Here is a 57,671-nt window from a genome sequence, read left to right as displayed (position 1 = left end):
GTGTAATTGGCTCGCTGATTTGGGAATAAAATATGTCGAACAGCCACTCGTGCGAGGGCAAGAACAAGATTTAGGAGAACTCAAAAATAAATCACCCCTGCCAATTTTTGTGGATGAAAGTTGCTTTCATAGTGCGGATATTCCCCGTTTGGCTGACTATGTAGATGGCATCAATATTAAGTTGATGAAATCAGGAGGCTTATCTGAAGCCATGCGGATGGTACATACAGCGCGGGCTTGTGGGTTACAAGTAATGTTTGGCTGCTATTCTGACAGTACACTATCTAACAGTGCGGCTGCACAACTAGCACCATTAGCTGATTATTTAGATTTAGACTCTCACCTGAATTTAATTGATGATCCTTTTACAGGAGCATTACTACAACAAGGGCGAGTGTTACCAAACGATTTACCAGGCTTGGGAGTAAAATATAGTGCGTCTGCCGCTTAATCAACGAATAGCAATTTTGTTACATGAAGGAACTGTTGGCACTGTAGGCAAAACAGGGCTAGCACTTTTACGCTACAGTGAAGCCCCCATCGTCGCCGTGATAGACCGTGACTGTGCTGGCAAATCTTTACGAGAAATAACTGGGATCAAGCGTGATGTGCCAATTGTAGATTCGGTAGTTGCCGCAATGGACTACCAGCCGGAAGTTTTAGTAATTGGTATTGCGCCTAAAGGTGGTGGAGTACCAGATGATTACTGGATGGAATTCAAAACAGCTTTAGACGCGGGAATGTCTTTGGTCAATGGCTTGCACACACCCCTAGCCAATATTCCAGACTTAAACGCACTGCTAAAACCAGGACAATTAATTTGGGATGTCCGCAAAGAACCAGCTAATCTAGATGTGGCTAGTGGTGCAGCCCGGACTTTACCCTGTCGGCGGGTGTTGACGGTGGGAACAGACATGGCCATTGGTAAGATGTCCACCAGTCTAGAACTACATTGGGCAGCAAAACTGCGGGGTTGGCGTTCTAAGTTTTTGGCTACTGGTCAAACTGGTGTCATGCTGGAAGGTGATGGTGTAGCTTTAGATGCTGTACGGGTTGATTTTGCGGCTGGGGCTGTTGAACAGATAGTCATGCGCTACGGGAAAAATTACGACATTCTCCATATAGAAGGGCAGGGTTCTTTGTTGCATCCTGGTTCCACTGCTACCCTACCTTTAATTCGTGGTTCCCAGCCTACCCAATTGGTCTTAGTACATCGGGCTGGACAAACTCATAATAAGAATAACCCTCATGTGCCAATTCCACCATTACCAGAAGTTATTCGCCTGTATGAGACTGTAGCTAGTGCAGGGGGAGCTTTTGGTCGTGTGCCGGTGGTGGGTATAGCGTTGAATACTGCCCATTTAGATGAGTATGAAGCAAAAGAGGCGATCGCTCAAACTACAGCCGAAACTGGACTACCATGTACTGATGTAGTCCGTTTTGGGGCTAATGTGTTACTGGAAGCAGTCATGCAGAGTTAAGTCAATGGTCAATAGTCAATGGTCAATAGTCATTAGTCAATAGTCATTGGTCAGTACTCTCCGACTTCCGACTTCCACTCAGCACTCCCTCACTCCCTCACTCCCTCACTCCCTCACTCCCTCACTCACCACTCACGACAATTAGTTATGAAGTGTGTGGAATGATGAGGAATAAACAGTTGCCATAGATGAAACTCTATTCATCGAACTAGCAACAGTAGGATGAAGATTATTGGCAGATGTAGTTGTTGGTGTATTGGAGACTTGCTTATTCTCTTTCATTAATCGGCTATACGTTCGTTGAGGAATAAAGTGCAGTGGGTTATGTCCGACAAAACGTAAAATCAGCACACAAGCCCAAGAATATCTGCCATCAGTAATAGCTTCAATCACCTGATTTAATTGTTCAGATGTGAGAGTATTTTGCACAGATTTTTGTGAAGACATATGATAATTCATGATTTACCCTGATGTAGATGACAAAGGAAAATTTGAGCTATTTATCTTCTCTTATGGGAAACTGCAATGCCCAACCTACAGATACTTAGACTGGAAATTATTATTGGCTAGGAAAAATTTATCAACATAGAATTTACGCATTGTCACTAAGTTTTCTGTTTTTTTGTCAACCCTCAGAACCCAGATTTCTCACGAAATTTATCAAACCGAAGTCCAGAAGCTGTAGGGGCGGGTTTACAAATATGCTTCAATCATTCACGAATATCTCGTGAACCCGCCCCTACCGTTTTGTAATAAATGGAGGAGAAGGGTTTTTTGATTCAGTGCATAAGTACTAAAACAGAAAATCATTAATAGAAAATTGATGTAGAATACCCGGTTTTGATGATTTATAGCTTTCTCTTAAATTGAGAAACCTATTTGTTAAACACTAGATTCCATACAAAACAGTTACCTAAAATACAGAATACTAGTTCTCAGCACCTAATTTAGCCAATTTGGCATTTTTTTATAAAGTAGTGGTGTGACAAGAGGAAAGTTGTGCTTTCAGATGAGTTGGATTTGCGGAATTTGGGAAAAAAATTGATGTACCTCAGAAGGTTGAATTAAACTGCAAATCTAAAGAAAAAGTTAAGCATATATACTCATGTAACTTTAGAGGGAAGTTAAGGAAACTTAACATCTGTATAAATAAAAATCAACAGGTTTCTTTTACATGATGTGAAAAATTAAGTTTAACAATCTTGTCTCTCATGCACAGCAAATTCTTTATGTCACAAGTAGAAAAAGAGAAAATATTTCACACACAGCTGGTCAAATACGGTGTGAAATACGAACAAGCTGCAAGAGTGGCGAAAATCATCGCATCTGGGAAATCAGAGGAACTCTTGACACCAGAGGAGAAACAACTTGTCAAAGAAGCTTGTCAGCAGTGGCTAACAGGACATAGGCGGTTTCGGCAAATCAGTTCTCTCAACAAATCTATCCAAGGATAGATGTTAATTTTTAAAATTTTACAAGCAAGGTTTTGAAGCTCCGTCTTTGAAGAAAAACGTTTTGGACGGGGTTTAATTATTTCCTTTCCATGCAGCGACTAAAATCCGCATGACTGGCTCTAAATCTTCAGGAACCCGATAGCTGTTAATCCCCTGTTCAAAATGTTTTTTGTGGCGATTTAGTCTGCCGAATTGCCAAATTGTGCCAGTAGAAACAACGCCGATAAAAATCGGTTGTTGCTCAACTGTAGTTGTGCCTGACCACTGATCCAATGCTACTAATTCAGCCACTAACTGAGTAAACCCCCGCGTCAAATCCTCGTATTTCGCTTCTATCACTAATAATTGATTGAGAGAATTTACTCGCAATAAATAATCTAAGCTGCCCTGAAGCCAATTAGAAACCTTTAAACTATATTCAATACGTAATTCTGCTTGTGTGTAATGAATCAACTCGGCAACTACCCGCGAAATGAGGATTTCTCGTCTGGCGAGTTCGCTAGTCAATGGTACAAATGGTAGTATTTCCTGGAGGCGATCGCTTAATTCTGTCAAGCGGTCAAGTTCACCAGGGAATAAGGGTAAGTTGAGGATTTTGCGCGTTAAACTGTAGCCAAATTCTTGAGCGAGTTCGCTAGCTTCAATGCCAAGCTCAAAGTATTGCTTGAAAGTATAACTTTGATTGGGATCAAGAATTGACATAGTTAAAGCTGCACATGACATTTTTCTTATATCACGAATAGATGATACGATTTCGGGAATTACGAATTACGAATTACTACTTTTAGCTATTGAGAAATATGCCTTCTGGTACTAGGAAATTATCTAGTGAACCGACCATGATGCTATCGGTGTATACAAAAACCTTGTGTCATTTTAACGGGAGGGTACGGCGTGAGAATTGGCGCTCACTACTTGGGTAATGGAGAGTGTACATTTACGGTTTGGTCTCCAACATTAAACAGTGTTGCGGTGCAAATTCTGACACCAGGGCAGCAAGTAATTCCCTTGAAGCCGCAAGCAGAGGGATACTGGCAGGTAAAAGTCAATGATGTCTATCCGGGTACGCTGTATCGGTATGTTTTAGATGACAAAGCAGCCTTTGCTGATCCGGCTTCCCAATATCAGCCAGCAGGGGTACATGGGGCTTCTCAAGTTGTCGATCATCAATTTGAGTGGACAGATACAGCATGGGCTGGTATTCCTTTAGAATCGATGATTTTTTATGAACTCCATGTTGGTACATTTACCCCTGAAGGAACTTTCACGGCGATAATTCCCCGTTTGGCAGAACTCAGAGAATTGGGGATTAATGCCATTGAAATTATGCCGATCGCCCAATTTCCTGGTGACACCCATATCGAACCTGCTCTGGCTTACCGCAACTGGGGTTATGATGGGGTTTATCCTTATGCTGTGCAGAATTCCTATGGTAGCCCGGCTGATTTAAAACAGTTGGTCAATGCTTGTCATCAACATGGGATTGCTGTGGTGCTAGATGTGGTTTATAACCATTTTGGCCCGGAAGGTAATTATATGGGGCAGTTTGCGCCCTATTTTACCAAAACCTATAAGACTCCTTGGGGCAATGCGATGAATTTTGATGATGCCCATAGTCAAGGTGTCCGCAATTATTTTATTGAAAATGCGCTGTATTGGTTGCGAGAGTTTCACATTGATGCTTTGCGGTTGGATGCGATTCAAGCCATTTATGATTTAGGGGCGAAGCATTTCTTATGGGAATTGGCGGAAGCTGTACATGGCTTTTGTCAAGGAGAGACTTGGAAACGTCACTTAATTGCTGAAAGTGACTTGAATAATCCCCAAATCATTCGTCCACCAGAATTGGGTGGATACGGACTAGATGCCCAGTGGAGTGATGATTTTCACCACGCATTACACGTACTTTTAACAGGCGATCGCCAAGGTTATTATGAAGACTTTGGTAAGTGTGCAGATTTAGCTAAGGCTTATACAAATACTTTTGTCTATGATTGGCAGTATACCCCGCACCGCCGAAGATTTCATGGCATATCTTGCAGCGATCGCCCTTTGTCGCAGTTTTTGGTATGTATCCAAAATCACGACCAAATCGGTAATCAGATGAAGGGAGAACGATTAAGCGATCGCATCTCGTTTGCGGGGTTGAAGTTGGCGGCTGGTGCTGTGCTGCTTTCGCCTTATTTACCTTTGTTATTTATGGGTGAAGAATACGGGGAAACTGCACCTTTTATGTATTTTGTGAGTCACTCTGATCCAGATTTGATTCAAGCTGTGCGTGCTGGTAGAAGAGAGGAGTTTGAGGCATTTCACTATGCGGAAAATCCACCAGATCCAGAGTCAGCAGAGACTTTTTTAAGTTGTAAACTCAATTGGGAATTACGTTATCAAGGTGAGCATCAAATTTTATGGAATTGGTATCGTCAGTTAATTAGTTTACGTCAGACTCATCCGGTGTTGAAGAATTATGATCGTGATTCTATTGCAGCTACTAGTGATGAGGAAAAGAAATTAGTGATCGTGCGGCGTTGGTGTGAATCTAGTGAGTTGGTTTTGCTGATGAATTTTAATTCTTCTCCAGTGACTTTGGTGATGTCTCAGCAGGGGAAGAAAATATTGGATTCGGCGGATGTTGTATGGGGGGGGAGTGGTTCTCAAGTACCTGAGTTTTTGTCTGGAGGGGAGGAGTTGAGGTTGGAGGCTAGTAGTTTGGTTTTGTTTGAGGTTGGAGAGTTTGATTTTTAAACGCGGAGGTAGACGCTTTGCGGCTTGCCGAAGGCTACGCGGAGGTTAGCGCGGAGGAACGCGGAGTGTTTCTTGGTTGGGAATTAAGGGGATTTTTTACTTTTTTGATTAAAGATGATTATGCGGATACCTAAAGCTACTTATCGGATTCAATTTACACCTCAGTTTGGGTTTGAGGATGCTGGAGCGATCGCACTTTATTTGGCGGAGTTAGGGGTTTCGGATTTGTATGCTTCGCCAATTTTTAAGGCACGTACTGGCAGTACACATGGTTATGATGTGGTGGATGCGACGCAGTTAAATCCTGAATTGGGAACTGATGAGGCGTTTGCAGGGTTGGTGGCTGAGTTGCAGTCTCTGGGTTTGGGGTGGTTACAAGATATTGTGCCTAACCATATGGCTTATAGCAGTGAAAATCCCTATTTGATGGATGTGTTGGAACATGGTGCTGATTCTAGCTATACTGACTATTTTGATATTTGCTGGAATTCACCGTTTGGTAATAGTCAAGAGCGTATTCTTGCCCCACTTTTAGGCGATTTTTATGGTGTGTCTCTGGAAAAGGGAGACATTCAATTGCAATATGCTCAAAATGGGTTAACTGTTAATTATTACAGTTTAAATTTGCCTGTGCGTTTGGAGTCATATACTAAGTTTCTCACCTATAATTTGGGTAAATTGACGCGCACTTTGGGACGGAATCATCCTGATTTTATTAAATTATTGGGGATTCTTTATATTCTCAAAAGTGTGCCTTCGGAAGTGGCTGGAAAACAGCGTCAAGACCAAATTGCGTTTATTAAAGGGTTGATTTGGGAACTCTACAGTAGTAATGAGTCGATTCATGAGTTTATTGAGGAAAATCTGCAAATTTTTAACGGTGAAGTCGGAAATTCTGAAAGTTTTAATTTGCTAGATGATTTACTTAAAGACCAGTTCTATCGTCTCGCTTTTTGGAAGGTGGGGGCGGAAGATATGAACTATCGCCGTTTCTTTACTGTGAATGAATTGATTTCTGTGAAGGTGGAAGAACTGCGAGTTTTTAATAACACCCATAGTTTAATTCACAAGTTGGTAGAACAGGGTGTATTTACAGGTTTACGCATTGATCATATTGATGGACTCTATCACCCAACGCAGTATTTAGAACGGTTGCGAGAAAAGATGGGTGATGTTTACATCACGGTGGAAAAGATTTTAGAATTGACTGAGGATTTACCAAATAATTGGCAAGTTCAAGGTACTTCGGGATATGATTTTTTGAATTATGTCAATGGGGTATTTTGTCAAGGCAAAAATGAATATTTTTTTGATAATATTTACCAGAACTTTATTGGGGCATCTGTCGATTACTCATCCTTAGTGCAAGAGAAAAAGCACCTGATTTTAGAAAAGAATTTGGCAGGTGATATCGATAATTTGGCGAATTTGTTGAAGAATATTTCCAGCAAATATCGCTACAGCAATGACTTTACAGTCAATGGATTAAAACGAGCGATCGCTGAAGTTTTGAAGCTGTTTCCTATCTACCGGACTTATATTACTCCTGAAGATATTTATCATACAGATAAAACCTGTATTCAATCAGTAATTAACACTGCAAAAAAACAAGTGCCTCTGTTACAGCATGAGTTGACATTTATCGAAAAGTTAATGTTATTGGATTTTGATGAATCTCTCAACCAAACTGAGCGCGAACAGTGGATCTATTTTGTCTTGCGGATGCAGCAATACAGTGGGCCTCTCATGGCTAAAGGTGTAGAAGATACCACTTTGTATGTGTATAATCGTCTGCTGTCGCTGAATGAAGTCGGCGGTAATCCTAGTCATTTTGGTATTTCTCTAGAACAATTTCATACATTTAATCAACAACATCAAACACATTGGCCTCATACCATGAATGCTACAGCTACTCATGATACAAAACGTGGCGAAGATGTGAGAGCTAGGTTAAATGTGTTGTCAGAAATTCCTCAAGAATGGGAACAGCACGTATATAAATGGAGCCAACTTAATCAAGCACATCACGATAATTATCAACCCGATCGCAATGATGAATATTTCCTTTATCAAACTCTGATAGGCGCATTTCCTTTTGCTGAACAGGAACAACCATTACTTGTGCAACGGGTGCAGGAATACATGATTAAAGCGATTCGGGAAGCGAAAGTTCACACTGCATGGTTGCGTCCTGATAATGAGTATGAGGATGCTTGTACCTCTTTTGTACAGAAAATTCTTGACCCTAATATATCAGAGGAATTTTTAGCAGCATTCCATCCTTTTCAACAAAAGATTGCTGAATATGGCATATATAATTCCCTGTCTCAAACTTTACTAAAGATTGCGGCTCCTGGTGTTCCTGATTTTTACCAAGGTACAGAATTGTGGGATTTAAGTTTAGTTGATCCAGATAACCGTCGTCCTGTAGATTTTACCGAACGTCGTACTTACTTAAGTCAAATTCAACAGCAAATTCAGACTGACATTTTGGGCTTAATTCTAGAATTACTCAACCACAAAACCGACGGCAGAATAAAACTCTTCTTAACTCACCAAGCACTCAAAGCCAGAACAAAATATATCTCTTTATTCCAAGAAGGCGATTATTTACCATTAGCAATACAGGGAACCCACGCTCATCATATCGTCGCCTTTGCCCGACAACAAGGTGAGCAAACAGCGATCGCCATCGCACCTCGTTTCTTAACTAGCCTGATCTCACCAGGGCAATTCCCTCTAGGTGAGTCGGTATGGCAAGATACACACTTGCAATTACCCACTGGTATTTGGCAAAACGTCTTAACTCAGCAATCCCTACAGGTAAAGGAAACTCTTGCCATCGGTACAGCCCTCGCCCATTTCCCCGTTGCTTTGTTGATTTGTCATTCCTCTTTCCACTCTTAACTCTGTGGCTTTGTGGTAAGAAGTATTTTATTTGACCACAGAGTCACAGAGTCACAGAGGAGTTTGTCACTGCAAATATAAGATAAACTTATGACTAAGCAAATTACTACCGCACAAATTACAGCCCTCCGCACCCATATCAAACGCACCTGGAAAACTTTAACCAGATCGCATCAACATTTACTACAATCTGCCAAAGACCCTAAACTAGAACACCAAGTAAATACTCCTTGGATTGTCTATATTTCTCCCCAGGAAGACTATGATACAGTGAAATCTGTGTTAGAGCGATCGCTTTCTACTCAAGAAATACAGCAAATAGAAATTCGTACTTTACCCAGCGAAGTTGAAGCCATACAAGAACATGGATTGTTATATCTACCAGGGGCTTATGTTGTGCCTGGGGGGCGTTTTAATGAAATGTATGGCTGGGATAGCTACTTTATTTTGCTGGGGTTGTTGCGGGATGAGGAATGGGAACTAGCCCAAAGTCAGGTTGATCAGTTGCTTTATCAAGTGCAGCATTACGGAACGATCTTGAATGCCAACCGGACTTATATGTTATCGCGATCGCAACCTCCTGTCCTCAGTCTGATGGTGCTGGCGTTGTTCCAACACACTCAAGATCAAGAATGGTTGAAATCAACTGTGCCACTGTTAGAGCAATTTTACTATTATTGGGTAGTTCCACCCCACTTGAATGTGGCTACAGGTTTATCTCGATATTATGCTTTGGGAGAAGGCGCAGCACCAGAAGTTTTATTTTCCGAGTTGGATGAGGAGGGGCGTAGTCATTACGAACGTGTCAAACAATATTATCAAACATTTGACATCGATGATTATGATGTCAGTCTGTTCTATGACAAAGAAAATGACGAACTGACTGATCTATTTTACAAGGGCGATCGCTCAATGCGAGAATCGGGTTTTGATATCACTAATCGCTTCGGCCCTTTTAGTGTAGATATCATTCATTATGCCCCTGTTTGTTTAAACAGCTTGCTGTATCAAATGGAACAGGATTTGGGAAAAATTCAGGCAATTTTGGGCAATCAAGAATTAGCACAACAATGGAGCGATCGCGCTACCCTTAGACGTGAAAGGATTAATCAGTATCTTTGGGATGACGCAAAAGGTCTTTATCTAGACTATCATTTCCAAAATGGTGAATGTCGTGCTTACGAGTTTGCTACTACCTTTTATCCTCTGTGGACAGGATTAGCATCACCAGAACAAGCCCAGTACCTTGTCAAAAATCTGCCCTTGTTTGAAGCCTGCGGCGGTATTTTCACTAGTACTCGTGTTACAGGTAATCAATGGGATGCCCCTTTTGGCTGGGCCCCACTTACCTTGATTGCTGTGTGGGGACTACACCGTTACGGCTATCATGAAGAAGGCGATCGGATTGCTCACAAGTTCCTGAATATGGCAATCAAAGAATTTGAGCGATTTGGTAACTTAGTAGAAAAATACGATGTTGAGCGTTGTTCTGCTCAGGTATCGGAGGAAATTTGCTTTGGTTACAGTTCCAATGAAGTCGGTTTTGGCTGGACTAATGGCAGTATTCTAGAACTTTTAGCCGCATTAAATCTGCAATAAACCTAAATCTTTGTGTCTCTGTGGTAGAAAAATTTAATTAACCACAGAGACACTAAGACACAGAGAAAAGCTAAGATTTTACAGCTAATTAAATCAGGTTAGCAACGGCATTGCTAAACTGTTCGTAAGGTGAAACTCCGACAATTTTCTCGATTAATTCCCCATTTTTAAAAATTAAAACGGCCGGAATGCTGCGAAGACCAAATCTTTTAAACAAAGGCTTATTTTGATCAACATCTACCTTCACCACCTTGAGATGATCTTGATACTCTTGGGCAAGTTGATCCATTAATGGACTAACGAGGCGACAAGGCCCACACCAAGTAGCAGTAAAATCAACAACCACAACTGTCTGTTCACTTAAAAGCGCATCAAACTCATTCTCTTGCACATAAGCAACTGTGTCGGTAGACATTGGTAAATTTCCCCATACTAAAGAAAAGACTAGCTGTACAAACTATACTGCTTTATCCTGCATTTCCCACAAAACGGTAGGGGCGGGTTAACGAGATATTCGTAAATGATTGAAGCATATTTGTGAACCCGCCCCTACAGCCTCTGGACTTCGGTTTCATAAATTTCGTGAGAAATTGGGGTTTATGTCATTTGTATCTCAATTTTGCAGCCAATTCTATGGATATTGATTCTCTATTCTCGCTTGCTGATAAACCTCTGGTAATTTCCACCAAGGAATGTGCGGATTTTCATGATGTTCCTGATGGTAGCCAAAGTGATAGCAGGTAATAAATGACCAAAAAATAGGCATGGCTATACTTTGTGTGCAATGGATGTTAGTATGCCCGTTTTCTGGCTTTTTATGTGGTAAAAATGTGCCAAAATAGAATAGCTGGATTGAACTCAAAACCGCAGGCAATGACCAAAATAAAATCAAATTATTTTGGGGTATACCCGTCAAATGTTTAGTAGCTTGAAATAAGATGGTTAATCCGATGATTTGTCGCCATTGCCAGTAAGATTTCAGGAAATTTAAATACCATAAAAAACCATTTTGCTGTGGGCGATCGTAATAATCTGGATCACTGTTGCTGCCAGGATATTTATGATGCAATAGATGTTTTATCAGCATTTTTTCATAAGATAATAATCCATATAATAGTAAGGAAATTTTACCTATAAAATGGTTTAATTTGAGATTTTGGGGAAAAACAGTACCGTGCATCGCATCATGGGCTGTAATAAATAACCCTGTGTACAAAAATGTTTGCCAAAACATAGCCAGTCCGATCAATACTGTGTTTGTATGAGAGATATCTAATGACAGCAGCAAGATGAGGCTAATCAACCATATTCCTATAATAATGCCAGCAATAAATATACCTTTATTAATGCTATTAATAAATCCTATTTGACATTTAATCACTTCATAACCCCAATAATTTATCAACGAATTGTCCACATTTGTTGTGTAACATCCGTAGAACTTTGATATAAGAGGGTGTTGGAAAAGTTTCAGTAGGTATAAAAATGTCATTCTGACTGGAGCGTCAGGAAGAATCTAGGTTTTGTGGCACATACCGAGATGTTTCATTCCGCTAAGTTGCATTCAACATGACAAAGAAACAGACTTTTCCAACGTCCTCTAACCCATTAGTGGCGATATAATTCGTTCTATCAGTAGAGATAGTAACGAGGAATATTTGCACTTTTTCAGCAGCAATCAATGCTCGATTTTTGATTACTCTACCATATTGTAATTCTTCATGACTCCATTGGCATAATTTATGCGTTCAAGTCGGGAAACCCGCCCAGACTGCCTTCCCGTTGTGCGGACTGGCGTTCAAAATCAAGTTTTTTTGGACTATTGACCATTGACCATTGACCATTGACAAAAAAGCCAGAAAATTTAGTGACACTGCGTAAGTCCTATTACATTTAAAACATCCTGCTGGCTTCCACGAGTCAAAGTTCGGGGTTAATACTTACGCACAACAACGAATAGAGAGAGACAATAAGTATATAAAAAGACAAAAAATAGCATCTACATCTGGAATGGGAAATACACTTAATCTATCACGTTTTTATAAATCATGTAATCCTAGCTACACTCTCAACATGAGCGTAGCGACTGATCGACAGTACTACATAGATTTTGCTGATGTACGTGGTTGTAAAATCGTCGAAGAATTACAACGCACTATTAGCCGTATTTCTCCCGATGAGCCTACCTGTCAATTATTTACAGGCCACATTGGCTGCGGCAAGTCAACTGAGTTACAGCGCCTCAAGGCAGAGTTGGAAGTAGCAGGATTTCATGTAGTTTATTTTGAGTCTAGCCAAGACTTAGATATGGCAGACATTGATGTGAGTGACATTTTGCTGAGTGTTGCTCGTCAAGTCAGTGTCAGTTTAGAAGCAATTGGCATCAAATTAAAACCCAGTTACTTTACTAATTTATTCAGAGAAATCGGAGATTTTTTACAAGCTCCCATCGAACTATCTGGAGAAGCTGAATTTTCTTTGGGGATTGCCAAAATTACAGCCAAAACTAAAGATAGTACTCAGTTACGTAATCAATTGCGGCAGTATTTAGAGCCACGCACCAATAGCATTTTGCAAGCAATTAATGAAGAAATTTTAGAGAAAGCTATTGAACAACTCAAGCGCCGTGGACAGAAAGGATTAGTTGTCATTGTCGATAACTTAGACAGAGTTGATATGCGTCCTGTGGCATCGGGAAGGACACAACCAGAATACCTATTTATTGATAGGGGGGAACAATTACGTAGGCTCAAATGCCATGTAGTTTATACGATTCCTCTGGCTTTAATTTTTTCCACCGAGTACGAAACCCTCAAGAATCGTCTAGGTGGGGGTATTGCACCCAAAGTATTACCAATGGTGCTAGTGCGAAAAAGAGATAGCAGTGACTATGAACCGGGAATGTCGCTGCTGCGTCAGTTAGTACTAGCAAGAGCTTTTCCAGAAGTTTCTAGTCAGGAGAGACAGGAGTTTATCACAGAGTTATTTGATGCTCCTGATACTTTAGATCGTTTGTGTCGCGTTAGTGGGGGACACATCCGCAATTTATTAGGTTTACTTTACAGCTGCTTACAAAGACAAGATCCACCCTTTGCCAGAGATTGTTTGGAAGCTGTGATTAAAGATTACCGTGATGATTTGCTATTGGCTATTGATGAATGTCAATGGGAATTACTGTTTGAAGTAGTGCAACAACAAAGTGTCAAGGGTGAATCTGATTACCAAAGTTTACTGAGAAGTATGTACTTATTTGAATATCGTGATCCTGTGGGGCGTTGGTTTGGGATTAGTCCAGCTTTAGCAGAGACAGAAAAAGTTTTAGCTTGGCGACAACTTAAGTAATTCAAGCAAAAGCTTCAGCAATTTAACATTCAAAATTCAAACTAATCAAATCAAACTTTATGGATGTTTGATTTATGATGAATTTTGAGTTGAACAGCCAAGCTTTAAATTTGGCAAAAGCAAAAATTAAAAGGCATGAACAGCCTTTTAATTTTTTATTCTGGGTATGAAAAATTTTAGTTATGACTCAGGTGCAAATTACCACAGCGATCGCCAACAATAATCAAAATTCTCTGCAAAGGCTAATTAGAGCTATTCAACTTTCTCAAGGTGAATTTTCTCTGATTCTCGTGCGGTGTAATTATCAGCAATTACGTCAACAAATGCGCGAGCATCTGCGAGACTTAAGTAAAGACATTAACATTCGAGAATTATACCTCCAACCATCAACAACTGCTTTACACACCACAATTATCTCCGAATTATTTCTAGATCATCCAGCCGTAATTACAGATTCTCTCCCATCAGCTGTGATGGTTTTTGGTTTAGACTCAATTATCCCTCCAGACGACTTACTAATCGGCATCAATCAATCAAGAGACATTTACTCTGCTACTTTTCCTTTTCCGTTAATACTCTGGCTGCAAGATGACGTAGCATCATTACTTGCTCGGTTAGCTCCTGATTTTAAAAGCTGGGCAGCAACCACAATCAAATTTGAAATGTCTCAGGAAGATTTGATTGCCTTAATTAGACAACAGACAGAATCTTTATTTACGAAAGTATTAGAGGTGGGTGCTGAGAAATTTGTCTCCAATGCTGCTCTAGATTTAGCTCCTAAATCTCAACATCGTCACGAAATTGAGTCAGCCCGAAATGATTTACTGCGGTTATACAATATTCAACTAGAAGCAGGATTAGAAGCTAGTTTAGAGTTTGTCTTAGGGCGTGATAAATATGTTAATGATCAAATCAATAGTGCTTTATCACATTATCAAAAAAGTTTGGCTCTATGGCAACAGGCTAGTAAAAAAGACAAACCTTATGAATATAAATGTCTAGAAGCAAATTCTCACCATCAGCTTTGGCAAGCCATAGTATTATTTCATTTAGGGCTATGTTATCGTCGCATGGCAGATTTACACCAGAGTGCTAGTAGTAACTATTGGCAACACGCACTCACCTGGTTTAATCAATGTCTAGATTTATTGGCAGAAACAAAACGACAAGATTTAGTAGCTAAATTTATGCTACCCGCTTGTGAAATGCTATACAAATTACAAGTTTGGCAAGACTTGAAAAAATTAGCTCACAAGTCTTTACAACTGCATAAAATCTATGGACATCAAGCTCAGGTTGCTCAGAATTATGGCTTTTTAGCGGCTGTGGCTGGTGCAGAATCTGATTGGATACTAGCTCACGAATTAGCCAATACTGCACTAGAAATTGCTGAACAAAGTACAGAAGTGACTCGACATCAAGAAAGCTGGTATCTGCTATTATTGGCGCGATCGCAAAAAAATTTGGGTCAGTGGGAACAAGCAATTACTAACTTAGAATGGGCCAGAGTAATTTGTGAGTTACAGTATGAACCTGCACTTTATTTGGAGATTTTAGTAGAACTGCGATCGCTCTATTTTATCCAACGACATGACTATATAGAAGCCTTTAAACTCAAGCAAGAAAAAATTCAGATAGAACATCAATATGGTTTGCGTGCTTTTATCGGTGCAAGTCAGCTACAATCACAGCGTTACAAAATTAACCCCATCATCGAATCACCAACAATTCCCTCTCTACCAGAGGAAGTTGCTCAAGAAATTGCTGCATCTGGAAGACACCAAGATGTCAATCGCTTAATCGAAAGAATTACCCGCGCTGATTATAAACTCACCATCGTTCATGGTCCTTCAGGCGTGGGGAAAAGTTCTCTCCTCAAAGCTGGGTTAGTGCCAACTTTACACAAAAAACTCATTGGTGAGCGTATACCTTTATCTATTGTCTTATCTAGTTACACTGATTGGGTGACAACTTTAGGACGTAGTTTTCATCAAGCAATTACACAGGAAGACACAGCCAATTCTCTAGAATTTACACCCAGTATTTTATTAGAAAAAATCCGCTTTGCTACTGAGTGCAATCATACAATCATCATTATTTTCGACCAATTTGAAGAGTTCTTTTTTGTGAGTAGCTTTCAGCAAAAGCTGAATTTTTATCAGTTCTTTAGTGAATGCTTAAATATTCCCTATGTCAAAATAATTATTTCTTTGAGAGAAGACTATCTCCATTATTTATTAGATTTTGAACGCTGGGATAAAATTAGTAAAAATAGTTTTTATGACTTAAGTGTCATCAACAAGAATATTTTAGATAAAGATATTCGCTACTATTTAGGGAAATTTTCCATTCCCGATGCCCAAGGGATTATCTATTACTTAACTGAATGTTCTCAGTATGAAATCAGTCAAGATTTAACCAATCAGTTAGTACAAGATTTAGCAGGAGAAACAGGAGAAGTTCATCCCATTGAGCTACAAATAGTAGGCGCACAACTGCAAGCCGATAATATCAATACATTAGAACAATACAAACAGTGTGGCGGGACAAAAAAACTCATCGAACGCTGGCTAGAAGAAGTTGTGCAAGATTGTGGTCAAGAGAATGCTGATTTAAGTTGGCAATTATTATTTGAATTAACTGATGAAAAAGGTACACGCCCCCTGAAAACCAAAGCTGATTTAGTAGTAGCACTAGATCTGGATATCACATCAAAATCAGAGTCAAATTGGCAGTTAATTTTAGAAATCTTAGTGGGTTCAGGTTTAGTTTTGTGCTGGCGAGAAGAATTAGGCGATCGCTACCAGTTAGTGCATGATTATTTAGTAGAGCCAATTCGCCAGAGAAACGACTATGGTATCGCCGCCGAATTAGAAAAAGTTAAGCTAGAAAAAACCCAAGCCGAAGTAGCCCAGAAATTCTCACAGGAACAACTCAATTTAGTCCTACGCCGCCGCCTCAGAGAAGCACGCATAGCTGGTATCTTGCTAGCCATTATGGGTAGTACCATCGCTTCCCTATGGTGGCAAGCCGATGTCCAAAAAAGAGCCGCCGAAATTCAAACCATCCGCGCGGAACGTAGCGAAATCAATTTACAGATTAGTGCGATCGCGGCATCTAGTGAAGCCCTATTTTCCTCCCACCAAGAATTTGATGCTCTCTTAGAAAGTTTACGCGCCTGGAAAAAACTTAAACAAGCTACAGATGTCAAACCAGAAACCCAAATGCGGGTGATGACCGCCCTACAACAAGCAGTTTATGGAGTCACCGAGTCAAATCGTCTCGAAGGACACAGCGATATTGTCTGGGGTGTAGTTTACAGCCCTGATGGTAAGTTATTAGCATCAGCTAGCACCGACCGGACAATCAAACTCTGGACTCCTGACGGAAAATTACTGCAAACCCTCTCTGGCCATACCAGTGCTGTCACCAGTGTCAGTTTTAGTCCCGATGGCCAAAGCCTAGCTTCCACCAGTCTAGATAAAACCGTGCAAATTTGGCACAAAAACCCCATAACAGGGACATTTGCACCGGAAACTTTAACAACACCCATAGTCCAGAAAGATTGGGTTTATAACGTCAGTTTCAGCCCTGATGGAGAATTACTAGCCACTGGCAGTAAAGATAAAACTATTAGCATCTGGCGGCGAGATGGTAGCTTAGTCACCACCCTCAAAGGACACAAAGGTGCAGTTAACTGGGTTAGCTTCAGTCCTAATGGTCGATTCATTGCTTCCGCCAGTGAAGACCGAACAATCAAAATCTGGCAACGGAATGGTAGCTTAGTCAAAACATTGTCTGCTCATCAACTAGGCGTGACAATGTTAACTTTTAGCCCTGATGGTAAGTTACTCGCTTCCGCCGGACGAGACAAAATTATTCAAATCTGGCAATGGGATGATTATCAGCAAGATATCCCAGAAATCTATGCTTATAAAACTCTTCGGCAACATACTAGTACAGTCTGGAGCCTCAGTTTCAGTGCCGACAACACAAAGTTAGCTTCAGCCAGCGATGATAATACGATTAATCTCTGGACTCAGACTGGCAACCTGATCAAAACTTTCAAGGGACATAGTGATGCAGTTGTCAGTGTGGCCTTCAGTCCCGATAACCAAACTCTCGCATCAGGGAGTTATGACAAAAGCATCAAACTTTGGAGTTTAGCAGCCCCTACACTACCTGTTTTACAGGGACATGAAGATCGAGTTTTGAGCGTTGCGTGGAGTCCTGACGGTCAGATGTTGGCTTCTGGTAGCCGCGATCGCACAGTAAAACTATGGCGGAGAGAATGGCACAATGGCAAGCTAGCAGCCCATCTTGACAAAACTTTAGTTGGTCACAAAGACATGGTGCATAGTGTAACCATTGATCCCAGAGGGGAAATCTTAGCCTCTGCTAGTGAAGACCAAACAGTGAAAATTTGGCGACTGGATGGGACTTTACTAAACACCCTCACAGGACATAACGATAGTGTCGTCAGTGTTGCCTTTAGCCCTGATGGGAATTTGTTAGCCTCAGCTAGCCGAGATAAAACCATCAAACTCTGGCATCGTGACGGTAGTTTATTGACCACTTTAGTAGGGCATCAGGCGCGAGTCAATAGCGTCAGTTTTAGCCCAGACGGCGAAGTTTTAGCCTCTGCTAGTGACGATAAAACTATCAAACTCTGGCGACGGGATGGGACTTTAATCAACACCTTTGCCCCCCACGAGGGCTGGGTATTAGGTGTCAGCTTTAGTCCCACTGACCAGTTGCTAGCTTCTGCCGGCTGGGATAATACAGTTAGGTTATGGCGACGGGATGGAACTTTGTTAAAAACCTTATTAAGAGGTTACAGTGACAGCGTTAATGCAGTGAGTTTTAGTCCCAATGGGGAAATACTAGCGGCTGCCAATTGGGACAGTACAGTCAAGCTGTGGAGCCGTGAGGGTAAATTGATAAAAACCCTCAACGGGCATAATGCTCCCGTCTTAAGCGTCAGTTTTAGCCCAGATGGTCAAACATTAGCATCGGCTAGCGATGACAATACCATCATTCTCTGGAATCTACACTTTGATGACCTGCTATCTCGTGGTTGTAGTTGGGTAAATAATTACCTCGAACACAACCGGAATGTAGAAGAACGCGATCGCCTACTCTGTCATGATATCAGCAACTATCACAACTAACTCCAAGTGCGATCGCCACTCAAAACATCATCTTCGCTAATTTGTGCTTGATTTTCCTTCGCCTCTACTTCTAACAAGTTTTGCAAAAAGGCTTGCAATTTCATGCGTTCGATGTAAGGCCAGCCACCCTCAGATTCAATATCTTTCAGCAATGCGTATAGCTGCTGACGATTATTTGGCAAACTCTCTTGAAACGTTCCGTCCCGAATTTCTCGGTGTAACTGCTCCAACTGACGCAGTAATTTTAATAGCGCTGTCGTATCGCCTTGACAACTTGCAGCTACATCGTAAACTACCGTCGTAACATTTTGTAACTTCTCAGAAAATTCCCCTGATTCCGCAATACCGTTTTTGTTCATGCAATTTTCTCCATTTAAATTTTATCTACTCAAATTTACTTTGCTGTGAGTGTAAATAGTCATTAGTCATTGGTCATTAGTCATTGGTCAAAAATTATTCTCTCCTTGTCCCCCTTGTCCCCCTTGTCCCCTTGTCCCCTTATCCCCCTATCCCCTTATCCCCTTATCCCCCTATCTCCACACTCGTCAGTCATATCAAAAAACTAAGCAGTAAGGCTTCACACAGACTCAAACTGAGCATGATGGGATCACAGCTAATCAGTTGACACTAGAGTGCTTTGATTTTGAGTTAAAAAAAATCGTATGATCTGGCTGATTTCCTTATAAAGCAATGGGCTGTATTTAGTGGTAACACATAGGTAATACAGAACGACTTGGGCGACGCTGTTGATGCCATCGGCATTGACAAAGCGCGAAATTAAATTTCATCTTCGCGTTAGTTGAGGTACACATTGATGCCATATTGGATCTAAGTGTACTCATCCCTATGCCCAAACCCTTTATATATCAATTTTTGACATTGAGGTTGACCATGAGGTATCGCGCTTTAATTGTTGCATTCTTGGCTATGTGCCTGGGGCTAATTACTGCTTGTAGTGATGCTCCTGCTTCTAGCGGTAAAGACATACTCACCTACGAACAAATCCGGGGTACTGGCTTGGCTAACAAATGTCCCCAGCTGACAGAAACCAGCCGTGGTTCCATTCCCCTAGATTCTAGCCAGTCCTATGTCATCAAAGAACTTTGCTTGGAACCAACCAATTTCTTCGTCAAGGAAGAACCTGCTAACAAACGCCAAACAGCAGAATTTGTTGGTGGCAAATTGTTAACTAGATACACTTCCACTATTGACCAAGTATCTGGTGATCTCAAGTTCAACGAAGACAAAAGCCTCACCTTTACAGAAAAAGATGGTCTTGACTTCCAAGCCATCACTGTACAGCTACCTGGTGGTGAACGAGTACCATTCCTGTTCACCATTAAAAACTTAGTGGCTCAAACACAACCCGGTGTAAGCAGTCTCAATACTTCCACCGACTTTGAAGGCTCATTCAAGGTACCTTCTTATCGTGGTGCTGCTTTCCTTGATCCTAAAGGTCGTGGTGTTGTTAGCGGCTATGATAACGCCGTAGCGCTTCCAGCCCAAGCTGACGATGAAGAACTCACCCGCACTAACGTTAAGCGTACTGACATTCTTCAAGGCAACATTTCTCTACAAGTAGCTAAAGTAGATAGCGGTAGTGGTGAAATTGCTGGTACTTTTGAAAGCGAACAACCATCTGACACTGATCTAGGTGCTGATGAACCCAAGGAAGTGAAAATTCGGGGTATTTTTTACGCTCGTGTTGAACCCAACCGCGCTTAAATTTTCTTAAATTACCAATAATGACAACGAAGGGCTTTTAGCCCTTTTTTTATTGCCTATTGCCCATAGCCTCTGCTCATGTCGAAAATTTGTAAATAAATATAAACTTTTTCAGTTCTATTTCAGTAGCAATGAGTTTTGAGATGTTGCACTTATTACTCTTGATTCTTTTGCCAAAATCTGAATAACTAGCTTAATTTACACTGATTATTTTTAAGTTTTAAAGATTACATAAAATTCCTATATCTCCTATAGTAACTCTACTGAGAACTGATCTACTTTGACTGCTCAAAATCTAGGAGAAAGTCAGCCTGATTACCTATTAGGAAAATTAAGTACAATCTCGGTTTCAATTTTAACTAGAAATTTCTTATTTTGTCTCTATGTAGCACTGATAAAGCTACAGGAAACACCAAAAATTCATAAGAACACAATTTCATTTTCGCTAATTTAAATTCTGCTCGATTGTCAATCCTTTGGTATTTTGATCATCAAATTTGGTTTGATATCACGCGATCGCAGTCTAATTTACTAGCGATTACTCTCCATATTTATTTTCTCAATCAATCCGGTGCTATGCCTACAACAGCTACCAATGAATTAAAGTACGAGATTTGGCAGTTGTTGCGAGAATACCAGCAATCTCGCTCAGAAACTGTTCGGAATCAACTAGTCCAGCTTAATTTTGGACTAGTCAGAAAAGAGGCTCATTACTGGATCAACCAATGTCGTGAAAATTACGAAGATTTGGTGCAAGTTGGTTGTTTAGGTTTAATCAGAGCTATCGAAAGGTTTGAAATTTCTAAAGGTCATGCCTTTAGCTCCTTTGCCATTCCTTATATCCGAGGGGAAATTCAACACTACCTCAGAGATAAAGGTGTCACCGTGCGGATTCCCCGACGCTATTTAGCCATCCAACAACGAGCCATAGGAGTTTCTCGTTCTCTCAGAGAAGAATACAATCGCCAACCCACTGACTCAGAATTGGCCACAGCTTTAGAAATCTCTCCAGATGAATGGCAAGAAATTAAACTGGCATGGATTAATCGCTCTCCCTTGAGTCTAGATGTGCCGGTGCAAGACGGTGAAGAAGGAGCCGCTAGCTTGGGAGAAATGGTTCCTGACAATCATTACCGCAGTTTCCAGTTAGCACAAGAAGACCAACTGCGTTTACAACAAGCATTGTTTCAACTAGAACAACGGACTCGTGAAGTTTTAGAATGTGTATTTTTGCAAGATTTGACGCAAAAACAAGTAGCAGAACACTTAGGTATTAGTGTAGTTACGGTGTCGCGGAGAGTCAAAAAAGGTTTGGACTTATTAAAGCATCTCATGTCTACGGCGGATGATTAAAAAATTAGGGGTGTGGGGGTTCTAAGTAGCTCAGGTTTAAAAATTATCGCTATGGCAAGGCAGGAGGCAGGAGGCAGAAGGCAGGAGGAAAGAGGATTTCGGCTTTGTTTACTTTTCTTAACTCAGTTTTGTTTTTTCCCACAGACTTACTTAAGTCTCTATAGTTTTACACTTTCCCACAACAGCAGGTCTTGTTGAGTAAGCCTTGAATTCATAAAGTCATCAGTATTTACGCTGGAATAATAGTAATTTAAACAACGCTTGAAATTAGAAAAATTAGGTTATAAAGGAAACACAACTTTGCCAAAAATTTAAAAAGGCGTGGTTGATTTTTCAAAACAAATTTTCCGATAGCGTTTGAGAACGGCTAATGGGCAGAAAATCTAAAATCTTAGTTGCAGCTATTCTAACCGTGGCGATCGCTGGATGTACTACAGAAGAAACACCACAGGCTGCTAATCCTACCCCAACTGCGGCTCTGGCTCCGGCTCCAGTAGCCAAGACACCACCTAAAGCACAATCCTTTAGTAATCCTGTGGTGTCCCCTAAAACAAATCCAAATGTCGCCTCTGCGGCTTCTAACTTAATCCAACCAACCAATGCTGCTCAGAGGGTAGGTTTGGTAACCCAAGGACGAACTGATCCTTTTGCACAGATTGTTGGACAACCAGTTGCGGAAATGTCCACAAATACTGGAGCTAGACCAGTTCCCTCTTTACCTCCTCTCCCAGCTGGGACTAAACCAAAAACGTTGACGGCGAAAGCTAACAACAATCTGAGCAATAAAAAAACACTGGCAGCCAAGCCACGTGTGACAATCACAGCAGTTTTACCGAGAGTTTTACCGCAAGTTGTTCCTAATCCGACTTTAGTCTCCGTATTACCACCACCCGCGCAACCTGACTTAGCAAGAGCTGTGGCTGTCACTGGTGTAGTTGTCATTGGTCGAGAACCCCAAGCGATTATTAAAATACCGAATGAATTAGCAAGTCGTTATGTACAAGCAGGACAGCGACTAGCAAATGGTCTTTTAATTAAACGAATTGAAATGAACGCAGGTTCCAATCCGATCGTAATTCTGGAACAATATGGTATTGAAGTTGCCAAAATGGTAGGTGAAGCACCCACCGGTTCTACACCAGCAAATACAAGCCCTGCTAGTAATCCGGTGTCAGTGAACTCTCCTACTCTAAATTTGCCTAGTGTTGGAGCATCTTAAAAGATGGAGACTCAGGAAAAAGTCGAATTTGTCGGTTTACCGTTGGCTGTATATCGAGAGATAGCAGCCCATCTGCGTCAAGTTGAAGGGGTAGAAGTCAGCCTCATTCCCCAATCATCTCCACAGTTTGATTACCAGCAAAGTCAAATTGACAGTTTATCTATCTGTTGGAGAGCTAGTTCTAACGCCGAAAATCGCCAACGTGTACAGGAAATTTTGACTTATTACAAAAATCGCTACGCATCTGCCAAGTGAGTTAAACATCTGGTGAAAATGAATGTAGAGACGTTACAGTGCAACGTCTCTACAAGGATTTCGAGCAAAGCAGAATTAAATTCGGTCGATGTCTATTCAAAAAAGGTTAACTACATCTGACGGCTATTGATTATTGAGGCACAATATGTAATTGAATATATGTCTTAATTTTCAAAATGTCTGCTAAACATATAGTTACTCAAGGTTCTATCATGGCTTGTGACTGGCCAATTGAGCAATTGCCGGGACTCAGTCAACAGGAACAATCTCAACTCCAAAGTTGGGGAATTGCGACTACGGGAGAGCTAATTAAACAAGGCAAAACTCTAGAGGCTAAGGTGGCTTTGGCGAATAAGTTACAAGTCCACCTTCAGTATGTCAATAAATGGATAGCTCTGGCCGATTTAGCGAGAATCCCTGGTGTGGGAACACAAAATTGTGGGCTATTACTTCACGCGGGTATCGGTTCTGTTGCACAGTTAGCCCAGACTCCAACTCACAGATTACATAAACAAATTTTGCGCTTACAAGTGGCAACAATGCAACGCCGAGACTTGTGTCCAGCTATTGAACAAGTCCAGCAATGGAGTCAGCAGGCGAGGGTTGTTATTGGTCAATAGTCATTGGTCAATAGTCAATAGTCAATAGTCAATAGTCAATAGTCAATAGTCAATAGTCAATAGTCAATAGTCATTGGTCTTGAGTGCTGAGTAGCTATTAATTCTTCTCCCCTGCTCCCTATCCCCTGTCACCTGTCACCTGTCACCTATCCCCTATCCCCTATCCCCTGTCCCCTATCCCCTGTCCCCTATCCCCTGTCCCCTGTCACCTGTCACCTGTCCCCTGTCCCCTGTCACCTGTCACCTGTCCCCTGTCACCTGTCACCTGTCCCCTATCCCCTTCTTATTTCAATCTTTCACTAACACGCCATTGAGAAAGATATCTGCTAGGCCTTCGGCCATTTGTTGCATTTGTTGGGGGGAAGCGTTGGGTTCCATGAGGGTGTTGTCAGAGAAGCCGGCGATCGCAAACATTCCCAGGAAGACTTTGGCGACGAGGTTGGCATCCATTTGGCGGTATATGCCTTTGTCCATTGCGGTTTGGAAGAAGGCTTCAGCGACATCGGTCATTTTACCAATGACTTCGATTTGAATGCGATCGCGCAGGTCTGGGTGAAATTGCACTTCCATGAAACAAACGCGCATTAAGTCGGCGTTTTTGTGAAAATTCCACATTCGGCGGCGCATGACTTGCGCGACAGCTTTGTAGCTGCCCATTTCGCTCAATTCTGTGAGCAAATCTGTGAGAATATCTATCCAACCACTAGTGGCGACTTCCACCAAAATGGCTTTTTTGTTGGGAAAATGCCGAAATAGAGTTCCTTCGGCGACACCAGCAGCTTGGGCTAAATCGCGGGTGGTAGTGCCATCAAAACCTTGAGACGCAAACAACTTGAGTGCCGCCTGTAGAATGCGGGAACGTGTTTGTGCCTCCGAAGGTGGAGGAGAATTAAAAACTCGCATATCAGTTATTGTAAAATCTCCGGAACACTACTTGTAGCATTATTGTCTACCGTCAGGGACAAAAAGCACAGAAAGCTTAATACTAGATTAACGCTCTATTTGCTAATTTACCTGTTGCTGAAGTAGTGGAAATCTATTTTATTTGTTGCTGATGAATCAACTTAATCAATCAATATCCTATCGGTTATTGGCCATGTTGATGGCGATCGCTCTTTTATGTTGGGGTTCTACGCCAGAAATGGCCATAGCCCAAACACCATCAACACTGCAACCCAGCCAAACCTCCACCCAAACTTCCATTCAACCATATCTAGATCGGGTCATTAAGCAGTTGACTGAGTTCCGGCTAGACAATGGCATGAAGTTTCTTGTTTTAGAACGCCATCAAGCACCTGTTGTTTCATTTCTTACCTACGCTAATGTCGGGGGTGTAGATGAACCAGATGGGAAAACTGGTGTGGCTCACTTTTTAGAACATTTGGCGTTCAAAGGCACTACACGCATCGGTACGCAAAATTACCAGCTAGAAAAGCCCCTCTTGGAGCGTTTAGAGCAATTGGATACGCAAATTAGAGTTGCTAAAACAAATGGCAAGCAAGATGATGTGGCCAGGTTACAGGCGACGTTTAAGCAAGTAGAAGCCCAAGCAGCTAAATTAGTTAAGCAAAACGAACTGGGGCAAATTGTTGAACAGTCTGGAGGTGTGGATTTAAATGCTAATACCTCAACGGAAGCGACTCGTTACTTCTACAGTTTTCCGGCTAATAAGTTGGAATTGTGGATGTCATTGGAGTCAGATCGTTTTCTTGATCCTGTGATTCGTCGTGAGTTTTATAAAGAAAAGGATGTGATCTTAGAAGAACGGCGGATGCGGGTAGAAAATTCTCCTATCGGACTGATGATCGAGAAATTTATTGATACTGCTTACAAAGTCCATCCTTACAAGCGTCCGGTGATTGGTTATGACCAAGATATTCGCAATTTAACACCACAGGATGTGCAGAAGTTTTTCAACGCTTATTATGTTCCCAGTAACATCACCATTGCTGTAGTTGGAGATGTCAACCCAAGTGAGGTGAAAAAATTAGCCCAGATTTACTTTGGACGCTACAAAGCGGGTTCTAAGCCACAGTCTCAAATTGCTGTAGAACCAAAACAAACGCAGACACGCGAAGTAACCGTGGAGTTACCTTCTCAGCCTTGGTATTTGGAAGGTTATCACCGTCCAGCCGTTACCCATCCCGATAATGCGGCTTATGACATTATTGGTAGTTTATTAAGTGATGGACGTACGTCACGGTTGTATAAATCTTTGGTCGAGCAACAGCGTTTAGCATTGACTGCCCAAGGTTTTAGTGGATTTCCTGGGGATAAGTACCCAAATTTGATGTTATTTTATGCTCTCACGGCTCCTGGGCATACAGTTGATGAAGTGGCTGTGGCTTTACGTCAGGAAATTGACAAATTGAAAACCGAACCTGTAGCAGCAGTAGAGTTGCAAAGAGTCAAAACTCAAGCAAGGGCAGGTTTGTTGCGTAGCTTAGATTCCAATATGGGTATGGCACAGCAACTGTTGGAATATGAGGTGAAAACTGGTTCCTGGCGGAATTTGTTTAAGCAGTTAGATGACATTGTGGCTGTAACTCCGGCAGATATTCAGCGCGTGGCTAAATCCACCTTTACTGCCGAAAATCGCACAATTGGCAAGTTGTTATCCAAGAAAGCATAAGCAACACACCGCAAATATTAGGAGATAAGCAACAGATATGCAAAGGTATGAAGCAAGATTGAAAATGCCGCGTGGTAAGAGGTTGATTTATGCGGTGGTGGCGGCTGTTGCCTGTTTACTGGTAACATTTAACTTTTCTTTGGCGGCGACTGCTGCTGCGAAACATTACACAGAGTTACAATTTACGCCGTTACCGGAGATTAAGTTACCTAAGTATGAACGGTTTGTGCTGGAAAATGGCTTAGTTGTCTATTTAATGGAGGATCGAGAACTTCCCTTAGTTAGCGGAACGGCTATGGTGCGGACTGGGAGTCGTTGGGAACCAGGGGACAAGGTGGGATTGGCTGGTTTTACAGGTACAGTCATGCGGACTGGAGGAACTCAAAAACATTCAGCCAATGATTTGAATGAGATTTTAGAACAACGGGCGGCAGCAGTGGAAGTTAGCCTGGGTGAAGCGGTGGGGACTGCTAGCTTTGAGGCTTTGAGTGAAGATGTCGAAACGGTGTTTGGGTTGTTTGCAGAGGTGTTGCGTCAGCCTATATTTGCCCAAGAAAAGCTAGATTTAGCCAAAACTCAAGCTAAGGGTGGGATTGCTCGCCGCAATGATGATCCTGATGATATCGCTAGTCGGGAATTTCGCAAGTTGATTTATGGCCAGGATAGTCCTTATGCGCGAATTACCGAATATGCGACAGTGGAACGGGTGACTCGTGCAGACTTGGTACAGTTCCATCAACAGTATTTTCACCCCAATAATCTGATTTTAGGGATTGTGGGGGATTTTGATGCCAAAAAAATGCGATCGCTCATTCAAGCTAAGTTTGGTGACTGGCAACGTAACCCTAAATTCACTAAACCTCAACCACCACAGGTAACATCAGCCACTACAGGCGGTGTGTTTTTTGTCAATCAACCCCAACTAACTCAAAGTAGTATTTTAGTTGGGCATTTGGGAGGCAAATTCGATAATCCCGATTATGCAGCCTTGGATGTATTAAACGGGGTATTGAATGGATTTGGCGGGCGGTTGTTTAATGAATTGCGATCGCGTCAAGGTTTAGCCTATTCTGTATATGGTTTTTGGAGTCCCCGCTTTGACTACCCTGGAATGTTCATTGCCGGTGGACAAACCCGTTCTGATGCTACTGTGCAGTTTGTCAAAGCCTTGCAAGCCGAAATTAAACGCATCCAAGCCCAACCAGTGACAGCAGAGGAATTAGCTCGTGCGAAAGAGTCTACACTCAATTCGTTTGTTTTCAATTTCCAAGATCCTGCACAAACCTTGTCAAGATTGATGCGCTATGAATATTATGGCTATCCGGCTGATTTTCTGTTTCGCTATCAAAAAGCTGTTGCTGCCACCAAAATATCTGATGTGCAACGTGTAGCCAAACAGTATCTCAAACCAGAAAATCTCGTCACCTTAGTGGTGGGAAATCAAACAGCTATTCAACCACCATTGACTCAGTTAGCTGCTCAAGTAACACCTATAGATGTGACAATTCCAGCTTTGCCACCACAAGCGCAAAATTAATTGTTGTCGAGAAAAAAGGGCTAGAGAAGAAAGTTTTCCTGCCCATAACCCTTGAGGAATACATATATTAGAGATGTCGTAATGACATCTCTATTTATATAGATATTTATGAAAGACAAATAATTCTTCCTACTAAAAACTGAATGCTTTTATAGACAAAACTCCTGTAATTCTGTCTGAAAAACTAGCCCGAAAATACTTATTTCGTCCAATTACATTTCAAAATAGAAGAGAGTAATTCTGGATTTTTGGATTAGTCCTATCTCAAGGATTTTCTGATAGAGATGACCGTATTTAAGGAGACAAAGCAATGGTAAGAATCACAATCTCCGACCTTGACCCTAGTAATGAAGAACAATTTATTACTGAACTCACTGCTGGAGAAATGAGAACAGTCCAAGCTGGGATGAGAAGAAGAGGATCAAGAGGAGTAACTACAAGCGAAGAAACTGAAGCTTTGCCTTCAGATGAAGAAATAGGGGTTTCATTTGACGAAATCAATTCAACTCTTGATGATTGGATGGCAAGACTTGATCTACAACTCGCAGACCTGCGAAAACAACTTGGGATTTGAAAATATTGTTTGCACAACTACAACTTAATTTTTCTCTAATCGTGTGGTTTCAATTTCATGCAAATTAAACACACGATTTTTTTACGTCTAAACTCCAGAATCAAAAGCCCTCACCCTAAATCCCTCTCCCACACTTGGAAGAGGGACTTTGAGATTTTTACTCCCCTTCTCCCAATTCTGGGAGAAGGGGTTGGGGGATGAGGGCAAGTTTTATATATCATTCATTTAGTGAAATGGTATTAGCTATAGGAATCCGACTTGATTATTGAAATTTCTGGCGTGGTGCGCAAAGCGCAGCGCAAGCGCGATAGGCTCTTAACAGGTAACAGAAAAGAAGTAATAGAGGTGTACTGATTTTTTTGTGTAAGCACAGGCTACGCCAACAGAAATCAAATGTGACTTCTATATAAGAATCTAGTCAGATTCCTATATATCAAGATTTTTGTGAATTGGTATGAGCCGTTGTTGATGATAGCTAAAATCTGTTAAATCAGAATTCAAAAAAGACATATCGTATCTATTTAGGTCTTTTTAATCAAGTTGGGAAGCTTGAATTTCCTAAAAATTCTCAATAAAAATTGAATCAACGGTTAAGCAAAACACAACTTAATCGTTAGCCAAGTCTACTGAACTCAATAATTGTTTTAGGAGTCAATCATGGCATTTATTGCTGTTAAAGAACTACAAGCTGCTGGTTCTGAATTGTTCCAAGATTCTGAAAGCTTCCTCAACGAACTTAACAATCTTGACAACTCCATTCAAGGTGGTGACTATGATGGCTTTTCTTCAGCCACAAACGGAGTTTTAGACTACGGTATCAAGGGATTTGAGTTTGGAGCAATCACTTTTGGTGTTGATGCTATTGGACACCTAGTTAAGTCCTTCAGTGATGATGGTCACGATTACTATTAATCTCTAGTTAGTTAGTGAATTAATCGTGAGCTAATAGCTTTACAGAAATTGTTGCATTAGCGATTAAGTCATATATTGCTTAATCGCCTGCACTTTCTAGAAAACACAACAATTTTTTTTAGGAGTCAATCATGGCATTTATTGCTGTTAAAGAATTACACGCTGCTGGTTCTGAATTGTTTCAAGATTCTGAAAGCTTCCTCAACGAACTTAACAATCTTGACAACTCCATTCAAGGTGGTGATTATGATGGCTTTTCTTCAGCCACAAACGGAGTTTTAGACTACGGTATCAAGGGATTTGAGTTTGGAGCAATCACTTTTGGTGTTGATGCTATTGGACACCTAGTTAAGTCCTTCAGCGACAATGGATACGATTATTAATCTCTAGTTAGTTAGTGAATTAATCGTGAGCTAATAGCTCTACAGAAATTGTTGCATTAGCGATTAAGTCATATATTGCTTAATCGCCTGCACTTTCTAGAAAACACAACAATTTTTTTTAGGAGTCAATCATGGCATTTATTGCTGTTAAAGAATTACACGCTGCTGGTTCTGAATTGTTTCAAGATTCTGAAAGCTTCCTCAACGAACTTAACAATCTTGACAACTCCATTCAAGGTGGTGATTATGATGGTTTTTCCTCAGCCACAAACGGAGTTTTAGATTACGGTCTGAAAGGATTTGAGTTTGGAGCTATCACTTTTGGTGTTGATGCTCTGGGACATCTAATTAAATCCTTCAGCGATGATGGTCACGATTACTATTAATTTATAGTGAGTTAATGAATTAATCGTGAGCTAATAGCTCTGTGGAAATTGTTGCATTAGCGATTAAGTTATATATTGCTTAATCGCCTGCATTTTTCTCAAATACAATAACTTTTTTAGGAGTCAATCATGGCATCTATTAATCTGACCGAATTACCTACCACTGGTTCTACATTGTTTCAAGATTCTGAAAGCTTTCTCAATGAATTGAACAATATAGATGCTATTTCCATCAATGGTGGTAATGATTACTCTAGTTCTACCAATGCTGTTTTAGCTTACGGTATTAAAGGTCTTGAGTTTGGAGCTATTACCTTTGGGATTGATGCTATTGGACACCTGGTTAAGTCTTTTAGCGATGCTGGATACTAAATTTTAATTATTTATCGGGCTAGATTAATTGATTAATTTTAATCTAGCTCACTGCTAATTATCGACAAGTTTTGATTATTTAAGCCAATGGCGAAAATCATTATTTCTGAATTATCTCAATCTGATTCAGAAAGTTTTTTAACTGACCTCCATGATGGGAATTATAGAGTTATACATGGTGGCAATGGCTATGATATTGACCTAGTGATAAAATTTGCTAAAAAATCTTTTGAATTTATGTTGGTAGTATTTGCCATTTATAGCATTGTCAACTTAGTAGATAGCTACACCAGTAATTCTGATTTTTAAATATTTTTGAGTTACTGAAATATTAGTTGTTAACCCTAAAATTAATCTAAAACTATGCCACCATTTCTTTTAAGTTCTCAGAATGTTTTCGACTATCTGATGTCGCTAGATTTATGTACTCTTGATGAGCAATTATCTAGCAAGATTGAATTAAAACCCGCAAAGAATTTTAATTTGTTAGTTACCTTAGCTAATGGCAGAAAAATTCTCATTAAACAAGAACGCCACAACCTAGAAGGAAAAACAGTGGGTGAGTTTTTTCAAGAATGGCGAGTTCATGAATTTTTACGTAACTTTCCTGAAATAACGCACATTCAACCCTATTTTTCGGAAGCGTTACATTTTAATAGTGAAAATTCCATCATTGTTTTCAATTATCTAGACAATTATCGTGATTTGATGGATTTTTATATTAGCGAGAAGTTAGAATATTTCCCAACAAATATTGCCACAGCCGTTGGTGCTACTTTAGCATCTATCCATCGGCTCTCGATGAATCGTGAAGACTATCGAGGATTTTTTCAAAATATTGATGATACTTTGACAAGAGGAAATATTAATTTACATCGGGGATTAGATAGACTTACACCAGAAATTTTTGGCAGGTTCCCTGCGGATGGGATAAAGTTCTTTGCTCTGTATCAACGTTATGATAGTCTAGGTCAGGCGATCGCAGAATTATCTGAGAATTTTACCCCATGTTGTCTCACTCACAATGACTTAAAATTGAATAATATTCTTTTATCTTTAAGTTGGGATGAAGTAGACCCAAATGAGTATTTATCTCCTAAAAATATTATTCGCTTAATTGACTGGGAACGTGGTAATTGGGGAGATCCAGCCAATGATTTAGGTACAGTTATCGCTAGTTATCTGCAAATTTGGTTGCATAGTATGATTACTAGTAAATCAATTGCAATTGAAGAGTCTTTGCGCCTAGCAACAACTCCTTTATCTCTACTCCAACCTTCAATAAGGGAGTTAGTAATTGCCTATTTAAATCAGTTCCCAGAAATAATAAAACACCGTCCTGATTTTTTAAATCGTGTCATGCAATTTTGTGGTTTAGCTTTGGTTAGAGCTATCCAAGCACGACTCCAACATGAAAAAACATTTGGTAATGTTGGCATCTGTATGTTACAAGTCGCTAAGAGTTTATTGTGTCGTTCAGAAGCATCTATACCAACGATTTTTGGTGTGGAAGCAGCAAGTTTGTTAGTTAATTGTCAACAGTCAATGGTTAATAGTCATTAGTCATTAGTCATTAGTCAGTTGTTTGTGGGAATTAATTTTTCTCTTTTGTCTCTGCATTTTTTTGATGTTATTTACACGCAAATCTCTATGCAACTATTAGATTCGCTGTCTGTTCAATTAGCAAATATTCCTGAATCATTACAGATATCATTCCAAGATATCATTCACAAAGTTGAGATTCAGTCTCAATATTCTATTAAACATCCAGACTATAAGCCTGTGGAATTGCCAGAGTCAGCAGTTTTGCGTTTTCAAAAATTGTCTCCTGATTTTCAGAGTAAATATTTGGGCTTACAACTGCGTAGTTTTCTTTACGGAATCTACTACAATGGTTCTTTAAAAAAGACTCTAGCATTCGACACTGAAACACCTAATATAATAGTGAATCAAAATCTGGAAAATAACACATTTTTGGGTGTGGATGTCGCTTTTTACGATCGCCTACACGAAAGTAACACAGGTAAAGGACACTGGAGTTATGGTTGGCAATTTGTCAAGCCAGAAACAAATGATACTTTTGTTGTCTATAAAGATGGATTGACAATACACGTTGATAGTCAAAATTTGCAGGCTCATCCTGACAGTAACTTACTGGCAATTAAATTACCTAAGAATCTGGTACAAAACGGATTTTATATGGCGGTCGCTAACGCAGGCGCATCACATCAGCATCAAACCTTGGTGCGTGTCTACTTCAATTTGACTCCTGAAGGTGCAGTTGCTGTGATGAATAGTTTAACTACAAAGCTTAATGATCTACCTATTCCTTTTACATTTAAAGCACTATACAACCCTTCTGATTATGGGCGTTATGATTCAGGAGTACTTTATTTTGACAAAAAGGATTATGAAAGGGTTCATCCTGTTTTAGAGCAGGTGTATACAGAACATCATGCACATTTTCAATCACAAGTGCCTTTATTTACTAAGTTTATCGCTCCAGGGTTAGCGATCGCTGAAGAACCAGACCAAAAATTGAACGAACAAGAAAGTTTTGGTACACATCGTTGTCAAATTGTCGCTAATGGTTTGGTAGAGGCTTGGCAATTGGGTAATGATACACCAGCAGGTAGGATAGAGGCGATCGTTGCACATTTCTCTTCACTCAATATTGAATTGCAACGTCCTTACCTTAATGCTAATTCAGAAGATATATATACACCTTTGTAATCATCAACTCCAGTTTGCTGCTGAGAGTTAAAGATGTATATATATTCTCGAATAAAGTTTGACTGTTTGATAACCTCGTTAACAGTCTCATGGAGCTATTTCCGGTGGGCAAAAGGGCTTTTTTTTAAACAATTTTCACTTATATTATGATATTATCATATTTAACAAATCAAAAATATCCCCAATTTATTAACTTAATTGAGGATATTAAATTGTGATTAATTTAGTTATTATTTACAGAAATATCCGCTAAAACCTCAATTTGAGACAATTGTTGTTGTAGCCAAGTAGTGAAGAAATCTCTGGCAATTTGAATTCGCCTTTGCTCATCTAACTCAGGTGTAATAATTTCTTCTACTGCAATTATATGTACTCCTTTGGGTGTGGTAATTGGTTTGAGAATCTGTGGTGGATTAGCGGCAAAAACTGCCGCAGCGATTTCTGGGCGAAAGTCACTACGATAGCGAATACCTTGATAACCACCAGCACGACGAATTTCAGTATTTTGGATATATTGACGAGCGATTTCTTGAAAACTAATTTCACCTTCTTGTAGAGCATAAAATAATTCTAGAGCTAAGTCTTCATCATCTAAAACAACTTCATAGGTGACAACTCCGGTATAATCGATTTTGTGAGCATAAAAATAAGGTTCAATTTTATCTGCAAATAAATGATTAGCGAGTTTAATAGATAAGAGATTCTTTTTGGCAATCTCTTCAAAATCATCTATGGTGAGATAATGTTTTTCCAGCCAAGCCCAAGTATCATCTGCTTTGAGTAACTGGTTAGCTAGCCGTATACTATCAGCAGCTTGTTGCAGTTCTTCTGTACTGAGTTCAATATCAAGTTTTTCGGCTGCTTCGGCAATGAATTTTTGTGTAGCGATCGCTTCCAATATAGTAGGGATTTGGCAAGATAACTTCAGATAATAAATAATGTCTGCCGTAGATAATTTTAAAAAATTTTCCATGCTGAAATTCCTCTGTTAATTCAACAAAATAAAAGTCATTTTTTGATAAAAATCAAGACTTTACATATTATGATTGCGTGATGGATTTTTTATGGACTCTATCTATTGGTAGTTTTAATAATTTGATTAATTTTATAAGAATACAATTTGAGTACAACAATATTTTACGTAGTTAATAAATAAGTAACAAAGTGATTCAATGTGTACTTAATTTTATCTATCAGTGCCAACTACACCTGCATAAATCTCATATGCTTCACGTATAAGTAAATAAATCGGCACAATCAAATCAAACTAGATGAAGAAAAATCAACTAGGTGACAACCCTGATGCCTATTGCCCATTGTCTTATCGCTGACTTACTTATGTAAATTTTTTGGGGAATATTGATCGTTATGTCAAGATGGAGATGAGGACTTAGGCAAATCGTACAATGTTAGGAAATTTACTAGCTGGGCGTTATCAAGTCCTCCAAATCTTAGGTGGAGGAGGATTCGGTCAAACTTATATTGCTCAGGATATGCACCGGCCAGGGCATCCCAAATGTGTTGTTAAGCACCTTCTGCCAGTTACCCATAATCCAGAGTTTATGGAAACTGCCAGACGGCTATTCACCAGTGAAGCAGAAACACTAGAACAACTAGGCTATCATGAGCGAATTCCAAGACTTTTAGCTTACTTTGAAGAACATCAAGAGTTCTTCTTAGTGCAAGAATTTATTGAAGGTCATTCTCTCAAAGCGGAAATGCTCCCTGGGCAAAACTGGACAGAAGACCAAGTAGTTTTATTGTTGCAACAGGTATTAAAAATTTTAGAGTTCGTTCATAGTCATCATGTTATCCATCGGGATATCAAACCGGAAAACATCATCAGACGACAACAAGATCATCAGTTAGTGCTGATTGATTTTGGTGCAGTGAAGCACATCCAGAATCAATTACTCGCATCCCCAGGGCAAACAGAGATGACCATTGCCATTGGGACACCAGGATATATGTCTACAGAACAGGGACGAGGTAAACCCAGGCCAAGCAGCGATATTTATTCGTTGGGTATTGTCTGTATCCAAGCCCTGACAGGATTACACCCCAGAGAATTGGAAGAAGATCCCAACACAGGAGAGATTCTCTGGCAACATCAGACACAGGTTAGTCCAGCGATCGCATCTATTCTATCGCGGATGGTGCTACATCATTTTAAATGGCGCTATCAATCTGCCACAGAAGTTTTAGCAGCACTAGAGCAAAACTTTGCTCCGGATGCGGAAACTAAATTCACTCAAGTATCATCAGCACTTACACAGTTACACCAGGTTTCACCATCCCCACAACAATCAACTAGTCAGCAAACTAACAGTATTCTCTCTTCATACCAGTATAAAAAGTTAGAAAAAATACTCTTAGAACTCGTTGGCCCTGTAGCTACGACATTATTAAGACTCTCGACATCAGCACAGAATTATTCAGAGTTAATCAATAATTTAGCGCAACACTTGCCAGAAAACCAACAAAAGGAATTCCGGCAAAAAGCCATGTTACTATCTGAGGAATCTGCTAACCAGCCTCAAACCCATATCAATAATTTACCTAGTCAAGTTCCCCCTTTCAGTAACTCAGAAATCACTGATAGTTTTATCTGTGAATGTGAGCGAGAATTAGCTGATTTAATCGGCCCAATCGCTAAATTTCTCATTCAAAAAGCGCTCAAGTCTACTCCACAAATTTCTCGTGCTGAATTAGTAAAAAATCTAGCTACAACCATTTCTGAGCCTCAAAAAGCAAGTCAATTTCAGCAACGGCTAGGTTATTAAATACTTATTGCCTATTGCCTTTCATTAAATTGAGTGAGGGAGTGCTGTTAGCGGAAGCGGGGCGATGCAGCCCGTGCTGAGTTTTGACTAATGACTAATGACTATACTAACTTTGTTGATTGAGCATATCCATAGCTATTTTTAAGCTAGATTTCATGCGCTCAAATGCTGCGGCTAAACCACCAATTTCATCTTTAGATGTTTCTGCAAAATTAGCATTCATATCACCAACGCTAACTCTTTGAGCAATTTTTTCAATATTTCTAATTCGCTCAATGACAGTTTTTTTGATTAAAAAGTTAATTACAAGCACAACAATTGTAAAAATAACCGCTAAAAGCCCCATAATCAAATACCAACTCCGATGAGCATTATTAAAAACCTCTTCAGAAGGAACAGAAATTATTTGAGTTGCAATAATCTGATTGAGTTTCCAACCAAAACCATTTTCTGTTCCATAAGTTGTCAACTGACTTTTAGGTGCTTGATCTGGTGTAGAATGGCAACGCAGACATTTCTGTTCTGTAATTTCTAGTGGTCGGGCAATATAAAATACTTGTCCTTCTGGTAATGAGCGAAAGCCAGAAAGTTGTTTAGTTTGGGGTTCATTGCGAAACCGTTCTACAAGTTGGGTTTCAAAAGGATCTGCTTTATCTCTTAAATTAGTTGGATTAATCGTTGCTTCTTTATACAGAAAATTTTCATATTCTGCATTTTTACGGAAATTTTCAAATACTTCTGTAGCAGAAAATGCTGGTACTGTTTCCGGAATGAATACTGTTTCTGTCTCTAATCTGGGTGCTAGTAGAGGATTCACACGATTTTGCGTATAACTTCTAACTGAGTTCATTGTTTTGATCAAAATCTGTGCTTTAGAAGTTATTTCATTTTGCGCTCTCTGTTGCAGTACGTTTGATAGTATTGTGCCACTTAAACAAATACTAACTATGAAAATGATCATCAAAAGTAAGTTAAACTTAGCACCAATTTTTAAGTTTTTTAACATATTTTTTAGCTATAAAAATTCTTAGTTTAATAGTATATACTAGCTTGTGTAATAGCAATAGATACACAATTAAAAGTAAACAAATATTAACTCTTTTCTTTAACATCAATTAGGCATAATCTTAATTAATGATGATTGGACGCTTTTCCCGTCGTTTATTTTTTTTACAGCTTTTAGGTTTAACAGTCGCCAGATGCACATCAACATCAAGATATGAAGGTACTTTAACTATTGGTGTGATCAATTATGATGGCGGAGAAGAAATAATTAAGCAATATGAAAAGTTTAACCGTTACTTAGCTGAAAAAACCAAGTCACACATTCGTTTAGAGCCTGTGTTCAACGAAAATAAAGCAATTGAAAGATTGCGAGAACGGGCTTGGTCATTAGTCTTTGCTCCTCCAGGTTTAGCAGCTATAGCGATCGCTTTATCTCAATACGTGCCTATTTTCCCTTTAGTAGGTATTAGTAATTTACGCTCTATCTTGGTTGTACGTAAAGATGCTCCAATCCGCAACCTCAAACAACTACAGGGTAAAATAGTTGCTTTAGGTCAACCAGGTTCAGCCACAGGATATTATTTCCCTCTATTTAATCTTTATGGATTGACGCTAGCTGAAATATTATTTGCACCTACACCTACAACAGTTTTAGAATGGGTAGCACAAGGAAAAGCTGCTGCTGGCGCTATTTCAATGGCAGAATTTGATCTTTACACTCCCCAGATTAATGAACATGAGTTTCGTGTATTATATACAGACCCTCATTATGTTCCATCTGGTGTGGTGTTACTGGGGCCAAATGTAGAACGCAATCGTCAAGAATATATCCGCAAAGTTATGAGTGAATTTCCTGCTGTTTTGGCTGAAGAAGTAGGATATGTACCCAATGGAAAAGTCCCAAATTATCAATATATGATTGATGTAGTTGAGCGAGTGAAACTCATCACTTCTGAACTACAAAATCAGCCTGTTCAATTATTCAAAAAAACAAGTTAAATTTAGTTTCTTTATCTTGAACGATAATTCGGGTAGGGGCGGGTTTACCAATATCATCGTTAATAATTTGTCACTTAGATTAAATTCCCTTAAATCGTTCTTTTGCCTTCTCAAACGCCTCTTGCATGACAGATTGAATTTTTTGAGGATCGGGTTTATTCCCACCCATTAAATCACCAAAATACACACAAGCTGTCTCTCCTAAAGACCAAGTATAAGCAGCTGCCCAAGATGCAGCGATCGCACTACCAAAACCTGGGATAAACTTAACTAATTCTCGTCCTATGGCTTGGGCTAAAAAACCACCGGCGATCGCACTCACAATACCACCAGCTTGTGATGGAGACAAGGTTTGACCATATAGTTTTCCCAAAATTGTCACCATCGATACTTGCAAAGCCGTAAGTACGGGCATAGTAGCAAATGGTAACAGTACAGCTGCAAGTGTAGCTGCCATAACAGCGAATGATAGAGTATAACGTCTACCTACATCCCGGTAGAGATTGCCGAGTTTTTCACTTACTTGCTTATCTAATAGCTGATAAATAGCTTGCGCCTCTGCTTCTGGGAGTAGTTCTGCTAGGGTATCGCGGAATCTCTCTAAACCGTAAAATACTGGATCATAACCGTCTTCTTCTAGAGTAAAGTCGATCAGGATCGAGCGATCGTACAATCCAGCAAAAGCTGTTTGAATAGCACTGAAAGTGCGGTTGATTTCTGGGTAGTCTGGTGGATATGGAGGATGATTGATCACATCAGGGGGATATACTTCGTGTAGACAAGTCACTGCTAGTAAACAGGGAACTTCAGGGTATTGCTGACGCAAATTTTGAGCAATTTGTAGTAGGGTATCAGTGGCAAAATCATTGATTTTCACAGTCAAAATCAACACTCTGACCCGGCTACTTTCCTGCTGTAAATCTCCTACCAACTCCTGAATGACTGCTTGAGTTTCTTGGTTAACGTCTCCCAGCCCGACTGTATCTGTAAAAATTAACAAGGGTAAGTCATCAGATGGATAAGCATAACGTTGAGTATATTGTGTATGCGGACGAAACCCTTGTCCCACAATCTCAGATGAGACACCAGTTAATCCTCTGACAATTGAGCTTTTACCTGCTTGCGGTTTACCAATCAATAAAGCTTCTGTAGTCGGTAATTCTTCCCGTACTTTCTCTAAAATATCAGCAATTTCCGCTTCATCAACACTAAACCACTGTACAAACCTCTGTGAAACCTGTTCAAGGGGCAAACTCTGCACTAAACCGTCTGTTGTCTTTCTCCAGACATCAGCAACACGGTTTATCCAAGAATTGTTTTCTCGTCTTGTCATCGCACCCTTACCAGTTTCACGGAACTGCTGATATTTAGCTTGTAGCAAATCAGCAATAAATTACTCACCCATTAGTATCAAAACACAGGAGAGCTTTCTTTACTATTCTAAGAGGACGTTTGAAAAGTCTGTTTCTTTGTCATGTTGAATGCAGCGTAGCGGAATGAAACATCTCAATATGTGCCACAAAACCTAGATTCTTCCTTACGCTCCGCTCCAGTCAGAATGACATTTTTATACCTACTGAAACTTTTCCAACACCCTCTAACGATGAGTGGGGAGTCTCCTCTGTGTCTCTGTGCCTTTGTGGTAGAAAAATATTATTTAACCACAAAGACACAGAGAAAATAATAAAAAACCCGCGTAGGCGGGGTAACACAACAACACTATGAACAAATGAACCTGAAAAATTAAGCAAATTGTCTTAATTCAGCTTCTAGCTGCCGAACTAGCCTTTCATCACCTTTAGCTCGCGCTACTTCTAAGCGATGCTCGATATTTCTTTGAATATTGAGTTTGTGTACTTCTTGAGCAGCATTACCTGCTTTGAGTCTGTTTTGAGTCATAGTTGAACCTCTTTAAGTTTTCTACTTTATATCTGTGATTCCTAACATAACACAATTTTCGTAGTCTTTGTTACAGATTTTTTTGATTTTATGTACGCCTATGATGAGTTTTATCTCAAAAAAGTTATCAAATCAGCAAATTCTGACTTTATTGAGCGATTTTGGCGATCGCGATGTCTATGCTGCTGTGATGAAAGGAGTAATTTGGCAGATTAATCCTCATGTGCAGGTGGTAGACTTAACCCATCAGATACCACCGCAAAATCTTGCTGCTGCTAGGTTTTGTTTGCTAAATGCCTATCCTTACTTCCCAGAGGGAACTATACACGTGGCAATAGTAGATCCAGGTGTGGGTAGCACAAGACGAGCGATCGCAGTAGAATTTGCTCATGGGTTGCTAGTGGGGCCAGATAACGGTATCTTTAGTGGTGTATTAGCCCAAACTCCAGCAATTGCTGCCGTCGAACTGACTAATTCCCAATATTGGCGAATCCCCAAACCTAGCAATACTTTTCACGGTAGAGATATTTTTGCACCAGTCGGCGCTCATCTTGCTAGTGGTGTCCCTCTCCAACAGCTAGGAGAAGAAATCGACACCACAGCCTTAGTACAGATAGATATTCAGCATTGTAGGCAAACAACAACTGGTGCAATTGGTTGTATTCAATATATAGATTACTTTGGTAACTTGGTCAGCAATATTCCCGGTAGTTACGTCCAGGACAAAAAATGGTATGTAAAAATTAATGGTTTGATCATTCCAGGATGTGACACCTATAGTAATGTCCAACCTGGAGAAGCCACAGCTTTAATTGGCAGTCATGGCTGGATAGAAATTGCCATCAATAGCGGTAACGCACACACACAGTTACAACTCGACTTACAAGATACCCTAGAAGTAATTAGTGAGTGCTGAGTGCAAAATCAATTCAAAATTCAAAATTCAAAATGAAGAAATAATGACCAATGACTCTTACCCATTACCCATTACCCATTTACTTATGACTACATCAACAATATCTGTTCCAGAAGTTTATCAAGGTCAGTTTGGGGAGTTTACTATTGATCAGAGCGATCGCAATGGTGTGATTATCTATCGTGCTGGCTTAATGGTAGCGGCTGTTTGCTTTGCTGTGGGCAGCGCTTTAGTCTTATTCAACAATCATCCCCCTGTATTACAAGCACTGACACCTTTATATACTTGCTTCACTTTAGCCTTGGGTGTAAGTTTGCTGACTATTCATATTTACCTCGCACCGTTGCATAGACTATTGCAGGCGTTTTGGTTGATTGGTAGCATTGCTGCATTAGCGATCGCTCATTTTGATGATCAACCTTTTGCTGTTACTGTCTACAACCAACCCTTAACTATTTTGGGTGTTGGTTTTACTTTCGCGGCTTTAACAGGCATCTATTTTAAAGAAGCTTTTTGTTTTCATCGTCTAGAAACTAAAATATTGACCGTAACTGTACCCCTTTTGTTGTTGGGTCATTTGCTAGGAATTTTACCAACTCAATGGGAACAAGTTCTGTTAGGCATTTGGGCAATTTTCTTTCTAGTGTTTGCCGTGCGTAAAGCGGTGCAAGCTATTCCTCCTGATATTGGAGATAAATCTGTGTTTACCTATCTCAAAGAAAAACGCATGACTCAAGTATAAAAAGTATTAAATATGCAGATTGTGTCAGTTAAATAGCATCTGAAAATACTGAGGAATTATTCGTACTGATGCACTCTGCTAACTAACTCTTCAGATCCAGATTTTTGATAATTACCCAGATTTTTATTAGCTTGTGACCAGATGCTCTTATAATTTTCTATGTGTCGTCAAGAGTATTACTAGTACTATTTTTATCTATAAATAAAACTTATATTAAATATTTGTTTTTGTTAATATTAACTTGTTGATCGATTCGTAAAGATTCTGTTACAATCATTTACATAAGATAACAATTGAGTTACCAAACAAGGAATTCATGTGGCTGCTGATAATCATTTGACGCAGCTGTGTTAGCAAGACTTACTAAGTAAAGGTAGTAACAATCTACACGTTACTACTTTGATATAGGCTTCTTGTTTTTAGTTGGTTCATCAACGCTGAATTCGGTATCGGTATCTTTCATTGACATTTGGACTTCTCCTTCTAGCCTCGGTTTGCTACCGAGGTTTTTTATTATGGCGTTTTTCAATGTAGTGGCGTGGCAAGCTTTAAATGTGGCGATAGATTTTTATTTTTGTAGGGTGCGTTAACGAAGTAACGCACCGTCTTAATCTAATACAAACCTAACCCCCAACCCCTTCCCTACAAGGGAAGGGGAGCAAGATTCAAAGCCTTTCTCCTACAAGGAGAGAGGTTTGGAGAGAGGTCAGTTAACCTGTAACAGCGATCGCACCAGCAATTGCACTAGCGACTAGAGAAGATAAAGCTGTACCAAATAACCACCAAGCAGCACTAGCAACAGTTTTTCTGGTTGCTTCTACTTGTTTTTTAGCTTGATGTCGGACGGCTTTGAGGCGTTTTTGGGTTTCTTGTTGGATGCGTTCGGCGCGATGCAATACACTATCTCGTGCGGCTTCGATTTGGTCGATGACACGGTTAACATCGGACTCGGAAATATCTTCACGAGAACTGAGGATAGCGACTAGGGTATCACGGTCGAACTGACTCAGGCGATCGCGCAAAGCCTCAAACCCGGCTTGGGGATCGTCAAATAATTTAGCAAAGTCTTCTCGAATCCCCTCGTAGTTAAGTTCTGGACGATTGAGGGAGTTGAGATACTGACGAATTCTGTCAAAAATTTGATCAATTGCTGACTGTACCCGTTGTTGGATTTGTTGTAATTGACTAACAATCGAGTTACGTACCGATTCAATTTGATCGGCAATTTGATTAGCTTCTGCCTCAGAGATATCTTCCCGTTGCGATAGTAAGGCTACTATTGTCGAACGGTCAAATTTAGAGAGGCGATCGCTTAAATTACCAATTCCCAATCGGGGATCTCGCAGCAGTAATTGTAAATCGCGTTTGATACCTTCTGGATTGAGTTCCTCTTTATTGGTGTGACGTAGATAATTTTCTAAACTGGTGCCAAAATCTGCGACTCGTTGAGCAGTACGATTAGCTAAACGGCGTGGCGCTTGGACGAGATTAGCAATTGCTGTTTGTACTTGGTCGATAATTTGGTTAACCTGATCTTCGCTTAAATCTTGCCGTTGGCTGAGAAGTTTGACCAAAGTTTCTCTATCTACTTGTGACAAGCGATGTCTTAAAGCCACAGCACCCTCTTGAGGATCACGCAATAAAGTAGCCAAATCTTGCTGAATTCCTTCAGGGTTGAGTTCTTCCAGCTTGGTATTGCGCAGATAATCAGCAATGGCTGTTGTTGTGCGATCGTACTGTTCTCTAGCACGTTCTACTACTGCTTGAGGCGCTTGCAGCACACTATCCCGAACCGCTTCCACCTGATCAATGATTTGATGAATTTGTTCTTCGCTTAAATCTTGTCGCTGTTTTAGCAGTTGCACTAAAGTATCACGATCAAATTGTGATAAACGAGTTTGTAAAAGCTGGATGCCTATTTGCGGATCTTCTAATAACACTCGCAAATCACGTTTGATAGCATCAGGATTTAACTCCTCTTTATTGGTATTTCGCAGATAGTCTTCTACCCTTTGCCAGAGTTCATTGGTTTTAGCTGTGGCTTGTTCTGGAGTTTGTGCTGACTGCTGCACCGTTTTTAGAACTTCTTGGCGAATGTTTTCCATTTCCTGAGCAATTTCTTGAACTTTCGCTTCGCTGATATCACCTCGCTGTGTCAATAAGTTAGCAAAATCTTGTTGCTGGAGTTGTTCTAATTGTTGGCGGATGTGTGTAGGATCTGCCTGTGGATCGTAGATCACATCTGCAAATTCATTTTTAATGGTGATGCGGTTGAAATGCCAAGGGAAAGAATTACGAATATAATCTTCAACATCTGTTTTGATAGTATTATCACCTGATGTTGATAATCTGGTAGTGATTTGCTGAGTGGTTTGCTCTCTTAATTGTTGTAGTTGGTGAGTAATTCTTTCAACATCTATGTCTTGAACTTTGTTTTTTAACTGTTGTAGCTGATGACTAATTCTGTCCACATCGACATCAGCAATATCTACTCGATCTAATACAGCAGGGACTGCGGCACTCATGCCATATTTAACCGCTTGCTGCATGACTCCATTTCTACCGTTACCGTTTTTTCTCGTGGTAACTATCTGCTGTAACCGTTCACCCAAATTTTCTGATCTTAATTCTTCTGGTGTGGCAGATTGCAGCAAGTTAATTACTTGTTCTGTAGGATTTTTGCGAGTGAAGGTTTTCTCCCAAGCTGCTTGTAATTGGTCAGCGATTTGATTGACATTGGCTTGAGGCAAATTAGTGCGATGTGCTTCGCCTCGCCTTTGGCTATCGCTAATTAAATCCACAAAAGTTTGGCGATTAATATTTTGGAGTAAATCATTATCACCTAGAGATTGCCAATCAACATCACTCAAGATTTGCTCAAACTGACTACGAATTTCTTTTAAATCGAGTTTGGGTAAGGTAGCTAAAGAACTTTGTAAGGTATTTCTGATTGTATCTGGTTCAAAACCAGCAGTTAATTCTCTGCGGACTGCGGCTGTAATTTCTTCTGCTGTGGATACCATCTGGTTTTTAGCAGTTGTCGCACCGATCGCTGTAGTTGCTGTACCCATCAGTGCTTGCCAGCCAGAACTAACTGTGCTGACAATCGAACCTAGCAAAGAACCCACAGCCGAGGAACCAAACCAAGCTACTAAAAAGAAGTAGGTAGACCAAATAACGATACCACTGATCGCTCCCAGCATGGCACTTTGGATAAAGCTGAGTTTGACTGCTAAAAAACTTGCAGCAAATAAGGCGATACTAGCTGTTAATATTGCCCAAGTACCGAGTTTAGCTTCAACCTCCCGTACCTTACTGCCTAAAGTTTCTGCATCTTCATCATCAGTAGATGAATCATTTCCTAGAGTGGAAATACCTACAGCTACAGACAGATTAGTTAACAATAATTGAAAAGCGATCGCCATTAAAGTCCCAGCGAATAAAGCCACTAAAAATTGAGAACTAGAAAACTCAATAGATGCTTTTGTGGGAACTAGTATTTCTGGCAATCTATTTGTCGGAGTTATCCCCAAAGATAGCCAATGACAGATAGGAAACATATATTTTTTCCCGTACGTTCAACAGATGAAATCAACCCTAATTCTAGAAGGGTCTATCTCTCAGTCTATTTATTGTTTACATCGGTCTACACTTTCTCAGGTAATAATCACATTTATCAAAAGTTATATCTGCTATGGGAGAATTGAGCAGATTGAGATTCCCAAATTATTTGATCATTCGGGGATATTGTTTCTTATGAACAATATTTAAATTTTGTGAACAATAAAATCATTAATCCTATTTTTTTTGAGAAACCTATATTGAATTAAAAAGATTTAGGTTTTCCATGATTAATTAACATTTTTATACTCATGTATATCCAATGATAGAGGTCAAAATTATTCCATCTGATTGATGAAAGATCACGATAAGAAAGTGTTAATAATAAAGCAATGACATCCATGCCTTTTTAAATAATTAAAAAGCTAATTTTTTGTCTTTTATTGTTTGGAGAAGTAAGAATGGTAGTAGGTGTAGGTAGACGTGCTGTAGGTGTATTTTCTCATCGCCGAGATGCTGAACAAGCACTACACGAACTAAAACAATCCGGCTTTGCAATGGATAGAGTGTCTGTGATTGCCCAAGATACAGACAGGAACGAAGAAATTGCTGGCACTCCAGTACAAGAAAGAGTCGGTGACAAATCAGATGAAGGTGCAAAAGTCGGAGCAGCTACAGGTGGTGCTTTAGGTGGTTTGGGTGGTCTGTTAGTCGGTCTTGGTATATTAGCGATTCCTGGCATCGGCCCGATTATGCTGGCTGGAGCCACAGCAACTACTTTAGCAACTACCTTAGCTGGCGCTGGTATTGGTGCGGTAGCTGGGAGTTTACTTGGTGGGCTAATTGGTTTGGGAATTCCGGAAGAGCGTGCTAGAGCCTATGAAGACAGGGTACGCAGAGGTCACTACTTGGTAATCGTCGATGGCACAGATGCAGAAATCGCTCAAGCAGAAGCAATTTTGCGTCGTCGTGGCATTGAAGATTACGATGTTTATGACTCTCCTAGAGGCACTGGCACAACTGACATTGGTCGTACTAAACACGCTGTTGGTTACTTTTCCTTATTGCCAGATGCGGAAGCAGCAATTAACGATTTGCGGCACGCAGGTTTTCCCTTAAGTCAGATTTCTTTAATTCATCGGGCAGCTTTACGCAGCAATGCTTTCACCGATATTGATGTGAGCGATCGCTTTGATTCTCACCGTTGGCGACTGCCAGAACAACGGACTCGGTTCTATAATGAGCGCATCAATCATGGGGATTACATTGTCGCTGTTAGCGGTACAGATGCCGATATCCAACGGGCGGCAGGAATTTTAAGCAGACATGGAATTCAACAGTGGCAAATTTTTGATCCTACTGATGATAGTGCCACATATTCTCAAGGTAATAGAAGAGCGATCGGCGCATTCCCTCATCGTCGAGATGCCGAAGCCGCATTAGGAGAACTGCGAGACGCTGGTTTCCCGATGAATCGAGTTTCATTAATTGCTAAAGATGCTAGCGGTACTCCCGGCGTGGGTGGAAATCTTGGTCAAGGCAATAAAGCCGATGAAGGAGCCAAAGCTGGAGCCGCCACAGGTGGTGCTTTAGGCGGTTTAGGTGGTTTGTTAGTTGGTCTTGGGACTTTGGCTATTCCGGGAGTAGGGCCAGTTATTGCTGGTGGTGCAATCTCTACCGCTTTAGCGACAACCTTAGCAGGTGGGGCGATTGGTGCGGCAGCTGGGGGTATTGTTGGCGGACTGGCAGGTTTAGGAATTCCCGAAAACAGAGCGCGTGTTTATAATGACCGCTTCCAAAGAGGTGAATACTTAGTTATTGTCGATGGTACAGAAGCCGAAATCCAACACGCTGAAACCATCCTCAAACGTCGAGGAATACAAGAATACTCTGTTTTTGATGCCAGAGATTTACATGAAGGCACTCGTCCAGTAGTTGATCACAGAAGACAGGAAGATATCGTTCACCCCGTAACAGGCGATCGCTCAGAACCCATCGTGGAAATTATAGACCACCGCGAAGGACGAGTTTAATGTCCTCTGACTATACACACTCATCATCCATTATTTTCCATTGACACCCAGAGATAAACAGATGAAAAAGTTAACTCCTTTTTTGATTAGTTGTGTCCTAGTGCTTGGTACTGCGGCTTGTCAAGATACTTCTAAAACAACTCAAACTGCACCCAACACTACTGAAGAAAATGCCCAAACACCCTCTGTAGAAGCAACACAAGCTGCACAGCAAGATGCTCAAAGTGATCTGCGGAGAAGACAACTCAACTCAGACATCCGCGCTCGTGAAAACCGTAATAACGTGACTGGTGGCGATACCCAAAGAGCCGAAGGTGATCTTGCTAGCGAAGTTCGTTCTAAATTAGAGGCGAACATACCCAATGGACAACTGACAGTTAACGCTGAAGACAACGGCACTGTCACCGTAGGCGGAACTGTCAATAACCAAGCCCAACTAGCTAAGATTGAACCTTTAGCTAAAGAAATTAAAGGTGTGAAAACTGTTGTTGTCAAAGCAACTGTGAATCCACCCAAAAGCTGAACTTAGGACTCACGTACTCAAATTCTTGTCAGGATAATCATAGGGAACCAACCGCTTGTGGGTGGTTCCCCTTGACTATGGACTATTGACCACCCTCAGAAGGGTCTATTGGTTGAGTGCGTAAGTCCTAAGTTATTGCAGCAGTAGTTGAATATGCTAACTACTGATAAATTTCATTGACAACTGACAACATGAATGTTTATGTTTGTTTACGTCTAACCACTTACAAAAGCTGTTGTGATTGCCAAAATAAAAAACTATGGAAACCGAACAAAAGCAACAGGAATCTTTAAATGCAACTGTCTCACCAGGGACGATCGCCTTGCCTAACGCAGAAAATAGTAACTTACCCAAGCTACCACCAGCGACAGACACTACTCCTGAATGGCAACAGTTTGGTCAACAAGTTGCTGATTTTTTGGCACAACTACCAGAATATTTGGGTAGTTTTTATCAAAAATACGGACAGGCGATCATTACTGTTTTGTTAATTGTTGCGGCGATCGTTACCTCAAAGGTAGTTTTAGCTGTACTAGATGCTATTAATGATTTGCCTTTAATCTCAGCTATTTTTGAGTTGATTGGAATTATTTACTCTACTTGGTTTATTTTCCGTTATCTCATTAAAGCTTCAACTCGCAAAGAATTAACCCAGGAGATTGAAACCCTAAAAACCCAAGTTTTTGGTTAATCAGTTTCATTGCTATCATGCTGCAAAAATCTTAAATCATTCATGGTAAATTCAGATACCCGACTTCTTCAAGAAGTCGAGTATTTGTTAATGTTTATCATTAGCTCAACAGACAGGAATCCGTTTTGATTAGTGTTAGCCTTGCTTGGCGCAAGCTACTGATTTGCATAGTCAGGCAATAGACAATAGATTTAAGAGGACGTTTGAAAAGTCTGTTTCTTTGTCATGTTGAATGCAGCGTAGCGGAATGAAACATCTCGGTATGTGCCACAAAACCTAGATTCTTCCTGACGCGGAGCGTAAGGAAGAATGACATTTTTATACCTACTGAAACTTTTCCAACACCCTCTAATATAAATCTATCTTGTGAATTGATTATTTATGTTATGCTCAGAGAGTTATACAAATTTTATAACGGGATGTAGCGCAGCTTGGTAGCGCACTTCGTTCGGGACGAAGGGGCCGCTGGTTCGAATCCAGTCATCCCGACTTTTTTAGGTATCGATTGCCAGATTATTTATTCGCGTTGACAAACTAGTGTCCATTCAGCACTGGTAATAATCGAAGATGAGAAGACTTTTCAAACAACCTCTAAGCTCGACTTTATCCTTTTTTTGGCAAGGCTCAAGCTGACCCTGAAGGCTTTATGAGACGTGAGTTTTACTTTTTTGTTTGCACTGAGAATTTAGTAACATGGAAAAAGTTTTTGCCAAAAAGCTAGGGTTTTGCCGTATTAAGAAAACCAAGTTCTTAGAGGTTGTTTGAAAAGTCAAAAAGTATACTAGAAACCCCTCTCCATAGAGCGTTCGCGTAGCGTGTGCTTTGCACTCAGCGCTTCTCGTAGAATACCTCTCACGCCAGTTGCTACAACGGGGGAAAAATACGCAACGCACTGGCTCCCTGACACGGAGAGAGGCTTTGAAACCCTTATTTTCTTGTTCCCATTCCCTAGTAGGGAAGGGGTTAGGGGTTAGGTTTTTGAGATTTTGGTGTTACGCATGATACTTTTAAAATATCCTCTTAATTTTGGGTAAAGTCAAGCTTAGATAGACTATGACCCATTCCCGATCAAATATTATTTCAACTTGAATTTTAAACTATTTATTCTGATATAATCTTGGGAGGAAATACAGTTCAGTTAAAAATAGTTATGATACTGTAAACCTGCTGTCGTTACCAATCAGGTCACTATCACTGATTCTAATCTGAACTGTATTTATCAAACAACAGGATGTATGACTAATTATTCCTGAATCCTAACGCTGTCATCTAAAAAAAAGGTTGAGCAGCGTTATTTTTATCAGAAAAATTGTCATAACTTCGCTTTTTTAGTCTCCCCAAGCAACTTTTTGTGCTAGCAAAGCTTCTGCTTTTGTGACTTTATTAACTCCAGGAGGATTTAAGTAGGCAATCCCCAAAGCTTGAGTATGCTTTTGTGGGTCAAAACTACTTTTTTGACCTGTAGAAGTTGTGGGAGTTGTGGGAGTTGTGGGAGTTGTAGGTGTATCAGTTTGACCTCCGTTTAGATTAGCAGCTTCTTGAGCAGTCAGTTCAGTCAAGAACTCTTGATTGGTGGAATTTATAAGTTGTACCATTGATTTTTCTCCTGAAAATCGCAAAATTATTCTGGAATCAGCGCTTGTGAAGAAGTCATTTGGCTGCCTCAACAGTTCGCTTACTCGAATAGTAAATTTGACAATTTCTAGTTACCTCCGAATCTCAAAACCTTGTGAGGTACTATTTGATATCTTTCGAGTTATTGATAATTAAGTTATGCTTTGCTGACATTACGAACGATATTATGGGCTTTTTGCTGAGGTATTTTTGTCTTGATTATCAATAAGCTCGTTAGTCAACAAATAAATGAAAAGTATTTTGCCTAAATTGATAGGAAGCTTTTACAGCAATGATTACCAGGATTATTGTCCAGAAAAAAAATTTATTAATCTCAGTAATAAGCGTATATAGCTAAGTTTTCTACTTGACATGGGAGTTTTTCTTCAACATATTTCTTAACATTAGACCAAGGTTTATTGATAAGAAAATTAAATCAGTTACCAGTCATAACGGCGTATAGTGGGGAATTTAAATCAGTTGTCAGTTAACGCTGATATAGTGGGGAATTTAAACCCAATTATCTTGACTGATAACTGTTTACTGATAACTGATAACTGTTAAATACCATGACTCTTGCCAATTACCCAATGACGGCGGAAAAAGCGTGACAAAGCTGATTCATCCAAAGATAAATAAATAGGTCGGCCGTGGGGACAAGTGCGGGGGTGGCGTGTGCGTTGCCAATCATCTAATAACTGCTGCATTTGTGGCAAACTCATCTGTGTACCGTTGCGAATAGCACTACGACAAGCAACAGCAACTTGGGCTGTTTGTAAGTCACCTCCCCAGCTAAGTTCTAAAATGGCTTCGGCAGAGTCTTCTCGTTGTTGGAGGATGGCTGGTAGATTGCGGACTGCCCAAAGTTGTTCTCCAAATGGTTCAATATCTAAACCAATGCGTTGTAGTTGATTAACTTGGGCGGGAGATAATTGATAGAGAATAATTGGTGGTTCAACAGCAATTAGTTGCCAGTTGTCACACAATTGTTCATACAAAACTCGTTCGTGGGCAATGTGTTGTTCAACTAACCACATTCCCCCAGGATGTTCAGCGACAATATAGGTATTGCTAACTTGAGCGACTGCTTTTAAATAGTGCTGAGTGTTATCTTCATGGGAATTTTGCGAGTTAAAGTTGTAGTTACCTTTTTCTTCGGCGGCTTTGAGTAATTGACTGACTCTGGTTGTGTGGACAGATTCTTTGATATTAGCTGTAGAAATACGTAGCGTTTTGTGAATGGCTTGGGTAATTTGCTCTTGCCAATAACTTAAATCGTTGAGATAGATTTCTGTTTTTGCGGGGTTACGATTCCAGTTGATTTGGTTGGGAGAAATGGCAAGATGTAAGAAACAAATGGGATAGCGATCGCGTGGTAATGTTTTGTGAAATGCTGCCAAAATTGTGTGTTCTAATTCTGGTGATTTAACCATTCTGCCGTTAATCGCTACCTTCACCCAATCGGGACGATGACGGTGACAACGGTCTGGTAAACCTATGACTAGGGAGAGTGTGGAGTGCTGAGTGCTGAGTGCTGAGTGCTGAGTGGGGAGTGGGGGAGTGGGGAGTGGGGAGTGGGGAGTGCTGAGTGGGAATTGGGGGGTTGGGGATTTGTTGTGTGAGTTCTTGTAAATCGCCTTGTCGTAGTTGGGTGAGAAATTGGGGTATTTGTTGTCCGACGGTGGTAGCTGGGGAGATGGTAAACCATAGTTTGTCATTTTGCTGAACTTGCCAAGCCACATGAGGATGACATAGGGCAATTTGTTGAATTGCAGTTTGTACAGCCTTCATTTGCTGTGTGGTGGTTGGTAAGCCTTGACGACGGGATGGACAATGAGCAAATAAATTTGAGACTGTGACTACTGTACCAGGAGCGATCGCTGTTGCTTCGACTTGCATCACTTTGCCTGCATCGCCGTAGACAACTCGCCATCCTTCATTGCCAGATGTGGAACGACTCAATATTTCCAAATCGGCTAGAGTTGTTAAACTGTGTAGCGCTTCGCCGCGAAATCCCAAACTCTGAATTTTCCACAAATCTGCACTAGAACGAATTTTACTAGTACTGTGAGCTGAAGCTGCTTGTTGTAAATCATCTAAATCCATGCCACAACCATTATCTGCTACACGGATACGCCACTGTTCCGGCCAGAGATAAACAACAATTCTGGTTGCACCTGCATCTAAGGCATTTTCCGCCAACTCCCGCACCACAGCAGCAAAGGAGTCTATAACCTCACCTGCCGTAATCAGATGTACGACTTCTCTCGGTAAAGTTTGAATAGTAGATGCCATATTGAGTTTCCTGGTGAGAGACTGCAAATCAGATGCTCATAAGTAATCAGACATAATTAATTACACAAGTTATTTCCTGTAACCTGTAACCTGTAACCTGTAACCTGTAACCTGTCCCCTATCTCTACATAAGAATTTAATTGTGTCCAACTACCTATTAGGGATAATCATGAGAAACAAAAGGGATGGCAACGATTTCACCTTCAGTATTACCTACTTGCACTTTTAAACCTACGCCACCAGCCTTAGAGCGAATATAACCCAGTCCAAAATAACCATCAGAGGTTTGTGTATAACTAGTGAGTTTACCGACTTTTTCATCACCAATAGCAATATTATCTCCTACTGTTGCCGGGGCGTTGAGATGGATACCCCAAAGATATTGTTTGACACCTTTATATGTATTCAAACGGGCGATGGTTTCTTGACCGATATAGCAACCTTTACTAAAGGATATAGTCTGCCACAATCCCACCTCTAAAGGATTGTAGTCATCAGTAAGTTCTGCATCTGGGGCTGGTCTGCCTTGTAATATCCTGATAGTATCCCAGGCGCGATCGCTCAATTCCACTGCACCTAACTCTAAAATTTGTTCCCATATCTGCTGTTTTTGGGAAACTGGCAAAATCAAGGTATATCCTGGGGAAGCCAAGCCACTACCGACTGCAACGATCACATCATCAACTGTAATATGGTTGCCGTAAGCTTGACCAATAATTGCCCCAGCCCCCAATTTCTCGACTATAGCGTCACTTTCTGCACCAATAATACTCAAAGTTGCCGTTTCATCTGTGATATCAGTCAATTGCACCTTGTCCGCAAAAAAGATATAACGATCTAGCCATTGCAATAAAAACTCCCGACGGCTAGGTGAAACCAAAAGTAACACATCATCATCGCAAATATACGCACTAACTAAATCAATAGTACGAGCCGTCGATGTCACCATTACAGTATCACAGCCTTGTCCCGGCTTGAGACTTTGGAAATCATTCGTACTTTGATTATGTAAAAAACGTAAACGGTCATCATCGGAAACACGGATGCGTCCCCAATGAGAGCGATCGCACACAGCAACCCCTGCGGTTGCGGCTTGGATAGCAGCTGCGTCTTTACCGTCAATTGCAGATGTTGCCATAAGAGTCAAGGGTTACTTTGTGTTAATGTTTGCGCCTTGGTGATTTTAGCAAAGAATTCAGGAGAGCGATCGCTTCCTCAAGCGTCATTTCTTTACGTAGCAACACTCAGTTAATTTTTATATTCACATTAGTAAGCTTTGTTGTTAAAAAAAGTTTACGTAAATATACTAACAAGTTCCGACTTTTTTCCGACCTTTTCCGACCATAAAACCTGATACTAGGCAGTATAGTATTTTAAATGATAGGTTTCAGCTAAAAAACTTACATTAAAAAAGGTTTTCAGTTACGGCAGTATCAGCAAATTTACTGTCAGTATGATGATCTTGGCAAAATTACAATTAAAGGATAATTTTTATGTTTGACTCCAACGAATTTAGCTCTAACGCCAACTACGAACTAGAACCTAATATTGCTAATATTTTGGCAACATCTCTGCAAAATACTTACAGCACCCTGACAGCTGCCTCGAAAAGTAATAATTTTTTGCCTGCGATCGCACCAATATTTGATAGCAGTGGAGATTTAAGCAGACTACAAGCATTGTCTGATAGTTGGGCATCAGGTGATTTCAGCCAATTACCGATTATTCAGATTCTGCCGAGCAATTTGATGAATGGCGCAAATGGTGCATTTTCTGAAGCTACTCGTACAATCTATTTATCATCAGACTATCTTGCCCAAAACTTGAGCAATCCAGATATTCTCACAGGTGGTGTGACAGGGACTTTACTAGAAGAGATTGGGCATTTTGTCGATACCCTGCTAAATCCAGGTGCTGATACTGTTGGAGATGAGGGAGAATTATTTTCCAAGACCCTGATGGGATCATCTCTCAGTGATGCAGAAAAATTGCTGATTCAGCAAGAGGACGATCATAGCTTCATTACGATTGATGGTAATGCGATCGCTGTTGAACAGTCCTTGACAAATATTCCCGTGATTAGTGTCACTGCTAGCGATGCCAGTGCTGGCGAAACCGCTACAGGTGTAACAACAAATCCTGGAACCTTCACCCTCACTCGTACCGGAGATTTAACCACAGCCGTCACTGTTAATTACACATTGGCTGGAACTGCCACTAAGGGGGTAGACTATAGCAACTTAACTGGAACTGTAGGTTTTGCTGCCGGTGCTAGTACGACGACAGTGAAAGTGACACCCATTGATGACACTCTAGCCGAAAACAGTGAAACCGCAATTCTCACCTTAAAAACCGGCACAGGTTACACCCTGGGAACAACAACCCTTGCTACCATCACCCTGGCTGATAATGAAACTCCCGTGATTAGTGTCACTGCTACCGATGCCAGTGCTGGAGAAACCGCTACAGGTGTAACGCCAAATCCGGGAACCTTCACCCTGAATCGCATCGGCAATTTAGCCACAGCCTTAACCGTTAATTACACATTGGCTGGAACTGCCACTAAAGGGGTAGACTACAGCAACTTAACTGGCACTGTTAGCTTTGCATCTGGAGCTAGCACTGCGACTGTAAAAGTTACACCAACCGATGATACTCTGGCTGAGAAGAGTGAAACCGTTATTCTCAGCTTACAAACAGGGACAGGCTACACCCTGGGAACAACAACCCTTGCTACCATCACCCTGGCTGATAACGAAACTCCCGTGATTAGCGTCACTGCTACCGATGCCAGTGCTGGTGAAACCGCTACAGGTGTAACGTCAAATCCCGGAACCTTCACCCTCACTCGCATAGGCAATTTAGCCACAGCCTTAACAGTCAATTACACCTTAGCGGGAACTGCTACTAAGGGGGTAGACTACAGCAACTTAACTGGGACTGTAGGCTTTGCTGCTGGTTCGGATAAAGCAGTAGTGAATTTCACCCCCATTGATGACATCTTGGCTGAAGGGAATGAAACAGTGATCTTAGCCTTGGCAACTGGGACAGGTTATACAGTGGGAACGACGAAGACGGCAACCGTCACTATTGCCGATAACGAAGTATTACCAACTCAAAATATTCTCCAAGGATTATCCTTAACCGCAAATATATTTACAGCATTAGATAATGTCTTTGCTCAAAATTCCTTATTACTTCAAAAGCTTGATTTATTAAGTAAACGGATTGACATTGATACAGCAAAAACTTTTTTAGGAGATGCTAAAACTCGTCTTAACCAAGCCATCATTAGTTTGAATAGCTTATCAAGTTTAAATTTGAAAACAATTGTCGAGCAATTGTCAAATGCTATTAACAATATTGGCAGCGTCACAGTTAGTGTTAATGGACAACTAATTGCTTCTAACCTTGTTGGTAGCGTTAATCTCACCAGCGATAGTGAAGTTATATTTAACTTTGACTTTGCTAAATTATTTACAGTTGCTCAAGGCCTGACTGGAACAAAGACATTGAGCCTTGCAGGTGTAGACACAAATGCAACTATAACAGGTAATGCCAATGGATCTGGCTCTCTTGGCTTTAAGCTTAACCTTGGTATTGACAAGTTAGGCAAAGCTTTTGTGATTGAAGGTGGTCTTCTCAGTGCTGTTTTCGATTTAAATACCACATTAGCAGGCAGTGCCTCTATCAAAGGACTAGCTAATGGTCAGATAAGTGGAACAGGCAAACTAAATCTCAACACCCAATTAAGAATAGATGATGGTGATACTATTGCCAACGAGCGACTTTATCTGTCGAGTAATAATATAGGAACACTTTTTGCCGCCAATGGCGTATCCTTCGCAGGCGGAATTGTGTTGAGTAGTGCCACCATTAAAGGAAGTATTGCCAATCTATCAGCATTTGAAATTCCCATTGCCGCTACAGGTAGTTTGAATTTTGTGACAGGCAAAGCTGAGTTGACTGTTCAACAGGATGCCATTTTAGATGCGTTAGTAAATGCAGCAGAAAAAGGGATTAGCTCTCTTGCTAACCAGAGTAGTAAGGTTGCCCAATTTACTAAAAATATTCCGTTGATTGGCAGTAATTTATCTACTGCACTTGCATCAGTCATTACTAAAGGACTGAAATTTGATGCGCCTAATACAGGAACGAAAGCTTATCTAGCATCTCGTAATATAGTTGTTGAGAAAATTATTACCCCGCAGCAATTCTTTAGTGGGAATGTTCTCACCAATGATGTGTTGTTATTGCGCTACAATCCCTCAGTTAGCGACACATTGCCATTAGCAAATACATCTAGTAGTTTTGATGCGGGTTTAGCCAAGTTTACTCTCAAGGGAAATTTGCAAGCTACGCCTAATCTAGCTCTTGATTTACGCTTTGGTATCGATCTGGCAAATGGCCCCTTTATTTTAGAAGGAGGCACTATCGATGCACAGTTACCGATTAAGGGAAGTTTTGACGGTACAGCAAACATTGGTCAATTGATCACAGGTCAAGTAAGTATTACCAATGCAATTTTGAATCCGGTAGCAAAACTCATTTTTAGTGATTTTGATACTGTTACGAATGAGCGTTTTTATCTGTTAGGTAGCAATAATACCCTCTCTTTAGATAATATTTTGGGTAAAAAAGATGCCATTTCTTTAACTGGTAATTTAGCTTTAGATGCGGCACTTACGATTGCTAATATCAATATTCCATTGCTCAAACAACTTAATTTAAGCAGTTTTACATGGAATGCTAGTGTTCAATACGATCTAGTTACAGGTCAAGCTAACTATACAGTTAAAAATGATGACAGCATTACTGCAATCGCTAGTCTTTTTAAGGGTAAACAGGGAGATATTATCAATTTATTTTTAGGAGATTTGGTTAACTCTAATCCGATTCCTAAAGATATTCGTACAATTCTCACAGAGAAAATACCTCTACTAGACAAGAATCTACTAGATATTATTGGTGCGCCTAAAGGGCTTCAGCTTTTGATTAACCCTGATCAGTTTAAAGGGAAAACTCTTCAGCAAATCAATGATAAAACAGGACAACAGGGACTTGATATTCTGGATTTGAGTTTAGATTTAGTCAAAGTCGATAATGTTTTTAATCTTCTAAGTGGTAAGGATACTAACCTTATTAGTTTAGATATTAAACAAACTCTTGCTTCGTTTGGAAAGAAATTTACGGTATTACCTAGCACAACC

Annotated in this window: 44 protein-coding genes, 1 tRNA gene and 1 pseudogene (2 of these 46 running past the window's edge); 32 read left to right on the top strand and 14 right to left on the bottom strand. The window is 40.4% G+C overall.

What is annotated here, in order from left to right; translation table 11 throughout:
- Positions 1 to 451, top strand: partial view of a dipeptide epimerase gene (locus tag FD725_RS12905; protein WP_179048520.1) — the final stretch only. Its footprint begins 602 nt before the window's first position; 451 of the gene's 1,053 nt are visible here — the last part of the coding sequence; the start codon falls outside the window, past its left edge; it ends in the stop codon at positions 449 to 451.
- Positions 435 to 1,481 carry a DUF1611 domain-containing protein gene (locus FD725_RS12900; RefSeq protein WP_179048519.1) on the top strand — a complete coding sequence of 349 codons (1,047 nt, stop codon included), beginning with the start codon at positions 435 to 437 and terminating at the stop codon, positions 1,479 to 1,481. The genes FD725_RS12905 and FD725_RS12900 overlap by 17 nt, the downstream gene beginning before the upstream one ends.
- A gap of 141 nt (positions 1,482 to 1,622) precedes the next feature.
- Here FD725_RS12900 and FD725_RS12895 read toward each other — a convergent pair whose 3' ends face one another.
- Positions 1,623 to 1,940, bottom strand: a complete 318-nt coding sequence (locus FD725_RS12895; protein ID WP_179048518.1) for a HetP family heterocyst commitment protein — start codon at positions 1,938 to 1,940, stop codon at positions 1,623 to 1,625.
- Positions 1,941 to 2,710: 770 nt separating this feature from the next.
- Here FD725_RS12895 and FD725_RS12890 point away from each other — a divergent pair.
- Positions 2,711 to 2,935, top strand: coding sequence for a hypothetical protein (locus FD725_RS12890; RefSeq protein WP_256871898.1), 225 nt, complete (start codon positions 2,711 to 2,713; stop codon positions 2,933 to 2,935).
- A 72-nt stretch (positions 2,936 to 3,007) separates the two neighbouring features.
- Here FD725_RS12890 and FD725_RS12885 read toward each other — a convergent pair whose 3' ends face one another.
- Positions 3,008 to 3,637 (bottom strand): hypothetical protein, encoded by a 630-nt coding sequence (locus tag FD725_RS12885; protein ID WP_179048516.1) that lies wholly within the window; start codon positions 3,635 to 3,637, stop codon positions 3,008 to 3,010.
- 192 nt (positions 3,638 to 3,829) lie between these two features.
- On the opposite strand from FD725_RS12885, the gene treZ reads away from it, so the two are divergent.
- The 3 genes from treZ to FD725_RS12870 all read left to right on the top strand — a co-directional run bounded on the left by treZ (position 3,830) and on the right by FD725_RS12870 (position 10,186).
- Positions 3,830 to 5,680, top strand: a complete 1,851-nt coding sequence (gene treZ, locus FD725_RS12880; protein WP_179048515.1) for a malto-oligosyltrehalose trehalohydrolase — start codon at positions 3,830 to 3,832, stop codon at positions 5,678 to 5,680.
- A gap of 120 nt (positions 5,681 to 5,800) precedes the next feature.
- Positions 5,801 to 8,587: a malto-oligosyltrehalose synthase gene (gene treY / locus FD725_RS12875; RefSeq protein ID WP_179048514.1), complete on the top strand. Its 2,787-nt coding sequence runs from the start codon at positions 5,801 to 5,803 to the stop codon at positions 8,585 to 8,587.
- A 90-nt stretch (positions 8,588 to 8,677) separates the two neighbouring features.
- A complete protein-coding gene (locus FD725_RS12870; RefSeq protein WP_179048513.1) occupies positions 8,678 to 10,186 on the top strand; it encodes a trehalase family glycosidase in 1,509 nt (502 codons plus the stop codon).
- An 88-nt stretch (positions 10,187 to 10,274) separates the two neighbouring features.
- Here FD725_RS12870 and trxA read toward each other — a convergent pair whose 3' ends face one another.
- Complete coding sequence (trxA, locus tag FD725_RS12865) at positions 10,275 to 10,601, bottom strand: thioredoxin (protein ID WP_179048512.1); 327 nt, start codon at positions 10,599 to 10,601, stop codon at positions 10,275 to 10,277.
- 216 nt (positions 10,602 to 10,817) lie between these two features.
- Positions 10,818 to 11,591: a beta-carotene ketolase CrtW gene (gene crtW, locus FD725_RS12860; protein WP_256871897.1), complete on the bottom strand. Its 774-nt coding sequence runs from the start codon at positions 11,589 to 11,591 to the stop codon at positions 10,818 to 10,820.
- A 605-nt stretch (positions 11,592 to 12,196) separates the two neighbouring features.
- On the opposite strand from crtW, the gene FD725_RS12855 reads away from it, so the two are divergent.
- Both FD725_RS12855 and FD725_RS12850 read left to right on the top strand, forming a co-directional pair.
- Positions 12,197 to 13,528: an ATP-binding protein gene (locus FD725_RS12855; protein ID WP_179048510.1), complete on the top strand. Its 1,332-nt coding sequence runs from the start codon at positions 12,197 to 12,199 to the stop codon at positions 13,526 to 13,528.
- A gap of 182 nt (positions 13,529 to 13,710) precedes the next feature.
- Entirely contained in the window at positions 13,711 to 18,699 is a 4,989-nt protein-coding gene (locus FD725_RS12850) for a hypothetical protein (protein WP_179048509.1), read from the top strand.
- Here the strand turns inward: FD725_RS12850 and FD725_RS12845 are convergent.
- Positions 18,696 to 19,058 (bottom strand): hypothetical protein, encoded by a 363-nt coding sequence (locus FD725_RS12845; RefSeq protein ID WP_179048508.1) that lies wholly within the window; start codon positions 19,056 to 19,058, stop codon positions 18,696 to 18,698. The two genes, FD725_RS12850 and FD725_RS12845, sit on opposite strands and share 4 nt — an antisense overlap.
- A gap of 532 nt (positions 19,059 to 19,590) precedes the next feature.
- Here FD725_RS12845 and FD725_RS12840 point away from each other — a divergent pair.
- The 5 genes from FD725_RS12840 (at position 19,591) to FD725_RS12820 (ending at position 23,871) form a co-directional block, all read left to right on the top strand.
- Positions 19,591 to 20,424, top strand: a complete 834-nt coding sequence (locus FD725_RS12840) for a photosystem II manganese-stabilizing polypeptide (protein WP_179048507.1) — start codon at positions 19,591 to 19,593, stop codon at positions 20,422 to 20,424.
- 576 nt (positions 20,425 to 21,000) lie between these two features.
- A complete protein-coding gene (locus tag FD725_RS12835) occupies positions 21,001 to 21,777 on the top strand; it encodes an RNA polymerase sigma factor SigF (RefSeq protein ID WP_179051520.1) in 777 nt (258 codons plus the stop codon).
- 370 nt (positions 21,778 to 22,147) lie between these two features.
- Entirely contained in the window at positions 22,148 to 22,996 is an 849-nt protein-coding gene (locus FD725_RS12830) for a hypothetical protein (protein ID WP_179048506.1), read from the top strand.
- A 3-nt stretch (positions 22,997 to 22,999) separates the two neighbouring features.
- Positions 23,000 to 23,251, top strand: coding sequence for a hypothetical protein (locus FD725_RS12825; RefSeq protein ID WP_179048505.1), 252 nt, complete (start codon positions 23,000 to 23,002; stop codon positions 23,249 to 23,251).
- A 176-nt stretch (positions 23,252 to 23,427) separates the two neighbouring features.
- On the top strand, positions 23,428 to 23,871 hold the full coding sequence (locus FD725_RS12820; protein ID WP_179048504.1) for a DUF4332 domain-containing protein: 444 nt from the start codon (positions 23,428 to 23,430) through the stop codon (positions 23,869 to 23,871).
- Positions 23,872 to 24,159: 288 nt separating this feature from the next.
- Here FD725_RS12820 and FD725_RS12815 read toward each other — a convergent pair whose 3' ends face one another.
- Positions 24,160 to 24,774: a TetR/AcrR family transcriptional regulator gene (locus tag FD725_RS12815; RefSeq protein ID WP_179048503.1), complete on the bottom strand. Its 615-nt coding sequence runs from the start codon at positions 24,772 to 24,774 to the stop codon at positions 24,160 to 24,162.
- A gap of 151 nt (positions 24,775 to 24,925) precedes the next feature.
- Between FD725_RS12815 and FD725_RS12810 the strand changes: the two genes are divergently transcribed.
- The 10 genes from FD725_RS12810 to FD725_RS12765 all read left to right on the top strand — a co-directional run bounded on the left by FD725_RS12810 (position 24,926) and on the right by FD725_RS12765 (position 33,400).
- Positions 24,926 to 26,503: a pitrilysin family protein gene (locus FD725_RS12810; RefSeq protein WP_179048502.1), complete on the top strand. Its 1,578-nt coding sequence runs from the start codon at positions 24,926 to 24,928 to the stop codon at positions 26,501 to 26,503.
- Between the two features lie 37 nt (positions 26,504 to 26,540).
- Positions 26,541 to 28,040: a pitrilysin family protein gene (locus tag FD725_RS12805; protein ID WP_179048501.1), complete on the top strand. Its 1,500-nt coding sequence runs from the start codon at positions 26,541 to 26,543 to the stop codon at positions 28,038 to 28,040.
- A 310-nt stretch (positions 28,041 to 28,350) separates the two neighbouring features.
- Positions 28,351 to 28,614: a hypothetical protein gene (locus FD725_RS12800; RefSeq protein ID WP_179048500.1), complete on the top strand. Its 264-nt coding sequence runs from the start codon at positions 28,351 to 28,353 to the stop codon at positions 28,612 to 28,614.
- A gap of 657 nt (positions 28,615 to 29,271) precedes the next feature.
- Positions 29,272 to 29,526 carry a hypothetical protein gene (locus FD725_RS12795; protein ID WP_179048499.1) on the top strand — a complete coding sequence of 85 codons (255 nt, stop codon included), beginning with the start codon at positions 29,272 to 29,274 and terminating at the stop codon, positions 29,524 to 29,526.
- A gap of 131 nt (positions 29,527 to 29,657) precedes the next feature.
- Entirely contained in the window at positions 29,658 to 29,909 is a 252-nt protein-coding gene (locus FD725_RS12790; RefSeq protein ID WP_179048498.1) for a hypothetical protein, read from the top strand.
- A gap of 131 nt (positions 29,910 to 30,040) precedes the next feature.
- Entirely contained in the window at positions 30,041 to 30,295 is a 255-nt protein-coding gene (locus FD725_RS12785; RefSeq protein WP_179048497.1) for a hypothetical protein, read from the top strand.
- A gap of 129 nt (positions 30,296 to 30,424) precedes the next feature.
- Positions 30,425 to 30,667: a hypothetical protein gene (locus FD725_RS12780; protein WP_179048496.1), complete on the top strand. Its 243-nt coding sequence runs from the start codon at positions 30,425 to 30,427 to the stop codon at positions 30,665 to 30,667.
- An 87-nt stretch (positions 30,668 to 30,754) separates the two neighbouring features.
- On the top strand, positions 30,755 to 30,976 hold the full coding sequence (locus FD725_RS12775) for a hypothetical protein (RefSeq protein ID WP_179048495.1): 222 nt from the start codon (positions 30,755 to 30,757) through the stop codon (positions 30,974 to 30,976).
- A gap of 54 nt (positions 30,977 to 31,030) precedes the next feature.
- Entirely contained in the window at positions 31,031 to 32,230 is a 1,200-nt protein-coding gene (locus FD725_RS12770) for a phosphotransferase family protein (protein ID WP_179048494.1), read from the top strand.
- An 87-nt stretch (positions 32,231 to 32,317) separates the two neighbouring features.
- Positions 32,318 to 33,400, top strand: coding sequence for a T3SS effector HopA1 family protein (locus tag FD725_RS12765; protein ID WP_179048493.1), 1,083 nt, complete (start codon positions 32,318 to 32,320; stop codon positions 33,398 to 33,400).
- A 223-nt stretch (positions 33,401 to 33,623) separates the two neighbouring features.
- Here the strand turns inward: FD725_RS12765 and FD725_RS12760 are convergent, their stop codons facing one another.
- On the bottom strand, positions 33,624 to 34,373 hold the full coding sequence (locus FD725_RS12760) for a peptidylprolyl isomerase (protein ID WP_179048492.1): 750 nt from the start codon (positions 34,371 to 34,373) through the stop codon (positions 33,624 to 33,626).
- Between the two features lie 433 nt (positions 34,374 to 34,806).
- On the opposite strand from FD725_RS12760, the gene FD725_RS12755 reads away from it, so the two are divergent.
- A complete protein-coding gene (locus FD725_RS12755; protein ID WP_179048491.1) occupies positions 34,807 to 36,183 on the top strand; it encodes a serine/threonine-protein kinase in 1,377 nt (458 codons plus the stop codon).
- A 106-nt stretch (positions 36,184 to 36,289) separates the two neighbouring features.
- Here FD725_RS12755 and FD725_RS12750 read toward each other — a convergent pair whose 3' ends face one another.
- The gene (locus tag FD725_RS12750) at positions 36,290 to 37,189 is read right to left on the bottom strand and encodes a DUF3365 domain-containing protein (protein WP_179048490.1); all 900 of its coding nucleotides are present in this window, start codon (positions 37,187 to 37,189) and stop codon (positions 36,290 to 36,292) included.
- Positions 37,190 to 37,320: 131 nt separating this feature from the next.
- Here FD725_RS12750 and FD725_RS12745 point away from each other — a divergent pair, with 131 nt between their 5' ends.
- Positions 37,321 to 38,187: a phosphate/phosphite/phosphonate ABC transporter substrate-binding protein gene (locus tag FD725_RS12745; protein ID WP_179051519.1), complete on the top strand. Its 867-nt coding sequence runs from the start codon at positions 37,321 to 37,323 to the stop codon at positions 38,185 to 38,187.
- 79 nt (positions 38,188 to 38,266) lie between these two features.
- On the opposite strand, the gene FD725_RS12740 is transcribed toward FD725_RS12745, so the two are convergent.
- Both FD725_RS12740 and FD725_RS12735 read right to left on the bottom strand, forming a co-directional pair.
- Positions 38,267 to 39,520: a GTPase family protein gene (locus FD725_RS12740; RefSeq protein ID WP_179051518.1), complete on the bottom strand. Its 1,254-nt coding sequence runs from the start codon at positions 39,518 to 39,520 to the stop codon at positions 38,267 to 38,269.
- A 410-nt stretch (positions 39,521 to 39,930) separates the two neighbouring features.
- Positions 39,931 to 40,086, bottom strand: a complete 156-nt coding sequence (locus tag FD725_RS12735) for a hypothetical protein (RefSeq protein ID WP_179048489.1) — start codon at positions 40,084 to 40,086, stop codon at positions 39,931 to 39,933.
- A gap of 100 nt (positions 40,087 to 40,186) precedes the next feature.
- Between FD725_RS12735 and FD725_RS12730 the strand changes: the two genes are divergently transcribed.
- Positions 40,187 to 41,002, top strand: coding sequence for an S-adenosyl-l-methionine hydroxide adenosyltransferase family protein (locus tag FD725_RS12730; protein ID WP_256871896.1), 816 nt, complete (start codon positions 40,187 to 40,189; stop codon positions 41,000 to 41,002).
- Between the two features lie 85 nt (positions 41,003 to 41,087).
- Positions 41,088 to 41,744 (top strand): DUF2301 domain-containing membrane protein, encoded by a 657-nt coding sequence (locus FD725_RS12725; RefSeq protein ID WP_179048488.1) that lies wholly within the window; start codon positions 41,088 to 41,090, stop codon positions 41,742 to 41,744.
- Between the two features lie 710 nt (positions 41,745 to 42,454).
- Here FD725_RS12725 and FD725_RS12720 read toward each other — a convergent pair.
- Positions 42,455 to 45,304, bottom strand: a complete 2,850-nt coding sequence (locus FD725_RS12720; protein WP_179048487.1) for an MFS transporter — start codon at positions 45,302 to 45,304, stop codon at positions 42,455 to 42,457.
- 462 nt (positions 45,305 to 45,766) lie between these two features.
- Between FD725_RS12720 and FD725_RS12715 the strand changes: the two genes are divergently transcribed.
- From FD725_RS12715 to FD725_RS12700, 4 genes are all read left to right on the top strand, one after another.
- A complete protein-coding gene (locus FD725_RS12715) occupies positions 45,767 to 47,338 on the top strand; it encodes a general stress protein (protein ID WP_179048486.1) in 1,572 nt (523 codons plus the stop codon).
- 61 nt (positions 47,339 to 47,399) lie between these two features.
- Entirely contained in the window at positions 47,400 to 47,861 is a 462-nt protein-coding gene (locus FD725_RS12710; protein WP_179048485.1) for a BON domain-containing protein, read from the top strand.
- A gap of 259 nt (positions 47,862 to 48,120) precedes the next feature.
- On the top strand, positions 48,121 to 48,552 hold the full coding sequence (locus FD725_RS12705; RefSeq protein ID WP_179048484.1) for a CAAD domain-containing protein: 432 nt from the start codon (positions 48,121 to 48,123) through the stop codon (positions 48,550 to 48,552).
- A 415-nt stretch (positions 48,553 to 48,967) separates the two neighbouring features.
- Positions 48,968 to 49,041, top strand: a tRNA-Pro gene (locus tag FD725_RS12700).
- Positions 49,042 to 49,880: 839 nt separating this feature from the next.
- Here the strand turns inward: FD725_RS12700 and FD725_RS12695 are convergent.
- From FD725_RS12695 to FD725_RS12685, 3 genes and pseudogenes are all read right to left on the bottom strand, one after another.
- Complete coding sequence (locus FD725_RS12695; protein WP_179048483.1) at positions 49,881 to 50,147, bottom strand: hypothetical protein; 267 nt, start codon at positions 50,145 to 50,147, stop codon at positions 49,881 to 49,883.
- A 579-nt stretch (positions 50,148 to 50,726) separates the two neighbouring features.
- A pseudogene (gene mutL / locus FD725_RS12690) lies at positions 50,727 to 52,461 on the bottom strand (DNA mismatch repair endonuclease MutL).
- Between the two features lie 157 nt (positions 52,462 to 52,618).
- Complete coding sequence (locus FD725_RS12685) at positions 52,619 to 53,599, bottom strand: folate-binding protein YgfZ (protein ID WP_179048482.1); 981 nt, start codon at positions 53,597 to 53,599, stop codon at positions 52,619 to 52,621.
- Positions 53,600 to 53,954: 355 nt separating this feature from the next.
- Between FD725_RS12685 and FD725_RS12680 the strand changes: the two genes are divergently transcribed.
- Positions 53,955 to 57,671: the 5' portion of a Calx-beta domain-containing protein gene (locus tag FD725_RS12680; protein WP_179048481.1), read on the top strand. The gene runs 1,920 nt beyond the window's last position; only the first 3,717 of its 5,637 coding nucleotides appear in the window; its start codon is at positions 53,955 to 53,957; the stop codon falls past the right edge of the window.

It is taken from the genome of Nostoc sp. TCL26-01, assembly GCF_013393945.1.
In the GTDB taxonomy this organism is placed as follows: Bacteria; Cyanobacteriota; Cyanobacteriia; order Cyanobacteriales; family Nostocaceae; genus Trichormus.
Note: the sequence above shows the minus strand (reverse complement) of the source record. Positions and strands in the feature narration are given on the sequence as shown.

What these genes read in the sequence shown, in the direction of transcription:
- FD725_RS12895 (WP_179048518.1), bottom strand. Translation starts at nt 1,940, where the DNA reads ATGAATTATCATATGTCTTCACAAAAATCTGTGCAAAATACTCTCACA.
- FD725_RS12750 (WP_179048490.1), bottom strand. Translation starts at nt 37,189, where the DNA reads ATGTTAAAAAACTTAAAAATTGGTGCTAAGTTTAACTTACTTTTGATG.
- FD725_RS12855 (WP_179048510.1), top strand. Translation starts at nt 12,197, where the DNA reads ATGGGAAATACACTTAATCTATCACGTTTTTATAAATCATGTAATCCT.
- FD725_RS12820 (WP_179048504.1), top strand. Translation starts at nt 23,428, where the DNA reads ATGTCTGCTAAACATATAGTTACTCAAGGTTCTATCATGGCTTGTGAC.
- FD725_RS12720 (WP_179048487.1), bottom strand. Translation starts at nt 45,304, where the DNA reads ATGTTTCCTATCTGTCATTGGCTATCTTTGGGGATAACTCCGACAAAT.
- FD725_RS12800 (WP_179048500.1), top strand. Translation starts at nt 28,351, where the DNA reads ATGGTAAGAATCACAATCTCCGACCTTGACCCTAGTAATGAAGAACAA.
- FD725_RS12835 (WP_179051520.1), top strand. Translation starts at nt 21,001, where the DNA reads ATGCCTACAACAGCTACCAATGAATTAAAGTACGAGATTTGGCAGTTG.
- FD725_RS12685 (WP_179048482.1), bottom strand. Translation starts at nt 53,599, where the DNA reads ATGGCAACATCTGCAATTGACGGTAAAGACGCAGCTGCTATCCAAGCC.
- FD725_RS12745 (WP_179051519.1), top strand. Translation starts at nt 37,321, where the DNA reads ATGATTGGACGCTTTTCCCGTCGTTTATTTTTTTTACAGCTTTTAGGT.
- FD725_RS12810 (WP_179048502.1), top strand. Translation starts at nt 24,926, where the DNA reads ATGAATCAACTTAATCAATCAATATCCTATCGGTTATTGGCCATGTTG.
- FD725_RS12780 (WP_179048496.1), top strand. Translation starts at nt 30,425, where the DNA reads ATGGCATCTATTAATCTGACCGAATTACCTACCACTGGTTCTACATTG.
- FD725_RS12885 (WP_179048516.1), bottom strand. Translation starts at nt 3,637, where the DNA reads ATGTCAATTCTTGATCCCAATCAAAGTTATACTTTCAAGCAATACTTT.
- FD725_RS12765 (WP_179048493.1), top strand. Translation starts at nt 32,318, where the DNA reads ATGCAACTATTAGATTCGCTGTCTGTTCAATTAGCAAATATTCCTGAA.
- FD725_RS12775 (WP_179048495.1), top strand. Translation starts at nt 30,755, where the DNA reads ATGGCGAAAATCATTATTTCTGAATTATCTCAATCTGATTCAGAAAGT.
- FD725_RS12735 (WP_179048489.1), bottom strand. Translation starts at nt 40,086, where the DNA reads ATGACTCAAAACAGACTCAAAGCAGGTAATGCTGCTCAAGAAGTACAC.
- FD725_RS12760 (WP_179048492.1), bottom strand. Translation starts at nt 34,373, where the DNA reads ATGGAAAATTTTTTAAAATTATCTACGGCAGACATTATTTATTATCTG.
- FD725_RS12715 (WP_179048486.1), top strand. Translation starts at nt 45,767, where the DNA reads ATGGTAGTAGGTGTAGGTAGACGTGCTGTAGGTGTATTTTCTCATCGC.
- FD725_RS12770 (WP_179048494.1), top strand. Translation starts at nt 31,031, where the DNA reads ATGCCACCATTTCTTTTAAGTTCTCAGAATGTTTTCGACTATCTGATG.
- FD725_RS12870 (WP_179048513.1), top strand. Translation starts at nt 8,678, where the DNA reads ATGACTAAGCAAATTACTACCGCACAAATTACAGCCCTCCGCACCCAT.
- FD725_RS12695 (WP_179048483.1), bottom strand. Translation starts at nt 50,147, where the DNA reads ATGGTACAACTTATAAATTCCACCAATCAAGAGTTCTTGACTGAACTG.
- FD725_RS12840 (WP_179048507.1), top strand. Translation starts at nt 19,591, where the DNA reads ATGAGGTATCGCGCTTTAATTGTTGCATTCTTGGCTATGTGCCTGGGG.
- FD725_RS12755 (WP_179048491.1), top strand. Translation starts at nt 34,807, where the DNA reads ATGTTAGGAAATTTACTAGCTGGGCGTTATCAAGTCCTCCAAATCTTA.
- FD725_RS12790 (WP_179048498.1), top strand. Translation starts at nt 29,658, where the DNA reads ATGGCATTTATTGCTGTTAAAGAATTACACGCTGCTGGTTCTGAATTG.
- FD725_RS12705 (WP_179048484.1), top strand. Translation starts at nt 48,121, where the DNA reads ATGGAAACCGAACAAAAGCAACAGGAATCTTTAAATGCAACTGTCTCA.
- FD725_RS12725 (WP_179048488.1), top strand. Translation starts at nt 41,088, where the DNA reads ATGACTACATCAACAATATCTGTTCCAGAAGTTTATCAAGGTCAGTTT.
- FD725_RS12830 (WP_179048506.1), top strand. Translation starts at nt 22,148, where the DNA reads ATGGGCAGAAAATCTAAAATCTTAGTTGCAGCTATTCTAACCGTGGCG.
- FD725_RS12815 (WP_179048503.1), bottom strand. Translation starts at nt 24,774, where the DNA reads ATGCGAGTTTTTAATTCTCCTCCACCTTCGGAGGCACAAACACGTTCC.
- FD725_RS12845 (WP_179048508.1), bottom strand. Translation starts at nt 19,058, where the DNA reads ATGAACAAAAACGGTATTGCGGAATCAGGGGAATTTTCTGAGAAGTTA.
- FD725_RS12740 (WP_179051518.1), bottom strand. Translation starts at nt 39,520, where the DNA reads ATGACAAGACGAGAAAACAATTCTTGGATAAACCGTGTTGCTGATGTC.
- FD725_RS12785 (WP_179048497.1), top strand. Translation starts at nt 30,041, where the DNA reads ATGGCATTTATTGCTGTTAAAGAATTACACGCTGCTGGTTCTGAATTG.
- FD725_RS12710 (WP_179048485.1), top strand. Translation starts at nt 47,400, where the DNA reads ATGAAAAAGTTAACTCCTTTTTTGATTAGTTGTGTCCTAGTGCTTGGT.
- trxA (WP_179048512.1), bottom strand. Translation starts at nt 10,601, where the DNA reads ATGTCTACCGACACAGTTGCTTATGTGCAAGAGAATGAGTTTGATGCG.
- FD725_RS12890 (WP_256871898.1), top strand. Translation starts at nt 2,711, where the DNA reads ATGTCACAAGTAGAAAAAGAGAAAATATTTCACACACAGCTGGTCAAA.
- FD725_RS12795 (WP_179048499.1), top strand. Translation starts at nt 29,272, where the DNA reads ATGGCATTTATTGCTGTTAAAGAACTACAAGCTGCTGGTTCTGAATTG.
- FD725_RS12825 (WP_179048505.1), top strand. Translation starts at nt 23,000, where the DNA reads ATGGAGACTCAGGAAAAAGTCGAATTTGTCGGTTTACCGTTGGCTGTA.
- FD725_RS12805 (WP_179048501.1), top strand. Translation starts at nt 26,541, where the DNA reads ATGCAAAGGTATGAAGCAAGATTGAAAATGCCGCGTGGTAAGAGGTTG.
- FD725_RS12730 (WP_256871896.1), top strand. Translation starts at nt 40,187, where the DNA reads ATGATGAGTTTTATCTCAAAAAAGTTATCAAATCAGCAAATTCTGACT.
- treY (WP_179048514.1), top strand. Translation starts at nt 5,801, where the DNA reads ATGCGGATACCTAAAGCTACTTATCGGATTCAATTTACACCTCAGTTT.
- FD725_RS12850 (WP_179048509.1), top strand. Translation starts at nt 13,711, where the DNA reads ATGACTCAGGTGCAAATTACCACAGCGATCGCCAACAATAATCAAAAT.